Here is a 56,461-nt window from a genome sequence, read left to right as displayed (position 1 = left end):
CGCATGCCGTTGCCACCCTGTTGGCGGTTCCCGCCGCGCAAGGTCTGTTCACTCGTGCGATCGCCGAAAGCCCGGCCGCGGGGCTGGTGCGCAACACCGACATCGCCGCCGCATTCGCAGAGCGATTCGCCGCGTTGCTCGGGGTACGCCCGTCCGACGGCGCCCAGGCCCTGCTGCGGGTGACGCCGTCGGAGCTGCTGGCCGCACAGGACCGGTTGATCGCCGATGGCAACCGGGACATGCTGGGGGCGTTCCCGATCGGCCCGGTGAGCGGCGACGACGTGCTGCCGGTGGATCCGGTCGAGGCGATGCGGCAGGGATCGGCCCACGGGGTGCCGCTCATCGTGGGCAGCAACGCCGATGAAGGACGCCTGTTCACTCGGTTCTTGAGGATGCTGCCGGTCGACGAGCCGATGGTCGAGGCGGTATTGGCCGGCGCCGACGCGGGGGTGCGTGACCGCATCATCGCCGCCTATCCCGATTACCCGAAGCGGGCGGCCTGCATCCAGCTCGGCGGTGATTTCGCCTTCAACGCGGCGGTGTGGGAGATCGCCGAAGCCCACGGCGCCCACGCCCCCACCTACGTCTACCGCTACGACTACGCGCCGCGGATGCTGCGCTGGTCGGGGATGGGTGCCACGCACGCCACCGAGTTGTTCGCGGTGTTCGACGTGTATCGCAGCGGCGGGTTTGGGCGGCTGCTCACCGCGGGCGCCGACCGCCGGACGGCGTTGCAGGTCAGCAAGCAGGTGCAGCGACGCTGGGGCGCGTTCGGCCGGACGGGACTACCGGGCGACGGCTGGCCGGCCTACACCGCCGACGAGCGCGCCGTCATGGTGTTCGACCGCAAGACCCGTCTGGAATTCGACCCGGCGCCGGAGCGACGCAAGGCCTGGCAGGGCTTTTCGCTGGCCCGCTGACCTTCCGCGTCAGGCCCGGGTGACCCGGGTGCCGCCGGCCAGCTCGTCGTGCTTGCCCTGCTTGGTCGGGCTGCCGCTGATCGTCACCGCAATCACGATGTAGGCGACGAAGGCGAGCAGCGGACCGATGTAGGGGACCACGGCCAGCAAGGTGAACGAGTTACGGATGGCCGACTGCGAAGCCGTCGGCTTCGACACCCCGTCGGGCCCATGCACCGCCAGGCCCAGCAGCCGCTTGGCGGGGGTGGCCCCCTGGGACACCTCGAACAGCACGAAGTAGCCGAACGTCAGCACCCCGGAGAACAGGCCGGTCACCAGGAACGGGTAATCGTCGGAGAACACGAACACCGACAGGAAGAACGACACGATCCCGACCAGCACACCGTCGAGCACGCGGGCCCAAAAGCGCCGGCCCAGCCCACCCGGTTGCTGTCCCCATCCGGGCTGCGGCCCCCAGCCCTGCGGCGGCGGATAACCGCCGGGCTGGCCATATCCGGGGCCTCCAGGACCATAGCCTGGACCGTTCGGGCCGAAATCGCCGGTTGTCATCAGTTTCGCTCCTGACCACGTTGGATGTCCGCCAATGTACCGTGACGATCAGGGGCGGAAGCGGTTTCTGCGGAGGGCGAAACGGCGGACCGATGTACCAGATCGCGGTGGCGCTCATCGTCGCGTCGCACCTTGCGTTCGTCGGCTACGTCGTGGTCGGCGGCTTTCTCGCCGTGCGGTGGCCGCGCACTCTGTGGCTGCACGGTGTAGCGGCCTTCTGGGCGGCGCTGATCGTGGTAGCGCATCTGGACTGCCCGCTGACCTGGCTGGAACGACGGGTTCGCGCCGCCGGCGGGATGGCCCCGCTGCCGCCGGACGGATTCATCACCCACTATCTGGCCGGTGTGCTCTACCCGCCCGCTTGGACCACCGAAGTCGACGTCGCGGTGCTGGTGACCGTCCTCGGTTCTTGGCTGCTGTATGGGCGAGAAGCGCTGCGGCGCCGACGATACTGTGGACCCATGCGGGCGCTGGTCATCGTCGATGTGCAGAACGACTTCTGCGACGGGGGAGCCCTCCCGGTGGCAGGCGCTGTCAACGTCGCCCGCGACATCAGCCGTTACGTGGACAGCCCGGCGGGCCAGGCCCGCTATGCGCACGTGGTGGCCACCCAGGACTGGCACATCGACCCCGGCCCGCACTTCTCCGAGCACCCCGACCACCAGACATCCTGGCCGCCGCACTGCGTCGCGGAAAGTACCGGTGCGCAGTTTCATCCCGCACTGAGCACCGACCGAATCGAGGCGGTCTTCAAAAAGGGCGCCTATAGCGCGGGATACAGCGGATTCGAGGGCGTCGATGACGAGGGCACCTCGCTGGGCGACTGGTTACGCCGGCACGATGTGGACAGCGTCGACGTAGCCGGTGTCGCCACCGACCACTGCGTGTGCGCCACCGCCAAAGACGCTGTCGCCGCAGGGTTTTCGACCGCCGTGCTGCCGCATCTGACCGCGGGCGTGTCCGCCGAGTCGACGGCCGCCGCGCTGGCCGCGATGCGCAGCGCCGGTGTCACGGTGGTGGAGGCGGCCTGACGGGAGGATCCGGTGGGCTCGCGGTATTTCCCAGGAGCCTGAGCAGGCCCGACCGCGACGATAAACTCACGTACGTGCCGAGCTTTCGAATTGCCGAAGTCGCCGAGCTACTCGGGGTCAGCGACGACACCGTCCGCCGGTGGATCGACTCCGGGCGTCTGTCACTGACGGCGGGCAGTGGGCCCCGCATGGTCGACGGTGCTGAGTTGGCACGGTTCGCCCAGGAGCGCGCGTCCGTCGAACCGGTGTCACGCAATCCGGTGGTGGGCCAGTCGGCACGCAACCGGATGGTGGGTCTGGTCACCAAAGTCACCCGCGACACGGTGATGGCGCAGGTCGAGGTTCAGGCCGGCCCGTTCCGGTTGGTCTCGCTGGTCAGTAGGGAGGCTGCCGACGAACTGCAGCTGCAGCCCGGCAGCCTGGTGGTCGCCTCGGTCAAGGCCACCAACGTCGTCGTCGAACTGCCGCGACGGGCCGGCTCAGCCAGCCACACCGACCCGGCCGCCGAATTCGGGTAGGTCAGACCAGCATCACCAACGACGCCGTCGCCGCCAGCAGGAACAACGCCGGAAACCCGATGTTGTAGAACACCCCGGCACGTACGTGCGTCGCGATGGCCCCGATGAAGAAGGCCACCAGTCCGGCCGCTGCGGCGACGCCGATCAGGGGAACCCCCGCCAACCCGATGATCAGCCCAACGCCCCCAGCCAGTTTCAGCGCACCGAGCAGCGGCAACCACGACCGCGGCACGCCAACCTGCGCGGAATTGGCCAAGACGAACTGCGCCGGAATGAAGTCGGCGACCGCGACGGCGATGGTGATGGCCGCGGTGACCGCGACCGTCACCAGGTAGACAGTCGGTACGCTCATGATGTTGCTCTCCTCGTCGGTGGATGTGGCTATATCCGTGTGACGACTCCCGAACGGGAAAGGTGACCCATGGGCAACACCGACGTTTTGGCCCGCCGGTTCGAAGACAACCGCCGGCGTCTGCATTCGGTGGCGTTTCATCTGCTCGGCTCGGCGGCAGACGCCGATGACGCGGTCCAATCGGCCTGGCTGAAGGCCAGCCGTGCCGACTTCGCCGCGGTGGACAATCTGCCCGGATGGCTCACCACCATCACCGCACACGTCGCCATGGACCAGCTCCGAGCACGTTCGCGTCGCGTTGAGCAATCACTGTCGGACTCACCGGAGTTGGACAACGCCCCGGCCCTGGCCGCACCGGCCGCCGACGAGGAGCTGCTGCGCTCCGAGGCGGTCAGCCGCGCGCTGCTGGTGGTGCTGGACCGGTTGTCGCCGGCGCAGCGGGTCGCCTTCGTGCTGCACGACGTGTTCGACGTGCCGTTCGAGCAGATCGGCGCAGTACTGGACCGCTCACCGGACGCCGCCAAGAAGCTGGCCAGTCGGGCCCGGGCCCGACTGCAGGCCGGGCCGGCCGAGCAACCGCGACACCGCACCGAACATCTCGCGGTCGTGAGCGCGTTCCTGGCTGCCTCTCGTGGCGGCGACATCCCCGCGCTGCTGGAGTTGTTGGCGCCCGACGTGGTGCGGCGGGTCGATTCCGTGCTGGTGCCGGCCGGTGTGCCCACCGAGATGCGCGGCGCCGGCGATGTGGCCACCGAGACCCGGCGCTTCACCCGGCGGGCACGAGCCGGTGCCGTGCTGCTCATCGACGGCGCACCGGGGATCGCGATCGCGCCCGGAGGGCACCTGCTGGCCCTGTTGCGTATCGGAATCGGCGACGACGGACGCATCCATACCATTGACATCGCAGGCGACCCCGACAGATTGCGCACCGCGACGCTGCAACTCCCGGAGGCCGTCGAGGCTCGCTGAACCGTCGGGTTCTGCTTTGATGGGTCACGCGAACCGATGTGTGAAGGGGACGTCCCGTGCCAGATGAAACGACGGCCGCAGGGGAAACCATGGCGGCAGGGGAGAGTACGGCGCCCGCGCCGTCACCGCCGGCGGTGACGGCGCGCGGCATCACGATGACCGGGCCGTGGGGGCGCGTCTTCGGGCCACTGGACCTGGATATCCCTGCCGGCGGTACCACCGTGCTGGTCGGCCCTCCGGGGTCGGGTCGCACCGCCCTGATGATGAACCTGGCGGGCCGAATGAAGCCGTCGTCGGGCACGCTCACCGTGCTCGGACACCGGAAAGCCCGCGACATCTTCGACGTCGCCGCCCTGGCAGGGATCGAACAGATCGACGCGATTTTCGAGTCGGTGACGGTTGCCGACCTGATCACTGAACAGATCCGCTGGGATGCACCCTGGTACCAGTTGGTCCGCCGTGCCGGTGACGCCGAGCGCGACGCGATCTGCGGCCCGGTCTTCGGCGACCTGCCGGTACCCCAACTGCACGACTACGTCGAGCACCTCGACGAGATGACCGGACTGCTGTTGCGCATCGCACTGGCCAACACCGCACGTCCACCGCTGCTTGTGGTCGGCAGCATCGACGAGATCAAGAACAGCCGCGACCGCGCCATCCTGCTTACCCGGCTGGTCGCGCTGGGGGAGAAGCAGACCGTGATCACCTCGTCGGCCAACCCGATTCCCGACGGGTTCGGGCTCGCCGGGCAGATAACCGTCGACCGTCTGGAGCGCGCCGAGCTCGTTCCCGGCCGACACGAGAAGGGGAACCGCTGACCATGCTCGCCGGAATGTCGCTGGGCACCGACCTCAAACGCTATTCGCGCGGCACCATGCCGCGACTGGCCCTGATCACCATCATCGTGCTACCCCTGCTGTACGGCGCGATGTACCTGTGGGCGTTCTGGAATCCGTTCGCCGCCATCGACAAGATCCCCGTCGCCCTGGTCAACGAAGACACCGGCGCCACCGTCTCCGGGAACCAATTGCGGGCCGGTGACGAAGTGACCCGCGCCTTGGTCGACTCCCGCCAGCTCGATCTACACCAGGTGTCGGAAAGCGAAGCCGTCAAAGGTGTTTCCGACGGCACCTACTATTTCTCGATCACCCTGCCGGCCGACTTCAGCGAAGCCGTGGTGTCTCCGGCGGGCCCGAACCCGCAGAAGGCGCAGATCCAATTCCGGTTCAACGACGCGAACAACTACCTGGCCTCGGTGATGGGGCAGAACGCCGCCCGCGAGGTGCTCAACGAGGTCAGCGCCAAAGTCGGCCAACAGGTGATCGGCACCGCGCTGACCCAGGTGACCGACGAGGTCAAGAAGGCGGCCGATGGCGCCGGCCAGCTCGCGGACGGCTCGAAAACATTGGCCGAAAACCTCGGGACGGCGCGTGATGGGTCAGGTGCGCTCGCCGACGGAATCCGTCAGCTGTCGACGGGTGTTCAGCACGCCACCGACCCGATCCTGAAGGTCACCGACGACCTCGCCGCCATGGGATTCGACCCGAACGCCGCCGGCGCGGCCGCCGCCAATCTCAGCGGCAACCTCAAGACGGTGACCGACCGGATCGCGTCACTCAACGTCAACTACCAGCAGGCCGCCGGGATCGTGAATCAGGTGGTCGACGGACTGCGGTCCAACCCCGACCCGGCAGTGCGCGGGCTCGCCGACACCCTGGCCGGCGCCCAGCGGCTCCTCGACGTCGAGGGCATGGACCCGGCCACTGACGAGGGGCTGGCCGAGCTGCGGGAGAACACCCAACAGCTGGAGAATGACCTCGCCGATCCCAACAGTGCGCTGCGCACCTTCATGACTCATCTCCTAGACGGCGGCCTCAGATCCGATGTGGTCTCGCTGCGTGACGGAGCGGCCGCGCTGGCCGCCGGTGCTCACCAACTCAGCGACGGCCTGGTGCAATTGAGCGACGGCAGCAACCAACTCAAAGACGGTGCCGCGCAATTGGCATCGGGTCTGGGGCAGGCGGACCAGCGCGCCTCGACCATCACCGACCAAGAACGTGTCCAGGTGGCCCAGATCCTGGCCAGCCCGGTCGGCGTCGATATGGACTTCACCCATCACGCCGCCACCTTCGGCACCGGGTTCGCCCCGTTCTTCCTGCCGCTGGCATTGTTCATCGGCTCGCTGATCGTCTGGATGTTGTTGACCCCGTTGCAGACTCGCGCCATCGTCAACGGCCTGGGCGCGTTGCGGGTGGTACTCGCGTCTTACTGGCCCGCCCTGCTGCTGGGGGTCTGCCAGGTACTGTTGATGTACACGGTGGTGCACTTCGGGGTGGGGTTGCAGGCCCGCCACGCCGCGGGCATGGTCGCGTTCCTGGCGTTGATCGCCGCGTCGTTCCTGGCGATGATCCAGGCGTTCAACGCGGTGCTCGGTGTGGCCGTGGGTCGGGTGTTCACCCTGGCCTTCCTGATGTTCCAGCTGGTGTCGTCCGGCGGGGTGTATCCGGTGGAGACGACGGCCAAACCGTTCCAGATATTGCATCCCTACGACCCGATGACCTACGCCGTCAACGGGTTACGCCAGCTGACCGTCGGCGGCATCGACGAGCGGCTGTGGACGTCGGTGGCCGTACTGGCCGGGATCCTGGTGGTGTCACTTGCTGCCAGCTCCTGGGCTGCGCGGCGAGATCGTCAGTACACCCTCGAACGCCTCTACCCGCCGATCGAAGTCTGACGGTTTCGCGGGTGCTGTCCTCCGGTACACCATCGCTCACGCGACGCAGCGTGCTGCGCGGCGCCGGGGCGATGGGGGCGGCAGCGCTGTTCCCTGCGACGTCGGCCTGCGGCAGCGACGACGACGCACTGACCTTCTTCTTCGCGGCCAACCCCGAAGAAGCCGACGCCCGGATGCGGATCGTCAACGCGTTCCAGCGCGAACACCCCGATATCCGGGTGCGCACCATTTTGGCCGGCGGCGACCCGACCCAGCAGATGTCGACGTTCTGCGCCGGCGGGAAATGCCCGGATGTGCTGATGGCCTGGGAGTTCAACTATGCCGGGCTCGCGGAGCGCGGCGTGCTGGCGGATCTGAACACCCTGCTGGATCGGGATCGGCAGTTCGCGGCGGCGTTGCGCACCGACAGCATCCCCGCGCTGTATGAGACGTTCGGCTTCAACGGCGGCCAGTACGCGTTCCCGGAGCAGTGGTCGGGGGCGTTCCTGTTCTACAACACCCGAATCTTCGCCGAGGCCGGTGTGGCGCCACCGCCGGGCCGCTGGGACACGCCCTGGACGTTCGACGAATTCCTGGCCACCGCGAGCGAACTGACCCAACGGTCCGGCAACGGCCGAGTCACCCGGTGGGGCTTCGTCGACACCTGGTCGCCGCCGTATTCCGCAGCGCTGTTCGGTATGAACAACGGGGTGCCGTGGGCGGTGCCGCGCGTCAACCCGACTCACCTGAACTTCGACGATGACGACTTCCTGGCCGGCATCCAGTTTTACGCGGATCTGGCCAACGTGCATCGCGTGGCGCCCGCCGCCGCGGATACCCAGTCGATCTCCACGATGGGGCTGTTCACCGGAGGAAACGCGGCGATGGCGCTCGGTGGGCACTGGCGCTACCAGACCTTTGTCCAAGCCGAGGAGCTGGAATTCGACGTGGCGGTGCTGCCGACCGGTCCGGGTGCCGCAGCCAAGGGCATGGCCGCTCGATCCGCCATCGGCAGCACCGGTCTGGCCATCGCCGCCGACAGTCGGCACCGGGAACAGGCCTGGGAATTCCTCAAATTCGCCGCGGGGCCGGTGGGACAGTCGCTGATCGGGGAGTCCGGGCTCTTCGTACCGGTGCTGCGCTCGGCGATCGACTCACCCGGCTTCGCTGCCGCCCACACCGGGATTCGCAACCTCGCGGTGCTGACCGGTGGCCCGGCGCATTCCGAGGGGCTGCCGATCTCCCCGGAGTGGCAGAAAGTCCACGCCCTGATGGACCGTGCCATCGGGCCGGTACTGCGCGGCAAGCGGCCCGCCACGAGCCTGAAGCACGGGCTCACACCGCAGATCGACGAAGTGCTGGCCACCGCATGAATCCCACCCGCAGACGAGCACGCGCCGGACGCTGGTTCGTCGCCCCGAACCTGGCGGCGGTCGCGGTGTTCATGGCTTTCCCGCTGGCCTTCTCGCTCTACATGAGCTTCCAACACTGGGACCTGTTCACACCGCCGACGTTCGTCGGCGCCACGAACTATCGCGACCTGTTCACCGGTGACCCGTTGTTCGGCATCGCGGTCCGCAACACGACGGTGTTCACCATCGGCACCGTCGTCCCTACGGTGCTCATCAGTCTGGCGGTGGCGGGACTGCTGAACCGGAAGATCAAGGGAATCGGCCTGTTTCGGGCAATCGCCTTTCTGCCGTTAGCGGTGTCATCGGTGGTGATCGCCGTGGTCTGGCAGTTCGTGTTCAACACCGACAGCGGACTGCTCAACATCATGCTCAGCTGGTTCGGCATCGCCGCGGTGCCGTGGCTCACCGAACCGCACTGGGCGATGGCGTCGTTGTGTCTGGTCAGCGTCTGGAAGAGCGTGCCGTTCGCGACGGTGATCCTGCTGGCGGCCATGCAGGGCGTGCCCGACTCCCTGCACGAGGCGGCACGCATCGACGGCGCCGGTGAGGTGCGGCGCTTCCTTTCCATCACGGTGCCGATGATCCGCGGTGCCGTGTGGTTCGTGGTGGTGATCTCGGTGATCAACGCGTTCCAGGCGTTCGATCTGGTCTACGTGCTCACCGGCAGCAGCGGCGGACCCGAGACCGGCACCTACGTGTTGGCCATCATGTTGTTCCAGCAAGCCTTTGCCTTCTTGGACTTCGGATATGCGTCCGCGCTGGCCTGGGTGATGTTTGCCGTGCTGCTGGCCCTGACCGTCATCCAATTGCGTTTGTCGCGCAGGAATGCGGTGGACCAGTGACCGGTCCACCGGCACGGCACCGCATCGCCGGGCTGCTGGGCGTCTACGCAGGGTTGGGCGCCGTCACCGCCTGCGCGTTGTTCCCGATTCTGTGGGCGCTGTCGGGCTCGCTCAAGCGCCAAGCCGAGATCAGCCAGCCCATGTTGTTGCCGGCCCATCCGCAGTGGTCGAACTATGCCGAGGTATTCGCCCGAATGCCGTTCTGGCGGATGCTGTTCAACACTGTTCTCTACGCCGGCTGCGTGACGGCCGGGCAGGTCTTCTTCTGTTCGCTCGCCGGGTACGCGTTCGCCCGGCTGCCGTTCACCGGCCGTGATGCCCTCTTTGTGGTGTATCTGGCCACCCTGATGGTGCCGTTGACGGTCACGGTGATTCCGCAGTTCATCTTGATGCGAGTGTTCGGGTGGACCGACACCATGTGGGCGATGATCATTCCCGGGTTGTTCGGCAGCGCCTTCGGCACCTATCTGATGCGGCAGTTCTTCGCCACCCTGCCCGTCGATCTGGAGGAAGCCGCGATCTTGGACGGCTGCTCACCGTGGGCGATTTATTGGCGGATTCTGTTGCCGCACGCCAAACCTGCGGTGATGGTGCTGGCGGTGCTGACCTGGATCAATGTCTGGAATGACTTTCTGTGGCCGCTGCTGATGATTCAGCGCAAGGGCATCGCCACCCTGACCCTCGGGTTGGTGTGGATGCAGGGGGAGTATGTCGCCGAATGGCCGGTGCTGATGGCCGCTTCCATGCTGATGTTGGCCCCGCTGGTGGTGATCTACGCGGTCGCCCAACGGGCCTTCGTCAGCGGGATCGCGGCGACGGGCTTCGGTGGACGGTAGTCAGGAGAACGCAGTGGCTTCAGTGACCTTCGACTCGGTGACCCGGCGCTATCCGGGCGCCGACCGCCCCGCCCTGGACGCATTGAATCTGGCGGTCTCCGACGGAGAGTTCATGGTGCTGGTCGGGCCGTCGGGCTGCGGCAAGACGACGACGCTGCGGATGCTGGCCGGCCTGGAACCCGTTGACGCCGGTCATATCTACATCGGCGACCACGACGTCACCGCGGCCGACCCCGGCCATCGCGACGTCGCCATGGTGTTCCAGAACTACGCCCTGTATCCGCACATGACCGTGGCGCAGAACATGGGTTTCGCCCTCAGGGTGGCCAAGACCCCCAAGGCCGAGATCCGCGCCAGGGTGTCGGAAGCCGCCCAGCTGCTGGGCCTGACCGAACTCTTGGGGCGCAAGCCCAAGGATCTTTCCGGCGGTGAACGCCAACGAGTCGCGATGGGCCGCGCGATCATACGACGCCCGCAGGTCTTCTTGATGGACGAGCCACTGTCGAACCTGGATGCCATGCTGAGGGTGCAGACCCGTAACCAGATCGCCGAACTGCAGCGGCGGCTGGGGATCACCACCGTCTATGTCACCCACGATCAGGTGGAGGCCATGACGATGGGCGATCGGGTCGCGGTATTGCGCGACGGGGTGCTGCAGCAGTGCGCCCCGCCACGCGAGCTCTACCGCACGCCGGCCAATGTGTTCGTCGCCGGGTTCATCGGATCTCCGGCGATGAACCTGTTCACCGTTCCCGTCGTCGACCGCGCGGTGACGCTGGGTGGCTATCGCGTCGGTGTACCTGTGGAAATATCTTCTGCGGCAACGCAGCTGGTCGTCGGTATTCGCCCCGAGCACCTGCAGATCGCCGATCGCGGGATCGGTGTCGAGGTGGACTTCGTCGAGGAACTGGGCGCCGACACCTACCTGTACGGCACGGCGGCTGATTCCCAGACCTCGCAATCAGTGGTCGCCCGGGTTCCCGGCAACACCGAGGTGCGCTCGCACGCCCGGCTGTCACTGGGCTTCGACGTGACCGCTCTGCATTTCTTCGGCACCGACGGCGCCCGGCTGGGCTGAGCGGCCGCCCGGGAGCCTGGCACTCCGCCCGGGCCCGAGGGTGACCGCCAAGTGGTGCAGCATCAGGACGAACGTAATGCTCCAGGCGGCCAGGGCGATCCAGCTCTCGACCGATCCGATGTAGTAGACGATCGGCAGATGGTCGGCCTGCCCCAGGTAGTGACTGCCCACCCCGTACATGCCCAGCGGGAAGATCACGCTCCACCAGGGCGCTTCGTAGCGAAGTGAAATGCGATGCACAACATGGCGCCACACTCCGGCGGCGATCATCGGCGGGATCAGCCACGTGCCGAACGCCCAGAACACCACCGACGTTCCGGCGATCAGACCGCGGGTGGCGTGGACCATCGGCGCTTCGGCCATCTCGACGATATGAGCACCGGCCAGCACGGTGATCGCGGTGGCGCCCATCGCCACCCAGTACTGCGGAACGAGGTCCTCGGGAAGCAGCGGATAGAGCAGCAGCCGCAGCGCGACAAAGATTCCGGCGGCGCCGTAGAGGAACACTCCCACCGACCAGGACGTCACCGCGAGCAGCGCCAGGCTTTGGCGCCACGGCTCGGACACCTCCACCTCGAGTACCGCGGCCAACACCGCGATGGACTGGCTGGCCACCACCCAGATGAACCAGGTGCCGTTGGCCCGGCGCACCACCGGCCGCTCCGCGGTGCCCAGCACGGCGGTCCACGGAATCAGATAACCCAGCACCAGCCAGGTCAGTGTGCTGACCACCAGCAGGCCGACGGCGACACTGCTGTGCCCATCGATGACCAGCCGAGCGCCGAGCACATTGGTGGCGGAGACGAACGTGAAGAAGCCGAATGCACGTCCGGAATCGTAGAGATCGGCCAGGAATTCGCGCCGAAAGGCCATGACGCGCACGGTCGATACCGCGATCAGCACCAGGTATGAGGCCACCGTCACCCACAACAGCAGCACCGAAACCCAGTGGGAGTTCTGGTGGTACATGGCTGTCGACACCATGCCGCTGGCCATCACCAACGCGAAATAGCCCGGGTTGAGTGTGCGGATGGCCTCGCGGGTCCCCGTCGCCGGCACCATCCCTGCTGGTGCGCCCATCAGTCGAGCAATTGCCGCAATACGTATTGCATGATGCCGCCGTGCCGGTAATAGTCGGCCTCGCCGGGGGTGTCGATGCGCACCGTCGCGTCGAATTCGATGTCACCGGCCTGTACGTGCACGGTGTCGGGGATGGTGTCGCCCAGTGCGGTCACCCCGGTGATGTCGAAGGTCTCCTCACCGGTCAGGCCCAGCGAATCCGCGTCGGCGCCGTCGGGGAACTGCAGGGGGAGCACCCCCATACCGATCAGGTTGGAGCGGTGGATGCGCTCGTAGGACACCGCCAGCACCGCCCGCACACCGAGTAGCACGGTGCCCTTGGCGGCCCAGTCGCGCGAGGAACCGGATCCGTATTCCTTACCGGCCAGAATCACCAGTGGCGTGCCGGCGGCGAGGTAGTTCACCGACGCGTCGTAAATGGTGCTGACCGGACCGTCCGGCTGGGTGAAGTCGCGGGTGAAGCCGCCCTCGGTATCGGGCGCCAATTGGTTGCGCAGCCGCACGTTGGCGAAGGTGCCGCGAATCATCACCTCATGGTTGCCACGCCGCGAGCCGTAGGAGTTGAAGTCTTTGCGCTCAATTCCATGCTCCGCCAGGTACTTTCCAGCGGGCGAGTCGTAGCGGATGGACCCGGCCGGGCTGATGTGGTCGGTGGTGACCGAGTCGCCGAGCTTGGCCAGCACTCGGGCACCGGTGATGTCGGTGAGCGGCGCCGGGTCGCGGGTCATGCCGTCGAAGTACGGTGGCTGGCGCACGTAGGTGGAGTCCGGCGCCCAGGAGAAGGTGTCGGTGTCGGGGACATCCAGGGAACGCCAGCGGTCGTCGCCGGTGAAGACGTCGCCGTAGCTGGTGGTGAACATCTCGGCCTGCAGGTTGCCGTCGACTACGGCGGCAATCTCGTCGGTGGTGGGCCAGATGTCGCGCAGGTACACCGGTTCGCCGTCGCTGCCGGTGCCCAGCGGATCGGTGAGCAGGTTGACGCGCAGTGTGCCGGCGAGTGCATAGGCGACCACCAGCGGCGGGGAGGCGAGGAAATTCATTCGGACTTCTGGGTGGATGCGGCCCTCGAAGTTGCGGTTGCCCGACAGCACCGAGCACACAGTCAAGTCGTTGTCGACGACGGCCTTGCTCACCTCGGGGATCAGCGGCCCCGAGTTGCCGATGCAGGTGGTGCAGCCGTAGCCCACCAGGTTGAAGCCGAGCTCATCCAGGTAGGGCGTCAGGCCCGCCCGCTCGTAGTAGTCGGTGACCACCCGCGACCCGGGCGCCAGCGTGGTCTTCACCCACGGCTTACGCGACAAGCCCTTGTCGACGGCATTGCGCGCCAGCAGTGCCGCGCCGACCATCACCGAGGGGTTGGAGGTGTTGGTGCACGAGGTGATCGCGGCGATCACGACGTCGCCGTTGTCGATCTCGGTGCGGGTGCCGTCGGCGAGCTCGATCGGCTGGGCATCGGTCCGCCAGGGGAGCTTTTCACCACCGGCCCACGGCTCCCGCGGTTTGCCTGCCGCTTGGGAGTGACCGAACGCGATCGGGTCGCTGGCCGGGAACGAATCGGCCGACGCCTTGTCCAGGTCCGAGAGTGCCTGAGCGGTGGTTTCGGCGCCGTCGAGCAGGGCGGCGACGGTGTGCGGGGCCAGCCGCAGCGGAATGCGGTCCTGTGGGCGTTTGGGGCCGGCGATCGACGGCTCGACACTGCTCAGGTCCAGTTCCAGCGTTTGCGAATAGACGGGTTCGCGATCCGGGTCGTGCCACATGCCCTGCTCTTTGGCGTAGGCCTCCACTAGCTTGATCTGATGCTCAGAGCGGCCGGTCAGGCGTAGATAGTCGCAGGTGACGCGGTCGATCGGGAAGATCGCGCAGGTAGCCCCGTACTCCGGGCTCATGTTGCCGATCGTGGCCCGGTTCGCCAGCGGAACGTTGGCCACGCCGGGTCCGAAGAACTCGACGAACTTGCCGACCACCCCGGTGGCGCGCAGCAGCTCGGCGACGGTGAGGACCAGGTCGGTGGCGGTGGTACCGGGCTGTAGTTCACCGGTCAGTTTCAGGCCGACCACCGGTGGGATCAGCATGCTCATCGGTTGACCGAGCATCGCCGCTTCGGCTTCGATCCCACCGACGCCCCAGCCCAGGACGCCGAGGCCGTTGACCATCGGGGTGTGCGAGTCGGTGCCGACGAGGGTGTCGGGGTAGGCCAACGGCCCCTCCGCGCTGTCGCGGGTGAACACCACGCGAGCCAGGTATTCCAGGTTGACCTGGTGGCAGATGCCGGTGTCGGGCGGAACCACGGAGAAGTCGTCGAACGCCTGCTGGCCCCAGCGCAGCAGTTGATAGCGCTCGGCGTTGCGCTCGAACTCCAGCTCGGCGTTGATCGCGAACGCGTCGGTGCGGCCGAAGACGTCGGCGATCACCGAATGGTCGATCACCAGCTCGGTGGGGCAAAGCGGGTTGATGCGGGTCGTCTTGCCGCCCAGGTCGGCGATTGCGTCGCGCATCGCGACCAGGTCGACCACGCACGGCACCCCGGTGAAGTCCTGCATCAACACCCGCGCCGGCGTGTACGCGATCTCCCGGCCGTGCGCGGCGCTCGGATCCCAGCTGGCCATCGCGTTGACCTGCTCAGCGGTGACCAGCCGGCCGTCTTCGTTGCGCAGCAGGTTCTCCAGCAGAACCTTGAGGCTGTAGGGAAGTCGCGCCGAGCCGTCGACGCGATCGAGCCGTCGGATCTGATACGTGGTGTCGTCGACGCTGAGCTCGCCCCGGGTTCCGAAGCTGTCGAGGTTGCTGTCTGTGGCCATCGCGGGCCCTCCCACCGGTCGGATCGGTTACCACCGACCCTAGGTCCGCATTCCTGGTGGGGCCAGGGGGAGAAGGCCCTCAATCAGCCTTGCTGTGCCGCGCGCTCCAGCACCGGGCGCTTGTCCGGGCAGTAGGTGTTTACCGAGGCGCCGAGGAACTGCCAGGCCTGCGCCTGGTTGGTGCCCTTCTGCAGGTTGGGGGTGATGAAGCGGACCGACTTGGCCGCGTCGCCGTCGACACCCTTGTCCAACCGCTCGCACACGATCTTGCCCAGCCAGGCGTTGTAGTCCCGCGGGCCGTAGATCCCGTAGGTGTGCAGTTCCCGGGCGAAATCGGTGTCGGGGTCGGCGTGGGCGGGTGCTGCCAGTGCCACGGCCAAGCCCATGACCGCTGCGGCGAGGGTCGTCGATTTCATGAGATGCAGTGTAGACCCATCTGCTTAGGTGGTCTTCCTTTGCAGGCGGCGGGGCCGGCCGCAGTGCCCCGCTCACCTGCGCGAATCGCGCGCAATGTGGCGCTCGTCGCCCATTCAGATGTGACGAGCAAGACATAAGGAATTTATGAGGTTTATAAATTTGTGACTATTAGCCAAATTTCTCGTATTGTGTCTCTCCGTGGGCCGACACGAGTTAGCCAGCCAGCGCAAACGATCCTCGGTATTGATGGCTGCAGTCCTCGCACCAACGGCATTGTTCTTTGCTGTGGGCGGCAGCGCCAATCCTGCGGTGTCAAAAGAATCCATTGCGGTGGTTGCTGAAGACAATTCACCAGGCGGTTTGCAGCTAGTGGCAGCACCGGCAGCGACGCCGGAAACGGGTCCACCGGCGCGGTTCGCCGTGGCGTCACGAACGCGCACCGTGCCCCGGTTCCTGCCCGCAGGAGTCGCCCCGGAGCGAGGCCTGCAAGTCCGAACCATCCAGGCCGCTCGCAGCATCAGCGACGCCTTTCCCCAGATCATGCAGATCGGTGGCGTACGGGCCGACGCGCTGCGCTGGCACCCCAACGGGCTGGCGCTCGATGTGATGATTCCCAATCCAGGCAGCGCGGAGGGCATCGCGCTCGGTGATTCGATCGTGGCCTACGTGATGGAGAACGCCGGCCGGTTCGGCCTCCAAGACGCCATCTGGCGCGGCGTCTACTACACGCCCGACGGCGGGGCGCAACGCGGCGGCTACGGCCATTACGACCACGTCCACGTCACCACCACCGGCGGCGGATATCCCAGCGGCAGCGAGGTCTACCTGCGCTGAGGACCGACCTGACGGTCAGCCCGCGTTGACCCCGACCCCCAGCGGCCGGTCGACGAAGAAATCCATCAGCGGCTCTGGGCCACCCCCGTAGCCGGAGAAGTCCGTCACGCCGGCCTCGGCGAGCACGTCGGCGTCGATGTAGCACTGGCCATTGGCCTCAGCGGCAGGGCGCCGCAGGATCTCCACGGCGGCATCCGCCATGATCTGCGGGCTGCGTGCCTTCGCGAGTAACTCACCGCCGTCGGGGGAGTTGGCCACCGCGGAGGTCGCGATGTAGGTCTCCGGCCACAGGCAGTTGCAGGCGACCCCGGCTTCGGCGTATTCGGCCGCCCAGCCCAGCGTCAACAACGTCATCCCGTACTTGGACAGCGTGTAGGAGGGATGCACGCCCAGCCAGTACGGATTCATGTTGAGCGGGGGCGCGATCGTCAGCACGTGCGGCGCGGGGGACTTCCGCAGATGAGGCAGGCATGCCCTGGCCAACAGGAACGTCCCGCGGACGTTGATGTCTTGCATGAGGTCGAACTTCTTGGCGGACAGCTGTTCCGTCGGCTCGGTCGCAATCGAGCTGGCGTTGTTCACGCAGATGTCGATGCCGCCGAATCGGTCCACCGCGGCGTCGACCGCCCGCTGCACGTCTTCTTCGCTACGCACATCACCCACGACGGCAAGAGCTTTGCCGCCGGCTTCCTCGATCTCGGCGGCGGCGGTGTGCACCGTTCCGGGCAGGCGGGGATGCGGCTCGGCCGTCTTGGCCAGTAGGACCACATTGGCGCCCAAGCGTGCGGCACCCAGTCCGATGGCCAGTCCGATACCGCGGCTTGCGCCGGACACCACCATGGTGCGGCCGGAGAATTCGGTGCCTGCCAACTGCCGGCTCCTCGTCGTCGTCGATACGTTTGCGGCAGCGGACCAACCGATTGAATCCGCCCGCCCCGCGTCCGGCCGCAAGCGTGACAGTTTGCCGCAGAATTGTAAAGCTTAGGCGGCGCCGGGGGTCTTGAGCGCAGCGGCCAGCATGGTCGCCGTCAGCCGCACCATCGCGTCGCGGTCTGCAGTAGCGGGCCGCTGCAATGCGATGCGCAGGCAGGCGCTCGACGTCACGCCCATGGTCACGAACACCAGGTCGTCCAACTCTGCCGGTGACAGGTCCGGCCGGGACCTGCTCGGGATCACAGTGCCCAGCGGCAGCAGGCTGCGCTCGATCTCGTCCATCGCAGTGTGGTTGAGGTACGGCGGCAGGTCAAAAGATGAGGATGTCAGCGCCGCCAGCAGGATCGGGGCGTGCTGCTCATAGACCGTCGTCAGGGTGTCGACGACCAGCAACGCCGCCTGGTCCACCTCGAGGTCGATGGCCTGTCCGACACTGCGCACCAGCTCGAACGAGATCTCTCTGGTCGCGTTGTCCACCAGCTCGGCGATGATGGCGGCGCGGTCCGGAAAATACCGATATACAGTGCCGATGCTGACGTGCGCGGCATCGGCGATGGCCTGCGTGGTCAGTGTTTCCACACCGCGGCGCGCGATCAGCTGGCGGGCGGTGTCGAGCAGCCGGGTGCGCATCTCGCGGGCTCGCTGCTGCTGCGGCCGCGAACGTGCCTGGACGGGCATTTCACCTCCGCATCAAAGTGAGTAGTAAGTGAGACATTCTCATGTTTCCATATTTGTATGGCAGATGTGCCCAACACTCCCAATGCCGACCTCGCCGTCGCGCGATACGGCCAGGCCGGCCGCGACTGGATCGACGGAACGCGGATCGCCGATCCGCTGGCCGACGCCGTGGTCGCTGATTTCGCCACGTTGCCTCGCGGCGCGGGGATGACCATGCTGCGGACCGCGATCCAGCACGGCATCGACGCTGTCGAGTCGCCGCCGGAGTCGCTGCGGGCGTTGTTCGCCGCGATCGACCACGAGCCCGACTGGCTCGACCACGACCGTCTGAATCGCGCCGCAGGTCACATCGTCCGCCACACCGCGTCCTACGGCATCGTCTTGGGTGCGGCCTCGTTGACGGCCGGAGCCATGAATTCCGTCGCCGGGATGCCGCTGGTGCTCACGGGTCGCTACACCAGCCAGGCGGCCGTGCGGTCGATCGAGGTCGGCGCGTGGTTGGAGGAGATCCTCACGCCCGGTGGGCTGCGCCGCGGCGGCGCCGGCTTGGCCACGACGTTGCGGGTCCGGATGATTCACGCGTTCGTCCGGCGCCATCTGCTGGCCGAGGGTGACTGGGACAGTGAGGCGTGGGGCGCACCGATTCCGCAGAGCTACATGGCGTTCACCATCGTCGAGTTCGGTCGGATCGCCCTGGCGGCAATGCACCAACTGGGGGTCCGCTATACGCGAGAAGAACTCGACGACATCTACCACTTCTGGCGCTACGTCGGTCGACTCAACGGCGTTGGCGACGAACTGAATCCGGCCACCGAGGCGGATCAGATCCGTATCGCGGAGTTGTATGCACTGACCGCGGTGGAGCCCGACGACGGAGACCGCGACTTCGTCCGCGCGTTGACGCACGACTATCTGGCGCGCGAGATCGCCGAGCTGCTTCCGTTCGGCGGCTCCTGGAAGCACCGCGTGGGAGTCAACATCATCAACGGCATGACCCGGGCATTTCTCGGTGATGCCAACGCCAGCCGGCTGGGCGTGGCTGACACACCGTTCAAATACCTGCCGCGGGTGATCGGCCCGGCCTTCGGCTGGGTCAACGAAGTGCTGGCGCGTATTCCGGGCATGAACGAACTGCGGACCAGACGCGCCTTGGCCAACTACCCGCGGCTGATGGCCGAACAGCGGCAGCGCTACGGGGTGCACCACGACCTGGTGGATGCCGCGCCGGACAGCGCCGGCCATCCTGCCGCGGTGCGCTCCGCCTAGCGATGTGCGCCCAGCGCGGCGGGACCCATGCGTCCGGCGCGCACACCGTTGGCAATGACGACCACTTCAGCGAGCTCGTGAACCAACACCACCGCGGTCAACCCGAGAGTCCCGAAGACTGCTAGCGGCATCAGCACCGTGATGATGCCCAGAGACAGACCGACGTTTTGCAGCATGATCTGGCGGGAACGACGGGCATGGCGCAGTGCATAGGGGAGATGGCGGAGGTCTTGGCCCATCAGGGCAACATCGGCGGTCTCAATGGCGACGTCGGTTCCCATGGCGCCCATCGCGATTCCCAGGTCCGCGGCGGCCAGGGCCGGAGCGTCGTTGACGCCGTCACCGACCATCGCGGTGGGGCGGTCGGCGCGCATTTGTGCGATCAAGCGGGCCTTGTCTTCGGGCCGCAGTTCGGCGAAAACGTACGCAATTCCGGCTTGATCGGCCAGCGCCGTGGCAGTGGCGTGATTGTCGCCGGTGAGCATCGATACCCGGTAGCCGCCGTCGTGTAACGCGGAGATGGCCTCGGCGGCCTCAGGGCGCAGTTCGTCGCGCACGGCGATGGCACCCAGTAGCTGGCTGTCACGTTCGACCAGAACCGCAGTGGCACCGCCCTTTTGCATCCGTGTCACCTGATCGGCGAGCGCGCCCGGATCGAGCCAACCGGGCCGACCCAGTCGGACAGCGTGGCCATCCAGAGTGCCACTCAGCCCGGCCCCAGGGAACGCCTGCACGTCGCTGGCGACGGGCCCGCCCGGCTGGGACGCGGCGAGAATCGCTGCCGCCAGCGGATGCTCACTGCGCGCTTCGAGTGCAGCGGCCACCACGAGCACGTCGCCTCTGGAAGCGCCGTTGGCGGTGGCAACTTCGATGACGGTAGGCCGGTTCGCTGTCAATGTTCCCGTCTTGTCCAGGGCAATCGCACCGACGGTGCCGAGGGTTTCGAGCGCAGCTCCGCCCTTGATCAGGACGCCGATCTTGGCTGCCGCGCCGATAGCTGCCACCACCGTCACCGGCACCGCGATGGCGAGCGCGCACGGCGAGGCCGCCACTAGCACAACAAGTGCGCGCTCAATCCATACCGCCGGGCTGCCCAGGATGCTGCCTACGCCGGCGATCAACGCTGCACCAATCATGATGCTGGGCACCAATGGTCGCGCAATGCGGTCGGCCAGCCGCTGACTTGCGCCCTTGCGGGCTTGCTCGGCCTCCACGATATGCACAATGCGTGCCAGTGAGTTGTTATCGGCAGTCGCGGTGACCTGAACCTGTAACACGCCGGTGCCGTTGATCGACCCGGCATATACCTCGTCACCGCGACCGGCCTCGACCGGAACGGATTCGCCGGTGATCGCGGACATGTCGAGCGCGGTGCGGCCGGCAACGATGATGCCGTCTGTGGCCAGTCGCTCGCCGGGTTTGACGATCATCAGGTCACCGACACGCAGTTCGCCTGCAGCCACGATCGTTTCGGTGCCAGAGCGCACGACGGTGGCCTGTTCTGGGACCAGTGAGAGCAGAGCGCGCAGGCCACGACGGGTGCGAGCCACCGCGTATTCTTCCAAGCCCTCGCTGATCGAGAACAAGAACGCCAGCGCCGCGGCCTCGCCGACCTGCCCCAGTCCGACCGCCCCGGCCGCGGCGATGGTCATCAATGAGCCCACGCCGATGCGGCCCTGCGCCAGACGCCGAAGGCTGGAGGGCGCAAATGTCGAGGCCCCCACTGCCAGCGCGGTGACTTTGAGCCCGAACGCAATCGGGACCAGGGGAGGGACCCAGGCACTGATCGCCGAAGCCGTCAGCAGTGCTCCCGACAGCGCTGCTCGGCGGACCTTCACGACATCCCAGATGCGCTGTGGTTCGGGACCACTGCCGTCGTGATCACAACAGCCGTCGTTCCCCAGCCGCCGATCTGACGCCTCGTTGCCGGAGCCTGAGCGGACCCGGGCGCTCCAATCAATGACCCGCTGCCCAAGACTGCCCTCGCGGCCCTCGGTCGAATGCGGGGCGCGAGCGGCCACAGATGCTGCCGGGGTTCGCTGGGCGGCGGCGATCGCCGACAGTATTGCTGCACGGTCGCATCGCTCGGCCGAATACCAGATCACTACCGATGCGGTGCGTGGATAGGCATGCACCGCACGCACCCCGGGCACTTGAGACACCCCGTCCTCGATCGCCACAGCCATCAGGGGGCTATTGCGAAAGTTGCTGGCCTGAATTCGCATTCGGCCGGCAGCAGCAGAGATGACGGTCGGTGCATGTTCTCGATCGGCGCAGACGGCTGCGGTCACCCTTAGCCCTTTCAGTTCAGCAGCAGTCGTCGCCTTCAGCGGTGGCGACCGGAAGTGGAGCCTCTTCGCCGAGGCGGTCGCGCGCTTCTGCGACCACATCAGCGACTCTCAGTCGAGCCGCCTCGGCCGCCACCTCGGCTCGTCGGGTGCCACGCAGCCCCCACTCCGTGGCGGTTACCGCGGCGCGGTGAACCGGAGCCGCTCCCGCCGCTCTGCGTAGCAATTCAAAGGCGCTCACCCCGACTATTCCGGTGACCACCGTTTCGGCCGCTTTGACCAAAAGTGCTTGCGGAACCACTGCGATATCTCCTCATTGTTGTTTTCTGCCACGACAGCTCGGATCGCCTGGCTATCTTTCAGCCGCTACCTCGACCGCCCTGGATGGCACGCAGTCGTCGATGCAGGGTTCGTCGGTGTCGACCGCCAGAACCACCTGGACCAGTTCGCCCAACGCGCGTGCCAGATGCGGGTCCGCCAACCCGTAGCGAACTTGGCGACCTTCATACGTTGCGACCACCAGACCACAACCGCGCAGACACGACAGATGGTTGGAGACGTTCGACCGGGTCAGCCCCAGATGCGATGCCAGCTGTCCGGGATAGGCGACACCGTCCAGCAGAGCCACCAGGATTCGGCATCGCGTGGGATCAGCCAGCGCTCGGCCCAGCCGCGCAAGGGCCGATTCCCGCATCTCACACGTCAGCATGTGTTGAATAGTACAGTACCTGCTGTACTATTACCTACGATTGGACGGCTTGGCTAAAGGACCTCAACAGCGGGAGGCTTCCACGTGCCCTCGGTGATGCCAGGCTCGCCCCAGTAGGCGCGGATGTAGAGGGAGAACGGCCCGTTCGGAGCCGGAAGCCAGTTCGACTCGTCTTCCGGCCCAGGAGATCTGGCACCCGCGTACAGCGTCAGTGACCCGTCGGAGTTGCGCATGAGATTCTGGTTCTTGGTGCCCAGCGAATACCGTTTCAGCTCGTTGGGGTGGAACAAGTGCTTGTCGTTGTACAGCGTCAACGACCAGAATCCCTTGACCGGCGGCTCTTGTCCGGCGGGAAAGGACACTTTGTAGGCCTTCCCGCCCAGCAGGGGGGCCCCAGTGGCGTCGTTGTCTGTGTAGTAGTACTGCGTTTCGGTGGGCCGGTTGTCGAACATGTTCGATCTCGCGGTGCCGGTCCGGTCGAAGTAGTCGACGCCGAACTGGGCATTGTTGGTGGAGCGGTTCCAGCCGTTGCCGGCGGGGCGCCCGTTGCCGCGCCGGTGGCCGCCCAGAAGAACGCGCCAGCCCAACTTTTGTCTATGGGTGTCGTGACCGTGCGTGACCTGCCGACAAGAATCGGACTATCCGCACCTTGGTAACCCCCAATGACCGACATGGCGCCTCAGCCGCCATGTCACATAACTGCGCCCGAAATGCCGTCGCCCTTCTGTCTAGTCGGCTCAACGGCCAAGCGCTGTGCACCGAACCGCTACGCTGCGCTCTGGGCCCCTTCTCGTTAGGACGAAACAACATGGCGCTGCTGGCCGGTACAGAATTCGCTGGTTACACCATCGTCAGAAGTATTGGCGCAGGCGGGATGGGCGAGATATATCTCGCAGAACATCCACGCTTACCCCGGCGTGACGCCCTGAAGATCTTGCCCGAAGCGTTTACCGGCAATCACGAGTTTCGGGATCGGTTCGTTCGCGAAGCCGATATTGCCGCAGGCCTTTGGCACCCGCACATCGTCGGTGTTCACGATCGCGGCGAGTTCGATGGCCGACTGTGGATCGCCATGGACTACGTCGACGGCTGCGACGCCAGCCAATTGATACGTACCAGGCACCCAGCTGGCATGCCAGTAACCGAGGTGACAACCATCGTCTCGGCGATCGCCGACGCCTTGGACTACGCGCACCAACGCGGCCTGCTGCACCGCGACGTCAAGCCGGGAAACATCTTGATCGAAACCGCGTCCTCCGGCCCGCCTCGTATCGCCCTGTCTGACTTCGGAATAGCCCGGGAGATTGTTGACTCTGCTGGACTCACGGCAACGAATCTGACGGTCGGGACTGTTGCCTACGCTGCACCAGAACAGCTGATGGGGCAGAGCCTCGACGGGCGGGCTGACCAGTACGCCTTGGCGGCGACCACATATCACCTGCTGACCGGCTCAGCGCCGTACAGCAACTCAAACCCGGCGGCCGTGATCGGACAGCACCTCACCGCGACACCGCCGCAGGTGAGTGCGCGACGCCCGGAATTGGCTGCTCTTGACGAGGTGCTCGGGAAAGCGCTGTCCAAGGCACCCTCGGATCGGTTCGCCACGTGTGCGGAGTTCGCATCCGCACTGAGCCAGGCCGAGAACGATGCTGGCCGTTCGACCGTGCGACGCCAGGTCACAGCTACCCCCGCGGAAATTCAAACCCAGGAGAACCGTCGGCCACGTGTCCGGAGACGCAGCGTCGCAATCTTGTCCGTGGCAACCGTCCTGATCGCCACTGTGGTGGCCATGGGGGTCTATATCCGAAACCACGCCACTACCCACGCCGCTGGACCTCAGCCGATCACCCCGACGGCGCCGCTCAACGGAGTATTTCGCCTTCAATACCAGCCTGCGCAGTCAACCCTCATGGGTGCGCCCAAACCCACGCCGGACGACGACTCCGAGCAGTGGTGGGCCATGCGGACTGGCTGCAACCAATCCACCTGCTTCGCCATCGGGCTGCAATTGGATCCCGGGGACCACGGTCGGCTCAACGAGAAGGGCAATGCCGTGCACCTTCAGTTTGCCGATGACAACTGGACCGAGCTCCCGAAGCGGCATCGCCAAGATATTTCCGAGTGTTCGATCGGGCAGGACGGCACGATTCAAAACGGGCAAGATACGAGCGTGACGGCTTGGCGGTTGCAACCCCGATCTGACGGATCGTTCCAGGGCGTCTCAACCATGACCGCTGTTACCGGTGAGTGTGAGCGGCAAGGCATGGTTTACCAAACTCCGTTCACCGCGGAGCGAGTCGGTGACAACCCGCCTGAGATCACCATTGCAGATCCGGTAATCGATGAGCTGCCAGCCAAACCTGCGACTGTTCCGGGCCCCGTTTTGGCGGGTTCGTATCAATTGGTTTTCGATGTCGAGCATGCCCGTTCAGATGGGACTTTCAGTTTCAGTAGCGGCGTGGACCGAAGATGGTGGGCGTATCGATCACAATGCACAGCGTCCGGATGTGTGGCTACCGGAGCCAAACTCGACCCTGCGAACCCCACCGAAGCCGCGGGGCGCGCCAGTGTTCTGCGATTCGTTGATGGCCACTGGGACCAGGCGGCAACACCAACCCGTGTCCCATGCGCCTTCGACAGCTCCCGCGAGCAGACAGTAGAAGATTCCTTGACGCTGGAACCGCTACCAGATGGCACCCTTAGCGGGACATACAAGTACAGGATTACTTCGAACGAATGCGGCGGTCGCGGATCATGGTTCGAGATCCCTATTACTGCAGTGCATAGCGGAGAGATCCCGGCGAGAGTCATTGTCGCCGATCCGGCGCTATTCGGCTGACTCTCGAATTGCTGTCTACTGTACGTACTTTCGCACTGTTTCGCCACCATGACGTCCTTACACATGGCCCACAGAAGCGCTCGTGATTGCGAGGCGGCCGCAGGGGGTAGTGCTACTAGATCGACGCCCAAAGTGGGGGTCTAGGCACTTCCGAAGGAGGTCTCACTATGTTCGTTCTTCGCGTGGCATTCGCCGCGGCTGTGGCGTTAGCGCCTGTGGCGTATGTGACAACGGTAGAGCCCGCGGTGGCCTCGGCTCAGCCGCCTGACTGCGGTCCGGGCAACTGGTGGAATCCGGGAGCCAACGCGTGCCAGCCCACCGCACCGCCGAATTGCGGTCCGGGCAGCTGGTGGAATCCGGCCGTCAATGCGTGCCAGCCTGTAACGCCGCCACCGCCCGGCTAGGGTCGACACTGGACCTGGCGGTCATCTGCCACCGGCAATGGCCGCCATGGCTCGATAGCCTTCTCGCACACTTCGATAGCGAGGCGCCCATCCTGTGGCCTTGCGAAAGTGTGCGTGCTGACACGCAGTGATCTGGTCATCGATGTGGTGCGATCACCGAGCAGCAGGGCCAACCGACCCGGCCCGGTGATCCATGGCGTGACACCGGCAGCCGCCGCCAGCGCCTTGGCGTTCTGGGACTTGGTGACAGGGTCGTCGTTGACGACGTTATAGGTTCCGGCGGGGCAGGTCAGTGCTGGCAGCGTCGGTGAGATGGATCGACGACATGCAGGAGTCACGGCGGCCGGCCTGGAACACCACGTGGTGCCGGGCCCTATCCATGATCTGTTCGCTATGCGCCGCGCCCGGGCCGTAGAACAGGCCGAACCGCAAAGTGACTGCATCACCGCCGGTTTCGGCAAACCGCTGCGCACTGGCTTCGCCGGCATGGTTGCCCGAGGCGATGGGGTAGTGATCGACAGGGCAGTCCTCGTCGAGCCAGCGGTCCGGACTCCATGTTGCCGCAGCCGGCGCGCCTCAGCCAGAAGCTGTCAATTATCTTCTGCTGTAACTGTTTTGGCGTGATCCAGTCGGTCAGTGTCCCCGCATGGCGATTCGTCACTGTGACGTATCTATTCAGGCGCAGCGGGAGAGCGGGGAGGGTAGTGATACCTGCCGTGGTGGGGCCCCGCCGGAACGCAGCAACCGCCAACTAGCATCAATCAGCGAGACCCACGCCCGCGGCGGCGACGCCTATCCCGGAATGCGCAGCTATCCATGCCCCAATCGCTTACCACCATCCGTGTTCTCGTCCTCGTGGGCAGTTTGCGATCCGGGTCACTCAATCGTCAGCTGGCTGCAACGGCCATCGCTCACGCACCCGCTCAGATCGAGCCGATTCTGTTCGACCGTCTCGGCGAGTTGCCGCACTACAACGAAGACATCGATGTTGCTCCAGCGGACGCCGCGGCCGAAGCGCTTCGCTTCGAGACGGCCAGCTGCGACGCCCTGTTAGTGGTCACTCCCGAATACAACGGAGGCCTGCCCGGCGTATTGAAGAACGCAATCGACTGGCTCTCGCGTCCGTACGGCAACAGCGCGTTGAAAGGCAAGCCGGCAGCGGTTATCGGTTGCGCTCTGGGTAGGTACGGCGGGGCGTGGGCCCACGCCGATGCCCGCAAGTCACTCGCGATCGCCGGCGCTCAGGTGCCCGACGATATCGAACTCTCGATCCCGGCCAAGGGCCTCAACGGATCGCAGCCCGATGAGTCGCCTGAGATTGTCGAATCGCTTCGTGGAGTGTGGTCGCAGTTGATTCGTCACTCCTAGAACCGATTTCGCACGGATGGCCCGTCACAGGGCGTCATCACCATTTCGTCACTGTGACGTATTGACGCCAGTCGGGCGGGTGAGCGAGGGGTCGACTCAAGGTTTTCAGTTGCGCCCGGTAGAGCGACGCGAATAGCGACGGGCATACCCAAGGCGGCGGCGTATAGCTACTGGGTCCTTGGTCGCGCGGCCGGCGCCACGGCGCTTATGCGGCTTGCACATCGGACATCCGCGCCAGGATCGAGACGGGTGATGGTTGGGCATTGCGTCGCTCCAGAGGGTGACTCCGCAGATCAGGCGAAGAAAGCGACGTTACCGGATCGATCTGACCACTTCCAGCAGGTATCGCCAGCTGGTAACGGTGCGTGCTAGCGAGGTGCGAGTTCCGCGCGGTAGCCATCCGCTTCATTGATTTTTACATCGATACCGCCGCGGTGGCCGTCAGGGTCTCGAAGCCGGTCGGAGGTGCACACCCCGCCGGTTGGTGATCTTGCTCACAGGCGGCGGGCGCTTTGACGGCACTCGTCCGGGGGCGAGAATCGGCGAAGGTCGGGTGGGTCGTCCGGAGGAAGCGGCGTGTTGGGTGCCCCTTTGAATCATCGGGCTCCTAACTCTGTTGGGATCGGTTGCAGTAGTTGAGCATTGCTGTTCGGTAACTGATCCCCACGGAGGCACTGCTGACTATGGCTGAACAACGCCAACTACATTTGGCCGGGTTTTTCTCGGCTGGCAACGTGACTCATGCGCATGGAGCGTGGCGCCATGTTGGTGCGACGAACGGTTTTCTGACTGGCGAGTTCTACAAGCAGATTGCGCGGACCCTGGAGCGGGGCAAGTTTGATCTGTTGTTTCTTCCCGATGGCCTGGCTATCGAAGATAGCTATGGCGATAATTTGGAGACCGGGGTCGGTCTGGGCGGGCAAGGCGCGGTGGCGTTGGAGCCGACCAGTGTGGTGGCGACGATGGCTGCGGTGACGCAGCGATTGGGTCTGGGCGCGACGGTTTCCACGACCTACTACCCGCCGTATCACGTGGCTCGGGCATTTGCCACGCTCGACAATCTGTCTGATGGCCGGATCTCGTGGAATGTGGTCACGTCGCTCAACGACTCCGAGGCACGCAACTTCGGCGTGGATGAGCACCTTGAGCATGACATCCGTTATGACCGGGCTGACGAGTTCTTGGAGGCCGTCAAGAAGCTGTGGAGTTCTTGGTCCGAGGATGCCTTGTTGTTGGACAAGGTCGGCGGTCGGTTCGGATAGCGTCCCGTGGAGTGGTGGACTTCGGATCGGACGTGGTTCATGCGTCGTGATCGACGAGTCATGGTGAACGCTAAGCGATTTGGTGTTGTTTGGCAAGCGCTTCGGCGGTGTGTTTCTTGGCGATGACGGTGCGTAGTTCGTCCATGGAGACATCGGAGAGATAGCGGCGGGTGACCTGCCATTCGTCGTGGGCTTCGATGACTACCGCCGTCGCCAGGCGCAGGAACGCCGCGGGGTTGGGGAAGATCTCCACGACATCGGCCCGGCGCTTGATCTCCTTGTTCAACCGTTCTATGGGGTTGTTCGACCAGATCTTCTGCCAGTGGGCCTTCGGGAACGCGGTGAACGCCAGCACATCGGTCTTGGCCTCGCCCATCATGGCCGCGACCTTCGGAAACGATTCGGCGAGGGTGTCGGCGACGCGGTCCCACTGGTCGCCGACTCCCTCGGGGTCGGTGTGGGCGAAGATCGTCTTGACCGCCGCGGTCACCGCGGGGGCATGCTTCGCGGCCACGGCGGTGTGCAGGTTACGCATGAAATGCACCCGGCACCGCTGCCACGACGACCCACTGAACTGTTGGGCCACCGCAGCTTTCAAGCCCGCATGGGCATCGGAAATCACCAGGTGCACCCCGGACAGACCACGCGATTTGAGCGAGGCGAGGAACTCCCGCCAGAACTCGAAGGACTCGCTATCGCCGACAGCGGTGCCCAGCACCTCGCGGGTGCCGTCGATCGAGACCCCGGTGGCCACCACCAGGGCCTGGGAGACCACATGCGCCCCGACCCGCACCTTGCAGAACGTGGCGTCGCAGAACACGTACGGAAACTGCGTGTGAGCCAGGCTGCGGGTGCGAAACGCCTCGATCTCGGTATCGAGGCTTGGCGCAGATCCGGGAGACCTCCGACTTGGACACCCCGGATTCGACGCCCATCGCGGCTACCAGGTCATCGACGCTGCGCGTGGACACCCCGTGCACGTAGGCCTCCATGATCACCGCGTGCAGGGCCTTGTCGATGCGGCGGCGGCGTTCCAGCAGCGACGGGAAAAACGAGCCACCCGCAGCTTGGGGATGCCCACCTCGATATCGCCGGCGGTTGTGGCCACCGTCTTGGGGCGGTGCCCGTTGCGCTGCGTGCTACGCCCGCCGGTGCGCTCGTAGCGGCCGGCCCCGATCGCCTCGGTGGCCTCGGCCTCGATCAGCGCCTGCAGCCCGGCGCGGATCAGCTCAGCGAACACCGCACCGGAGTCGGCGGACTTGAGTGCATCGAGCTGGGCCAGCAGGGCAGAATGGTTCTGGGTCATCGCGTCGTGTGTCTTCCTGTTGAGTCACTTGGTAGGTAACTCACCGATCACTACGCGATGGCCCACCCCAACACCGGCACCGACACACCCGGGACCTTCAACCCTGGCCGGACCGCCTCCCGAAACCCCACCACCCCAGGGGACTTACCCTCGGTTCGCCGATCCCAAGAAGGTTCAATACGTCAATCATCGCGGCCACTGGTTGTCGGTCCGTGGCCCGTTGCAGGTTCCACGGTCACGCCAGGGCGAACCGGTCATCTTGCAGGCCGGCCTGTCGCCGCGGGGGCGTCGCTTCGCGGGGCGCTGGGCTGAAGCGGTATTCAGCGTCTCGCCCAACCTCGACATCATGCGCGCGGTCTATCAGGACATCAAAGCTCACGTTGCGGCCGCGGGGCGTGACCCCGAGCAAACAAAGGTATTCACCGCGGTGATGCCGGTGCTCGGTGAGACTGAGCAGGTGGCCCGTGAGCGTCTGGAATATCTCAATTCGCTGGTGCATCCCGAGGTGGGTTTGTCGACGTTGTCGAGCCATAGCGGTTTGAATCTCTCCAAGTATCCGCTGGATACGAAGTTTTCTGACATCGTCGCCGATCTTGGTGATCGTCACGTGCCGACCATGTTGCAGATGTTTTCCGCGGTGGCCGGTGGCGGTGCGGACCTGACGTTGGCCGAGCTGGGTCGCCGATACGGCACCAACGTCGGGTTTGTGCCGCAGTGGGCTGGAACTGCCGAACAGATCGCTGATCAGTTGGTTAGTCACTTTGAGGCTGGGGCCGCTGACGGATTCATCATTTCGGCGGCGTATCTGCCTGGTGTTTACGAGGAATTCGTCGACCAGGTGGTTCCGCTGTTGCAGCAACGTGGTGTGTTCCGTACCGAGTACGAGGGGGCAACGCTGCGTGAGCACCTTGGGTTGGCTCGCCCCGAAGTTGGGAGCATCTGATGACCACCACAGACATCGATCGAGATATTCTTGCCTACAGCAATTGCCCGGTTCCCAACGCGCTGCTGACAGCGCTGGAGTCAAACCTGTTGGCTGGCAACGGTATTTCGCTGAATGTGCTGAGCGGCGCGCAAGCTGGGTTGCATTTCACCTACGATCATCCCGCCTACACCCGTTTTGGTGGCGAAATTCCACCTCTTATCAGTGAGGGCCTGCGAGCACCAGGACGCACCCGCTTGTTGGGCATCACCCCTCTGGCCGGTCGGCAAGGGATCTATGTCCGTGCTGACAGCCCGGTGAAATCACCCGAGCAGCTGCGGGGTCGGCGGGTGGGTGTGTCCGGCGCAGCGATCCGCATTCTCACCGGCGAGTTGGGTGACTACCGGCAATTGGATCCGTGGCGGCAAACACTGATCGCGCTGGGCACCTGGGAGGCGCGGGGACTTTTGCAGACCCTGCATATCGGAGGCATCAGGATCAGTGACGTCGACTTGGTGCGTATCGAAAGCCCTGGCGTCGACGTGCCCGAAGAGCGGCTGGAAGCAGCGGCCAGTGTCAGAGGCGCTGACCTGTTTCCCGACGTGGCCGCCCACCAGAGCGGCATCCTGAGTAGTGGCAACGTTGATGCGCTGTTCACGTGGTTGCCCTGGGCGGCGGAGCTAGAAGACCTCAGCGGCGCGCGGGTGCTCGCCGATCTCGGCGACGACAAAAGAAACCGGTATGCCAGTGTTTGGACGGTCAGCGCCCAGTTGGTTGACGAGCGACCCGACCTGGTGCAACGACTCGTCGATGCGGCTGTCCAAGCCGGCCGTTGGGCACAGGCCCACGCCGAGGACACCGTTGGCATCCATGCCGCCAACCTCGGGGTCACGCCCTCGGCGATCGGACGCGGTTTCGGCGCTGATTTCGCCCAACATCTGATCCCAATGCTTGACGACTCGGCGCTGGCCGTTGTCGACCAAACTCAACAGTTCCTCCTCGACCACAATCTGCTCGACCGTCCGGTGGACCTCACACAGTGGGCAGCACCGCAATTCCTCACCCAATCCACGACTGGAGACCAGCAATGACGTTGACCGATGACACCACCACGACACAGAACAGTAGGCATGGCGACCCCATCGAGGTCGCGCGCGAGCTGACGCGAAAGTGGCAAACTACCGTCGTCGAGCGCGACAAGGCAGGTGGTTCGGCGACAGAAGAGCGTGAGGATCTACGCGCCAGTGGGCTGCTCTCGTTGACCGTTCCCCGGCACCTCGGCGGTTGGGGAGCCGACTGGCCTACCGCCCTGGAAGTGGTGCGCGAGATCGCAAAGGTCGACGGATCTCTGGGCCACTTGTTCGGATACCACCTCAGCACCCCAGCCGTTATCGATCTGTGGGGTTCACCCGAGCAAAAGGAACGCCTGCTTCGTCAACTGGCCGAAAACAACTGGTGGACCGGGAACGCCTCTAGCGAGAACAACAGCCACATCCTGGATTGGAAGGTGACGGCCACCCCGGCCGATGACGGCGGGTACGTTCTTAACGGCATCAAGCACTTCAGCAGTGGCGCCAAGGGCTCTGACCTGCTCTTGGTGTTTGGTGTGATACCGGAGGGTTCCGCGCAGCAAGGCGCCATCGTAGCGGCGGCCATTCCCACCACCAGAGAAGGCGTTCAGCCAAACGATGACTGGCAGGCACTCGGGATGCGGCGCACCGACAGCGGCACCACCGAATTCCACAATGTTGTAGTCCGTCCCGACGAGGTGCTCGGCAAACCCAATGCCATCCTCGAGGCGTTCCTGGCGTCCGGGCGCGGAAGCCTGTTCGGCCCGATCGTGCAGTTGGTGTTCTCCTCGGTTTACCTAGGGATCGCGCGCGGTGCGCTCGAAACAGCCCGCGAGTACACCCGAACGCAGGCACGTCCTTGGACGCCGGCCGGGGTCACTCAAGCCGTCGAGGATCCGTACATCATTCGCAGCTATGGCGAATTCGGCATCCAACTACAAGCCGCCGACGCCGCAGCACGCGAGGCCGCGCAGCTACTGCAGGCCGCGTGGGACAAAGGTGACGCATTAACTCCGCAAGAACGCGGCGAACTCATGGTGCAGATATCTGGAGTCAAAGCCATAGCCACCCAAGCGGCCCTGGACGTGACCAGCCGTATCTTTGAGGTCATCGGTGCCCGGGGAACCCACCCCAAATACGGATTCGACCGGTTCTGGCGCAACATCCGCACCCACACGCTGCACGATCCCGTCTCTTACAAATTCGTTGAGGTCGGAAACTACGTCCTCAACCAACGCTACCCGATACCCGGCTTCACTTCCTGACCCCGGCATCGCGCTGCCGGGCACGCGTTAATGCCTCAGAACGGTGGGGCCGTCTGACACAATGATGGCCGACGGCCCCGCCGTTGTTGGGTTTGGCATGCCATGGTGGGTGAGTACAGCACAACGCGAGTAGTACTGCACACCTCCAGATAATCGTCGAAGTGCGGTGGCGTCTGGCCCAGCGACCGTGTACGAGGAATGGGTGCGCGAATTGGTAGGGGAAACGGGGATGCGATCTCACCGAGAAGCGCGCGCACCCGACAAACCGATGGCCGCGACAACCGACCCGGACGCAGAACCCGCGTGGTCGCCTCGCGAGACCGAGCTACTAGGGGTGGCATTGGGTATCCTGCAGGAGCAGGGGTACCACGGCTTAACAGTGGAAGCCGTCGCCGCCGCCGCTCATGCCAGTAAGGCTACCGTCTACCGGCGCTGGCCCTCGAAATCTGAGCTGATCCTAGCCGCCGTCATCGAAGGCACCCGTCAGAACGCTGTTGCACCCAACACCGGCACCCTGCGCAGCGACTTGTTGTGTCTCGGCCAGATTATCTGCGAACAGGGCCGAGAACACGCCAGAACCATCCGAGCGGTGCTCGTCGAGATGTCCTGCAATCCCGCGCTCAACAACGTTATGCAAGACCGGTTCCTTCATGAACACAGAGCTCTGGTCTGGCACGTCCTGCAGCAGGCGATCCGTCGCGGCGAGATCGGCGCGGCGGCGGTCAACGACGAGCTTTACGATCTGTTGCCGGGCTACCTGATCTTCCGGTGCATCTTTTCCGACCGACCCCCGACCCCTCCCACCATCGAAGCTCTGGTCGACAAAGCGCTGCTCCCGAGACTCATCTCAGCAACTGAATAACTCCCCTCGACATCGGGGTCACGGTCAGGGACTGGGACCGTCAAGTTTTCTGGGGTCTGTCCGGTGTCAGTCGAGTCGTGTCGCAATGTATCGGGCGTACGTTGATGCCGATGCTCTCGCGTGGGCTTCGAGTGTCTGCGGGCTGTAGCCGAGTGTTTCGGCCAGGATCGCGATTGGCGTGGTCTGGGTGAGTTCATTGAGTGTGCCAAGGCGTGCTTCGAGGGCAGCGAGAACAGGTCGCAGATGGTTACGAAGGTGAGACGGAGTGACGTGAGTTCCGGGTCCATACCCGCGAAATACCCAGGGCGAGTTGGGATGTGCAGCAGTTTGACCGTTGTAGTTGACTGCCGCGAGTAGTCGGATGGGCTCATCGAGCGGCGGGGGCATATCGATGGGCAGGCCAGCCAGGTTGACGCTGACGGAGTCCGCTGTGATCGTCACCTGCTCCCAGGTGAGAGCGGCGATATCTTCGACGCGCTGAGCAAAGACGATCATCAAGATCGCGGCGAATCGGTCGCGTGGATGCAGAATTTGTTGATGTACGACGTGCTCGATGACGGCGTTCTGCTCGGCGATTGATAGCCGTGGTGCGGTACCGCGCCGGTGCGGAGTCACCTGGAGATCCGAGGGGATCAGCTTGGTCTTGATGGCCCAGCGGACGAATCGCAGAATGTGCTCCCGGGTGGTGGGTCCGGTCGACTGCCACAGGTCGATGTGCGCTTGGGTGACGTTCTCGATCGAGATGTCGTGTTCGGTGGTGAGCCAGTTGCAGAACTCGATCGTCACGGTCGTGGTCTGCTTGGCGCGCAGAAACGCTGAGTCGGTGACGGTGTCCATCGAGCGGAGCCGTCTTTCCAGGCCCCAGCGGATATATCGGGCAATCACCTTGCGGTGCTCGTCGGTCAGGATGCGCTGTTGCGCGATCGCCGCCCAATCCAGGAACCGCGCTAACCGTTCGTCGCGCGCCGGAAGCGACTGATGAGCCACGAGGAGGCCGCGAACGTAGTTGGTTGTACGTCCCGCCGGAAGCTGGTCAACAAGCTCATGGGTGAGCGTCGGGTGGCATGCGAGTTCACGCAGGACGTGTTCGACGTGGCGTTGGCGAATCCAGGTCAGTCCGCTATTGGGGCGCTGCATGGCGGTGAGCGCGTCAATGATGACCTGCAGCTGCGGGGCAACTACGCCGGTGTCGGGGTTGGTCAGCAGCCGAATGGCTGTATCGCCGAGCACGCAGCGTTGGCATTTGCCGCCGCTGTAGAGTTCGGCCTCGTCTCCGCAGGCGATGCAGTCGACGTTGAGCGTGATGCCGCTGCATCGGCGGCACGCGGGGTGAGCATCAATGATCCCGGGGAGAACGCCCTGGTGGCCGCAGGCGCAGATCCCGGTGACGCGTTTGGCTGCCTGGTAGCAGTAGCCGCAGACCGATTCGCTAGGCCAGTTCGCGACCACCATGTAGTGCCCGCCGCATCGGTCGCAGGGCACTGGCCACCGCTGCGGGTCGTCAGGTTTGCGTGGACGGGCCATCGTCGTCCTGGACGATCCGAATCCGTTTGGCGACCGGGTTTCCCGGTTTAAGGCCGAGGTCACTTGGCCGTGGCGCGTTGGCTGTTTTCGCGGCTTGCATCTCGACGTACGGCTCGAACAGGTCGTTGGGCGTGCAGTCGAAGATGTCGCAGAGGGCGGCGAATGTTCGTGACGGAATGCGTTGGGGTTCACCGGTAACCAGACGGTAGACCTGGGCGTCGGAGAGGTTGATTCCGCGCGATTTGAGCAGCGGTCGCAGCTCGGTGGACTTCCACAGGTTGTGGGCGGCCATCATCCGGCGCAGATGCCAGTGGAAGCCGATTCGGCGTTGCTCAGCCATCGGGCTGATCTTCCTCCATTCGGATGCGTCGAGCGATCATTTGTTGAATCGTCTTCTGCTTGAAGTCTGACGACACCGAGGTGTACAGCGAGGTGGTCGATGCAAACGAGTGCCCGAGCTGTTCCTGGACGAACAGCGGGTCGTAGCCAGCCTCCAGGAGGTGGGTGGTAAAGGAGTGCCGCAGTGCGTGCAGACTCAATTCTGGTGGCAGCCCGGCTCGTTTGCGAAATGCCGTGAACGAGCGCCCCAGCGCGTTGAGTGTCAATCTGGCCCCACGTTCGCTGGGCCATAGCGCGGGGGAGCGGTCCGCGGTGGCGAACAGCTGGCGGCCCTCAGTGCACCAATATTCCAAAAGCTCAACAACCCAGGAGAATTCAGGCGATGTGAGCACCGTCCGCCGACGTGGCCCGGACCCCTTCGTGCCTTTGGCCCAGCGCACGGTCAGCGCGCCGTAGTTTCCAAAGCGGGGTACGTGTGGGTTGGGTCCGAAGTCTGTCAGGTCCAGCATGACCAGTTCGCGGCGGCGCAGACCGTAGGCGTAGCCGACCTTGAATGCGATCGAATCCCGCAGGGCCGTCACCCACTGCTTCGACGCTGTGCGGTGCGCTTCGTCGACAAAATCATCCACGGCGTCAAATAAGTGCTGTAGCTCGGCCTTGGTGAACGCTCGGCGGCCCGGTGGAACGGCATCGTCGGTTGTGTGTTGCGGAGTGTTCCACTCGAAGCATATCTGTGACGGAACATCGCCAAACTGCTTCTCGCAGAATGCAACCCAGCCGTATCGACTATCGCAGACGTACGAGCAGAACATCGAAATTGTATTGCTGTAGGTCCGCAACGTAGACAATGCAATCGGTCTTTCCTGCGATCGGAATTCGGCCAGGAACTGGTCCACGTCGAGTGCGCGCCACCGCCACGGATACTCGTTGGTGAATTCAACGAACCGAGAAATCAGTCGGCCGCGCGCCTTGATCGTGTCGACAGCCAAGCCTCGGGCCAGCATCTGCGCCCGCCATCCATCGACCATCGCATTGAACACGGTCTCGTCGGCACGCAGCAGCGACACATCGTCGGCACGCAGGATATGGGGAATGAACCCGGGCAGTTCCTCAGCCATGACGATGGCCGTGCAGCAATAATCTCAGCAGCACCCCGCCTGGTGCCGGCCCAGGTTGAGGTGCGAATAACCTTGCCGCCGCACATGATTCGTCACAGTGACGCAATAACCCCTGTCCTCGCAGTGGCGGGGGCGGTGCCGTAAAACAATCCACACCGACCGGATACCACTGGGCGCTCATTGAAGCTCGCAACGTTTTCACCTAACGCCCAAATCAATCATTAAGTGATTGAAACGTACGCCGACCTGGCGAGTTTCGCAAGATTCACAGGCTGTCTAGGAAGCCGCGCCAGCGGCTAATACGGGTCACAACCAGGCGAATCGACTCAATCGCTCAGTGGTGTAAGTTCTTTCACTTAACGAAACTCGCATCCTTTTAACGCCGATAACGTACATTATGTCAGGTTAAGTACGTCGTATTGCACTGTCGAGCAACGGCTCTCGCTTATCGCGCAAGGCCGAGGAATGCCATCATCGCTCGCTCGACCTCGACGAGTTGCTCAGCTGTCAGCCGACCGAGCCGGGTGTGGACGTTCGACCTTTTAACGGTTGTGAGCTTGTCGATCATCACGTCACTATCGTGATCAAGTCCGGACAACAGGCCGTCTCCGCCGGCTATCCGGATGCGCATCAACGGCGCATCCAACAGTGTGCTGGACATCGGAGCAACGGTCACCGAACTCGTGGCATCAAAGAGATCGTCCTCAACAATGACGGCTGGACGCGGTTTGTTCGCATACACGCCCCCGGCTACGGTCCAGATCTCCCCTCTGTTCACTCCTCGTCCCATGGCGTCGAGATGGCCTCGATGAAGTCCTGGTCATCGTTGCTTACGTCCGCTCGTGCGACCATCGACGCCTGACGATGCGCCTCGGCGACAAAACTCTCAGTGCGCACGTCAGGCACCCAGACCTGCAGCGGTCGCAGGCCCCGCTCGCGCATCCGCCGCCGGTACTCACTGACTCTTTCCCGCACTGCCATGCCAACATGTTACATGTAACGCTGAGCCTACGCGGCCGGGCCGGACAGAATCACCGTCCGACGCGTCGAGCATGCCCCTTGACTGGGATTGTCGAGGACATGTTGCGATGGCACCCCCGATAGTAACCAGTGCGTCTGTTCGTAATACGTAGTATTGTTTGTAAGCGTATCCATTTTCGGCAGTACCGTACCGGTGACATCCGATGGGAGAACCCGCGATGCCGACTCGTCCGTTGTTGCACTCGCGCCGCGTAATCGTGCTTCTCGGAGTCACTTTCGGCACCGGTCTTGGTGTGGCCCTCGCTGCGAGTCCAGTCGCCGGCGCTGACGCCATCGACGACGCCTGGCCCTATCTCTCGATGTCGTCAACGCCGTATCCGGTGGCGACACTCCCCGGCGAACTAACCATATTGCCCACAGCCTCTAACGGAAACGTCGCGACATACACACACCATCTCGATCCCGTTGGCGTGCCGGTGACTGATGGGTGGTACACGGCCCACGCGACTATTTCTTATATGCCGTCGTACGACATACCGATTCTGGGAAGCGTGAGTCATTCAGAAGTTACCGCACTGCTGGACGACTCCACGTTCCCCCACGTCGGGACCACTGAAGATGTGTTGGCACTATTCCCCTTCACCCCTGTGCAACTCGGGCTGAGCGGTGTGGAGCCGATGTTCGTCAATTCCTATCTGAACGACCCGATAGTCGGGTTCGCTGACGCATTCACCGTGCAGGGGTTCTTCGGAAACGGGGTCGGACTGACCAACACCTTCATCAGCGACGCGGCGGGCTTCAAAGACGTGCTCAGTTTTGAGGGGCAGCCGCCATTTTTGACGGTGTTTGAGTTTCCCACGGTTGAACCTGCCTCTGCGGCATCAGATTTTAGTCAGCTTATGACCGATTTCACCGCGCTGTTCTGATCGACGACAGCCACAGCACCGAGAGGGCGCACTGAATCAGTGATCCGGGTGCGCGACCACACGCAGATCTAGCGTGGCCCGACTGTCCCGGGAGGCACCACCTGGGTGGACACTATGGACGTGGCCCTTTCTGCAACAGTCTTCAAAGTCGAACTTGGCGTCTCCGATATCGATCACGGTTACTACGCCGATCACACGCTGACCGTGGCCCGTCATCCCAGTGAGACCGATGAGCGGATGGTCGTGCGGTTGTTGGCGTTTGGGCTGCGCGCACACCGACTCAGCGACGTCGACGGTGAGTTGGCGTACGGGCCGGGCCTGTCCGCCCCCGGCGTACCGGACTTGGCGCTCGCCGACTACACCGGCCGGATCCTGGAGTGGGTCAACGTCGGCCAGCCCGACGAACGCGCCTTGGGCAAGGCGGCCAGCCAGGCCGACCAGGTGCTGCTCTTCCCGTTCGCCGCTGGCGTGGCCACCTGGTGGCGCACCGTCGGCCCCAAAGTGGCGGGGCTGCCGAACCTGTCGGTGGTGCAGATACCGCACGCACCGGTGCAGCAACTGGCCCAGACCGTCGATCGACGGGTCTCGGCGCAGGTGATGGTGATCGAAGGCCAGGTGACGATGTCCGTAGGCGGAGTCGACGTCACCTTCATGCCCGAGCCGTTGAAGTGACCAGCCGCCGGCCCCCGACTACGCCGGGTTGGGGTTGGCGACGGGCGCCTCGGGCATCTTGACCGGAAGGTCGGGAGGCGGAATGCCCGGGTTGGGTTCGACCACAGGCGGTGCGGGAAGGTCGAGCGGAGGGGGCGGAGGCGGAGGCGGAAGCTCGATGGGTGGATGGGGATTGACCATCGGCGGGTCGGGTATGACGTTCGGTGGCGCTGGTACGACCCCGGGTGATATCCCCCGGGGCTCCGACCGCCGCATTGAGTCGCCAGAAGACTCCCTCAGCACAAAGCCGGAAAGCCCGTTGGACCGGAAAGTCCACGAGATGTGCGACTCTTGAACCTCCGTTCCCGGCGGCAGTCCCCACATCCGCTGATTGATATACCAGGTCGATAGCGGGGTCGGCTGAGTGAAGAACGGATCATTGAAAACACTGTCGAACGCCCGCGACCGACCGAAAAACGGCTCGTTGTAATACCTGTGGAACTCCGGCGGCCGATTGAAAAACGGGTCATTGAGAAGCCTCTGGAACTCCGGCGCGACAGCCCCTCTAGCGGGCGACGGCGCGGCAACCGGTGGGACCGGTGGCACTGGCGATGAGTTCACCGGGGCCGGCAGAGTCTGCGGTCTGTTCAACGGAGGCGGCGGTGGGTTCACCGGCGCCTGACCCATGACCGGTGGCTGTCCAGAGAGGGGTCTGGAGCCGGGAATCTGAAGGTTGGGGATCCGGAACGGAATAGTCGGCATGGTCAGTGTGCGAACGATATCCGGCCGCAGCGCAACCAATTTAGGAGTGACGTCCAGGGTCATGGAGACCATGAGTGCCGATGCTGCCGCGAACGCCGTGGACGCCAGTGCCGCTCCGCCGACCAGCAGCGGACGGCGCACCGGTTGGGGCGCGGTGTAGAAGGCCTCGGTGTCGGCATCCGCCTGCTCGTCGGGAACGGCGCTGTATGCAAGATCGTTGGCCGCGAAACCGGTGAGGCAGGCAGGGATGTCGTAGTAGCCGGGGGTGATCGGGCCGAACTCGGCTTCCTGCGTGTAGGCCAGGGCACCGGTGGACGCCTCGGCGGCTGCGGCCAAGCCGGCCGTGGCCAATGCCGCGCCCTGCGCCAGCGCCGCCTCGGGATCACGGGGCGCGCTCACCGCCTGTCCGGCCGACGCCTCCAGTCGCGGCAGGGTCGTGGGTACGGATGACCCGGCGGCTACACCGAGAACGACGTCCATTACTCCTCCGATTCAGTTCTTGACGTGATCGCCGCCGGACTGAGACAACGAGGCTGAGTCATGTACCGGTAACCACTAAAGTCATCTGCTGTTCACCGATATGAACATCTACCGGCACCACATGGAAATATGCGAGGGCGCGCATAAGTGTCGCCTGGCGGCTTCCAAAGAATGTCTAACTGGGATGTGAATCGATCCCGGATCGGGTGGGACTCTCCCCTGCCGCATCTGGCGTGATGCGCTGTTGCGCATCGGCCGCAATACGGCATGATCGAGTATGGCCGGTTGCCGGCAAATTGCGTTGTACTGCATTGCCAGGCAACGACTCTCGCATATCGAACAAGGCTGCGGGAATACGACGGAATCGAATAGGCGGTTTACCGGCGATATAGCCGTTTTCGTCGGCTGAATCGCCGCGCGTTCCAGGACGCTATCGCTGACTAATCGTCCTCGGCGTCATCGCGGTGCGCAGCCTCGATCACCTCAGGCGGCACCGGCCTCTGCAACCAGACCCGCATCCGCATCAGTCCGCCGGCGATCGTCCCGACGGCGAGCAAGGCAACGATGATCCAGAGCGCGGGCGACATGAAGCAATTCTCCCCTTGCCCCGGGCGATGTCCAGTGCACACTGATCTCCATGGGCAAGCTCATCTACGGCTTCACCGTGTCGGTGGACGGCTACATCGCTGACGCACAAGGCAGCATCGACTGGAGCGAGCCGAGCGACGAACTGCACCAGTACTGGAACGACTTCGAGCGCGAGACCGCCCTGTCGTTCTACGGGCGCCGGCTCTACGAACTGATGTCGGCATACTGGCCGACCGCCGATGAGGACCCGGATGCTCCCCCGTTGATCGTCGACTTCGCCCACATCTGGCGCGCCATGCCCAAGGTCGTGTTCTCGCGCACGCTGGAGTCGGTCGACTGGAATTCCCGGCTGGAGCGCGGCGACCCGGTCGCGGTGGTGACCAATTTGAAAGCCGAAACCGAGGGCAACCTGGAGGTGGCCGGCGCGACGCTGGCCGCACCGATCGTGCAGGCCGGACTGGTAGATGAGTATCGGATCGTGATCGCCCCCACCGCCGTCGGCGGCGGCACCCCGTTCTTCCCGAGCCAGCCGTCATGGATCTCGCTGCGGCTGGTGGAGAACCGCACGTTCCCGGGCGGAACGGTCCTGCTGCGCTACGAAGCGAAGCAGGACTGAACGGACCTCTAGCTGCAGAGAAGCTGCCTGTTAAGCATGCAGTTGACCGGTGGCGAGTACGTCCCGGACAACACCCCTCGGAAGCCTCCCGTGGCGGAACCGCCCGGCGCGATGATCCGATTCCAATTCGCCGGGGCCAGAACATAGTGCGTGCCTGATCGGCCAACGCTGCTGTTCCACGCGTGCGAGATGGATTCATTGGCCGGTAGGTCGAATTCAAGGCGCCAATCGGTCATCGGCACCGTGCTCCAGTTGGTGATGGTGAAGCGGGCGATGAAACCGGTCTGCCACGTCGAGGTCACCGACAACGTCGCCCTGGCCGCTGCCGCATGAGCCACCGCGGTGGTCGCAAATCCGAGAATGACGACCATCACTGCCGCAACAGCGACGTGAAGCGCTGCACGGCAGCGTTTCACGCAACTGTGGATCCCCGCCATAGCGGCCAACACTAAGACCGAACGCGCGAGATCGGCCCTGTCACCGCCGCTCCCCTGCAGTACCTTTGCCCAACTGAAACCGTTATGAAATCTTTGCCCCGATCTGGACACGCCGCTATCGCCGGGACCATTCTTCGGCAAGCAACTGATAGGACCGCACCCGAGCACGGTGATCGTGCGTGATAGTCGTGATGATGAGCTCGTCGGCGCCAGTCGCGTCGCGCAGCTGTTCAAGCTGATCGGCAACCTGGATAGCGGTCCCGACAAACTGCGTTTCGAGCCGATCGGCCACGAGCGCACGGTCGGCATCGGTCCAGACGTGCCGCCGGGCTTCCTCTGCCGTAGGAAAAGGTATAGCGCCTTCTGCGGTGCGGATGCTGCGCACCCATAGCCCGTAACCGGTCGCAAGGTCACGAGCAGTCGACTCGTCGTCGGCGACGACAATGTCGGCGGAGACGCTGAGATACGGCTCGTCCAGGTCAGCGGAAGGCGCGAACGCGGCACGGTACCCCTCGGCGGCGTCAAGCACGCCGGCAGGTGCCACGTGATAGTTGGCTGCAAACCGCAAGCCGTTCTTGCCTGCGACGAGTGCGCTCTCGCCGCCGCTGCTACCGAGGATCCACACTTGGAGGTCCGCGCCGGCGCCAGGAACGACGTGGGCGCGCTCACCATTGGCGCTGCGGTAGGTGTCTGCGATCAAAGCCAGAACATCGCCGACCTGCTCGGTGTAGTTCTGTGCTTGCGCTTCAGGCAACGTAAGCAAGTGCTTCTGCAGGGCGATTCGCGGTGATTTCAGCAATGTCGAAGAGTCGAATCGCTCCGGGATGCGTAATCCGTTGGGCGCGTAGCCATTCACGATGGATTCGGATCCAGCAGCCACAGCCGCCGGTAGGCCGCCAGAGCGTCCGAGGCCGAGATCGAAGCGGCCGGGGTGCAACGCGTCGAGAAGACCGAATTCTTCGACCGACGACAACGCCGTCCGGTGCCCCATCTGCAGAGCACCTGATCCCAGGCGGATCGTCGAGGTTTTGGCGGCGACTGCCGCCAGGAGCACCGGAGGCGACGTGCCTGCCACTCCCGGATTGAGGTGGTGCTCGGCGAACCAGTAGCGCGCGTAGCCGAGACGTTCGGCGCTGCGGGCCAGATCGATGCTGTTGCGCACCGCCTGCGCCGCGCTCGAGCCCGAGGAGATCGGGACCAAGTCCAGCACTGTCAGTGGCGTCATAGTTCACGATAACGGGGCGACGCCGGTCGGCTCAGAGGTCCGCAAGCTGCCCTCGCTGCGCACGTACGGTAACTGCCTATACCGCACAACCTCTTTCGGATCAGGCTGAGAAAAACGTCTTGCCAGGCCCAGCGATTGGCTGCGTTCGCCCGACAGCGCGGCACAGTGTCGGGGCTACAGTGGTGATTGACCAGACAGTCGCAAGTGTCTCAATCGTGAGGAACTGATTGTGCGTTCCGCCGTTGGCCGCATCGTCTCACGTTGTTGTCGTGGGCGGCGACGTTCTTAGCCTCAATGGTGACGTCGCCGCTTGGGCCGTGTTCTTCAAGCCTCGCCGACCGACGAAAGCCCGACCTCATGTCCGAACCGTCCGCATTGCTTCACCTGGCCGTCGCCCTCGACGGTGCCGGCTGGCATCCCGCTGCATGGCGAGAGGCCGACGCCAGGCCCACAGAACTTTTCACAGCCGGCTATTGGGCCGACCTGGTCGGCAAAGCCCAGCAAGGCCTGCTGCACTTTGTCACCATCGAAGATGGCTTCACTCTGCAGTCCGATGACAAGTTCGCCGCCGACCACCGCGTCGACCGGGTACGCGGCCGCCTCGACGCGGTGCTGATCGCCGCCAGAGTCGCCCCGCGGACCGCCGGCATTGGACTCGTCCCGACGGTCACGACCACCCACAGCGAGCCCTTTCACACCTCCAAGGCGATCGCCACCCTCGACTACGTCAGCGTCGGTCGCGCCGGGGTGCGGGTGCAGATCGCGGGTCGAGCAGATGCGACCGCGCACTTCGGTCGACGCGAGGTCGTCCCCTTGTCGACGCGGTCACTGCGGGATCCGCAGGTTCGGACACGCATCATCGCGCACTTCGATGAGACGGCCGACTACGTCGAAGTACTGCGCCGATTGTGGGACAGCTGGGAGGACGGGGCTGAGATCCGTGACGTCACCACCGGCCGGTTCATCGACCGGAACAAGCTGCACTACATCGACTTCAAAGGCCGATGGTTCTCGGTCAAGGGACCATCGATCACTCCCCGGCCACCGCAGGGCCAGCCGATCGTCACCGCACTCGACCACGGCGCCGACGACTACCGGCTGATCGCCCGTGTCGCCGATGTCGGGTTCGTGACCCCACACGAGGTCACCGATGTCGCCACGATTGCGAAGCGGGTCACCGCGGCGCGCGAAGCCGTGAACCGTACCGACGACGTTCTGCTCTTCGCCGACCTAGTGGTATCCCTCGACGACACCCCGAGCGCCGCGCAGGCGCGACAGCGACGACTTGACGAACGTGCGGGCGCCGAATACGGCAGTGACGCAAAGATATTTACCGGAACACCACGCGAATTGGCCGATCTGCTGCAGCAGTGGCACGCCGCGGGACTGGCAGGATTCCGGTTACGTCCGGCGGTCCTGCCGCACGATCTGACCCAGATCACCGACGTGTTGGTACCCGAACTCCAGCGACGCGGCCTGTTTCGGACTGAGTACGCAAAGAGCACATTACGTGAGTCCCTCGGCTTCGAACGCCCCGCCAACCGCTACGCGACAGTCTGACGAGGGCCATCCCATGACCAAGCCCACCAAGCAGATTCACCTCGCCGCCCATTTCCCCGGGGTCAACAACACCACGGTGTGGAGCGACCCGGCAGCCGGTAGCCACATCGAGTTCGATTCGTTCGTGAGGTTCGCCAAGACGGCAGAGCGCGGCAAGTTCGACTTCCTGTTCCTCGCGGAGGGGCTGCGGCTGCGCGAGCAGAACGACCAGATCTACGACCTCGACGTGGTGGGTAGACCTGACACCTTTACCGTGCTGGCCGCGCTCGCCGCCGTCACCGAACACCTCGGCCTGGCAGGCACGATCAACTCGACCTTCAACGAACCCTACGAGGTGGCAAGACAATTCGCCAGCTTGGACCATTTGTCTGGCGGGCGGGCCGCGTGGAACGTCGTCACGTCCTGGGACGCGTTCACCGGAGAGAACTTCCGCCGTGGCGGCTACCTCCCTGAACATCAGCGCTACGACAGGGCCCGCAGCTTCCTCCGAGCAGCGCAGGAGCTCTTCGGATCCTGGCACGGCGACGAGATCCTCGCCGACAAGGACTCTGGCGTGTTCCTCGCCAACCCCACACCTGGCGAATTCGACTATCATGATGAGTTTTTCGATATCACCGGCCAGTTCAATGTGCCCCGGAGTCCGCAGGGCACGCCGGTGATCTTCCAGGCCGGGGACTCCGACGAGGGCCGCGAGTTCGCAGCCGCCGACGCCGACGCGATCTTCTCCCGGCACAACACACTCGATACGGGTCAGGCGTTCTACGCCGACGTCAAGGGACGGCTCGCCAAGTACGGGCGCCGCCATGACGAGTTGCTCATCTTGCCCGCAGCCACGTTCGTCCTCGGCGACACCGACTCCGAAGCGGCAGATCTCGCCCACGAGGTGCGGTTGGCTCAGGTATCGCCGCAGACGGCCATCAAGTTCCTCGAGCAGCTGTGGAACCGGGACCTGTCCGATCACGATCCGGATGGACCGCTGCCCACTGTCGACCCGGTCGTGGGGGAAAACGTCGTCGCCCGGGGCCGTGCCAGCGTCCGGATGCATCGCGACCCGATCGCGACCGCCAACGAATGGCGCGCGAGGGCGGAGGCGGAAAACCTGACGACCCGGGAGCTGATCATCGAGGTCACCGGCAGGCAGAACTTCATCGGCTCCCCCTCGACCGTCGCAGGCACCATCAATGAGTTCGTCCAGGCCGGTGCCAGCGACGGATTCATCCTGGTCCCCCACATCACTCCGGACGGGCTTGGTCCATTCGTCGACAAAGTCGTGCCCCTGCTGCAGGAACGTGGTGTGTTCCGCAGCGACTACGAGGGCACCACACTGCGCGATCACCTGGGACTTGGTCCCCTGCGATCCGGTGATACCTCGAGCAGTGTCGCCTCCTGACCTGGGCTCGGCGACCACCCGAGTGTCAGTCGGCGTCGTCGTGGAGTTGGTCGATCCTGGTGACACCCTCGATATCTGCAAGGATTCGTGGTGCCTCGATAACGCGGGAACCCGACAAGGTCATCGTGACACCGACGTGATCGGCAGTCGCGGTGCGCTGTCCGAGTGGCAAAGCCGCCGTGACAGGTGAGGAGTCGGTGATCAGGGAGGTCAGATGCCAACCGTGGACATCGCACGTCTCCAGCAGCTGCCGCAAGATCCCCCGGCCGTCCTGGTAGATGACATGCACGCGTACCGAGCCGGGCAACCTGGTCGCCATTCTTCGCACCGATGGGGCGATGCCGATCACGATCACAAAGTGCAGCATTGTCACGACGACGGCCAAGAGCAGCAGCCCCGCGGCGGCGGCCATCCCGACTGCAGCTGATTCCCAGATTGCGGCCGCGGTAGTCAGCCCGATGACCGCGCCGCGGCGGGTGATGATGAGGCCCGCGCCGAGAAAACCGATACCCGAAACGATCTGGGCCGCTACCCGCGAGGGGTCCAGAATCACCGTGCCTGCGGCGACAATGTCGCCGAACCCGTACTTGCTGACCAGCAGAATCAACGCCGCTGACGTACCGACGATCGTCTGCGTGCATAACCCGGCGCTTTTACCCCGGATCTCGCGTTCCAGACCGATGAGCGCGGTCAGCCCGAACGCAGCCACCAACTCGACGATCTGGCGGGCTCCCTGGCCTGCTCCGGTAAAGAATCCTTCCGCCACCAACGTGATCATCATCGCGACACGCCCTGTCCTAGCTGAACACCACCTACCGGCAGCGCCAGCTCGGGAATCTCGACCACCTCATGACGCAGACCTGTGCTCGGCATCCAGGAGGGTTACCACTTTTCGAGAAGTACTACACCTGCACCGCAGGTACACCGGCCATGCGGCGACCGGCCGGTTCGTGGCCACTACGATGACGCGCCAACCGCACGACCCAGGTAGGCCATCAGCCGGGATGTAGGCGTTGCCGGCTCCGGTGCTTGCTGCGCTGGCCCGAACCCGCCCGGACGGCGCAACGCCTGCTCGGGCACCGCATCAACCAGTGCGCGACAGAACGCCACAACGTCATCCGGCAACTCCGCGGAACGGCCCAGCGACCGGTAGATATCCCAGCTGTGCAGGGCGAGGTCGGCCACCGGGAAGGCAAGTGCACGACGCAGCGGGACCTCGCCTTGCGGTGAAGGTCGGGGCGCCTCAAGGTCTGCACCGGGCAGCAACTCGTGCAATTCTGCGGCAAGCTCACGGAGTCGGCCGGCAGGATCGGCGTCCATCCAGTCGGCGGGCGCCGACGGGGCAGTCCAGATGTCATCGCCCCGGACCAGTGCGCGAATCTTGGCGGTACTTCCGGTTGTGTGCGCCACCAACTCGCGCACGCTCCAGCCCTCGAGGTTCGAGGGCTTGTCCCAGTCGCCAGGGCGAATCTCGTCGACGGCGGCGATCAGCAGATCCAGCGTCGCGGCGGCCATGGCCGCAGAGTCCGGAGACATCGCAGTCACGGTGTGAATACTACGGCGATCGCGCCGGGTCTGACCGCTTACGACAGGACCCGAAGCGGCTCAGCGAAAGAGGCGGCTGTCGGGCGGCGGGCCCGGCAATGACCGCACCAACCCTTTTCCGGTCACAGTCGGCAGGTCCAGCGCCGACAGCAACCCGGGCTTGGCGGCCACTACGGCCGGAATGGCGTTCACCATGCGTATCGCACCGGCAGTTCGGGCGCCGAAGTCGTGGTCGCCGTCTTCGGCCATCTCGAACTCGCAGCGAATATTCGGCGAACCGTCGATCTCGATGCGGTAGCAGCCCTGTCCGGATGCGGTGCCGTATCCAAGGTCATTGGGCGGCATGGTGATTCGCGACTGTGGCCAGTCGGGCGCGATGTCGTCACGCATGCGGGTGACGTGGTCGACGACTATGGTGGGCTTCCCGTTGACATAGCCGGTCAATGTCGAGCGCATGGCGGCGACGGTGCCGGCTTCGATCCGGCCGGTGGGTGTGTCGAACGTGGTGTCGGTGGTCAGGCGCTGGTTGCTCTCCTGGATGTCGTCGACTTCCACCCCGAGTCCGTGAGCCAACTGGTGAACGACGGGCCCCCAACCGAATGTGAAGACGCCGGGCATTGCCGCGAACGCCTCGGTCTCGGGCGTCTTGCCGAAGCCGAGGATTTCATAGACCGCCTGACGGTCGGGATAGGTGGCGTAGTTGAACATCTCGGTCACCCGGATCGATTCGATGCTTCGGGTGACTCCTGAAAGCACCAGCGGTAACACGTCGTTGGCGAAGCCGGTGTCGATGCCGGTCGTGAAGAACGAGGAGCCGCCGGCTAGCGCGGCCTCGCGCAGCGGCCCGGCGATGGCGTCATCGACTGCGTCGGGAAACACCAGGGGTACGACCGAGCACGAGACGACGTTCTTCTTTGCGCGAAGCAGCGATGCCATGTCGGCCACTGCCTCGAACGGCCGGAGATTGGCCGCCGCCGCGTAGACGACAACCTCGGCGTCGCCGGCCAGCAGTTCAGCGGGGTCTTGGCTTGCGATGACACCGACGGCATCGACGCCGCAGAGTTCCCCGGCATCGCGTCCCGCCTTGGCGTCACTGTGTACGACCAGTCCGACGAGCTCCAACTCTGGATGGTCGAGCACCCCGCGTAGGGCGATCACGCCCATGGAACCGGTACCCCAAACGCCTACCTTGACCACTTTTTCTCCAAATATTAGGATGCTGTTGTCGATAATCCGGACAGATGGTAGGTCCGTGGCGGGAGGCCGGTCAATGGTGGACGCGATGGGCGACCCTGGGTGAAGTCGCCACCGACCCGCCGCGTTGTCGACGTCCTTACGGCGTTATCTGCTGCGCCGCAGGGGTTGTCGTCGGCTGAGCTTTCTCGCCGATGCGAGTTGACGACGTCGACAGCGTCGTTGCTGCTGGCCGAGTTGGAACGGAACCATTGGGTGGTCCGCGGCGAGGACCGCCGCTACACGCTCGGCAGTGGATTGTTCAGCGTCGTGCGCGGGTTGCGCGACCAGTTCCCACTCCTCGACCGTGGCCGCGAAGCCCTCGTGCGCATGAACACTGTCCTGGGCGCAGCGTGTTCCATGTCGAAAATCGGCCGGCGCCATCTGGTCATCGTCGACACTGTCGGCCACACTTCCGACGGCGAACATCCGGTGGGGCATCAGTTTCCGATCGATCCCCCTTTTGGGCTGGTGGCCATGGCTTGGCGTGACGACGACACGATCGAGCGGTGGTTGCAGAACATGACGCCTCGGCTGTCCCAAGCGGATATCGCCGACCACCGGCGTGTCTTGGCCGACATCCGCGCCCGCGGATACGGAGCCTGGAAATTCGATGATGCACAAGGCGCGTTGCATGAGCGGCTTGGCGCAGTGCTGGCATCGCTGGGTTCCACCTCGCGGGTGACACACCAATTGACGACGTTGATGACGATGGTGACCCTGCGCTCGGTCACCGACAGCCTCGAGCACGATTTGGGTAAAGCGGAGTTCGTGGTCGTACCGATTTTCGGGCCCGATCGGCAACCCGAGTACCAGATCGAAATCCATCTCGGACGCAGCCAGAACGTGAGCCTGACCGAACTCAATTCGGCAATCGCTGACGCACAACAGATCCTCACGTCGGAGGCGTTCAACGCCCGCCCCTGACCCGTCCTGGTCGTCGGACCACCCGCAGCGCTACGGTTGCCAAGGGCCAGATCGCCGTCCGCGACAAGGAGCACCGACATGCTGAAGTACGAGATTCATGGAACCGGTGAGCCCTTGGTGCTCGTCCACGGGATCACTCACCGCAGGCAGGCCTGGTACCCGCTGCTGGAGCACCTGACCGATCACCGCACCGTGGTGCTCTTCGATCTGCCCGGCCACGGCGAATCGCATGATTTTGTGGTCCGCGACGGTGACGTCCAGGGAACCCTGCGCGACGAACTGGTCGGGCTGTTGGACCAACTGGGGCTTGAGCGCCCGCACATCGGCGGCAACTCGCTGGGCGGCCGGATCGCGATGGAGGCCGCCGCCGACAATCTGGTCGCCAGCGCGACCGTGCTGTCCCCCGCTGCCTACTGGCACAACTCCCTCGATTTCGCCTACGTTCGGATGATCTTCCGTTTGCTGACCACCAGCGCCCGGATGCTGGCACCAGTGGTGCCGCGCCTTGCTCGTTCGCCACGGGCGCGGCACATGATGGGCTCGGTGGTCTCGGCGCACCCGGAGCGGATCCCGGCCGACGAGTTCGTGGGCGACCTCAACGGCATGCGGCGGGCCATTCCCGCCATGAAGAAGATCTTTCCGGCTGCAAAAGTCTTCGACCGCGAGATCGCGGCCGACATTCCGGTAACCGTCGCGTGGGCCGCGCATGACCGGATCCTGCTGCCCTACCAAGCGCGGATCGCCGAGCGTCGGCTCCCCCAGGCCCGCCACATCCGACTGCCCGGCTGCGGGCACGTACCGATGGCCGACGATCCCGAACTCGTCGCACGCGTCCTGCTCGAGGGCAGCGCTCCCACCGCGCAGGCCGAGGCCTCCTGACAAGACCGCCCATCGTGCTCTGCGATGCGGCCCGCGTGAGTGCTTGAATAAGCCGTGGCCAACCGCATCCAGTCCCTGCTCGGGGTGGAATTCCCCGTCATCCAGGCCCCGATGACCTACATCGCGCGCGCGGAACTCGCAGCTGCGGTGTCGGAGGCCGGCGGGCTCGGTGTGATCGAGACCCTCACTCCCGAGGGACGAGCTGACCTGCGGCGGGTGCGCGAGCTCACCGACCAGCCGGTCGCGGCGAACCTCATGATCCAGGGCTGGAAGAAGGACCCCTCGATCGTCGACACGTTGGCCGAGGCCGGCGTGCGCCACGTCTTCACCTCCGCGGGTGATCCAGCGCTATTCACCACACCGCTGCACGATGCCGGCATGACGGTGGTGCATGTCGTCGGCTCGCTCAAAGGCGCACACAAGGCGGCCGAGGCCGGTGTCGACGCGCTGGTGGTCGAAGGCGTCGAGGGCGGCGGATTCAAGTCACTGCTCGGCGCCTCGACGATGGTCCTGCTCCCCCTGATCGCCGAAAACGTGAACCTGCCGATCATCGCAGCCGGTGGCATCTGCGATGCGCGGTCGGCGGCGGCAGCTCTGGTGTTGGGCGCCGAGGGCGTGCAAATGGGCACGCGGATGCTCGCCAGCCAGGAATCCGTGGTGCACGCAAACTTCAAAGATGCGATCGTGGCCGCAAACGACTCCGGCACAGTACTTCTCGACATCCCAGGCAATCCGACCATGCGGGTGTTGCGGACCGGGCTGGCCGCCCGCGTTGCCGCCCACGACCCGGATGCCAAGCTACTGGGAAGGATCACCGAGCTGTACTTCGACGGCGACATGGAGGCCAGCGTCGCCAATACCGGCCAGGTATCGTCCCGGATTGTCGATCTTCTCCCGGTGGCCGAGATCATTCGCCGGACTTGGTGTGAGATCGAAGCTGTCTTGGACGCGGCACGGTTGCGGACCGGGACGTTGCGGGCCCCGTGACCTCACCCAATTCGCAGCGCGGAGCGGCGCTCTCCCGCCTTCACCTGTTCAATGTGCTGGGCGTCATCGCCATCCCGGCCCTCGGATGGTTCGCCCAGCATTGGTCCGGCGCGACGACACTGGTGGTGTACTGGTTCGAAAACGTCGCGATGTGCCTGTTCGTGATAGCCCGCATGGCGCTGCACCGTCGCTGGGCCCCCAAATATGGTCATTTCCGATATCGCGCACCGCAATCCGCCGGCCCGACGGGGAATCAATCCTTCCTGAGCGGCTTCGCCCTCATCGGCCTGGCCTTCTGTGCTGCCCACGGAGTATTTCTCGGGGCGATTCTCGGTCTCCTGGCTCACAACCGTGCGCCTGAGCTTGCGCTCCTCGATCTCCATTGGCGCAGCGTCGGAGGGGGGTGCTTGTCCGTATTGCTGTTTTTGACAATGGATTTCCTCCTCGATCTGATTGATCTGCGCCGATGGTCCTTCCGGGACGTCGAGCAGATGGCCAACATCGGACTGGGCCGGATCATGGTTGTGCACCTGACCTTGGTGCTCGGATTCGCTGGGATCGCCGCTACCGATGCTCCCAGTACGCTGTTCGGCGTATTCGTCGTACTCAAGTCGCTCGCCGCGCTGAGCTCCGTGGTTCCGCAGTGGGAGCCGAAACGCCCGCCGCGCTGGCTCAGCAAGCTGATGGACCGGATGCCGAACGTACATCCGGGCGAACGTTTCGAGGATTTCTGGGTCAAGGATCAAGCCAGCGAGCGAGATCGGCAGCGGCGCAACGAGCAACCCTGGAAGACCCCCAGGACCTAATGGACTGCGTCCGACGTCGTCGCCTCCGCGTGGTCGGCCGCACCGAAGATGGCGACGGCCACCGCACCCCCGACCGCGGTGCAGAACCCCAACGCCACCAACCACCCCATCCCGCGTTGGGCAGTGTCACCCAGCAGCGTCACGCCGACAATGCCGGGCACCACCGTCTCGCCGACCACCAGGGCAGCAACGGCGCCATTCACCGAACCCAGCTGCAATGCAACGGTGAACAGGTAGAAGCCGCCGGCTCCGGCAATGGCGATCGCCCAGAACGCCGGATCCATCAGCAGAACAGGCAACTTCAACGGATCGACACCGTCGACCACCCGAACCGCTATCGCCATCACTCCGTAGAGGACACCGGAGACCAATCCGGCCGCGACGGCGGCACGTGCCCCCAGAAGCCGAATGAGAACAACCCCGAGGGCCGCGATCAGCATCGCCACCAACATCAGCGCCCAGTGCAACCCCGGTACCGAAGCGGTACCGGCCTGACCGGCGCCGAACGCCAACACGCATAACGACACCATCACCGTCCCGATCGCCGTCCAGTCGCGGCCGCGCAGACGCAGGCCGAGCACCGCGACACCGAGCACGGCGGTAACGACGAGATTGGCGCTGATGATCGTCTGCGACAGAAACAGCGGTATCAGCCGGGCCGAGACGACGCTTCCGGCGAAACCGATTACGTCGAGGGCCATTCCCGCAATGAACGCCGAAGTCAGCACCGCGTTGGCGGTCGAGCGCAGGGTCGGTCGGCCGTCTGAGGTGACGAGGGCATCCTCCCCCAGACTGGCAGCAGCAGAACTACGCGCACCATGAGCCTGCAAGACAGAGGCCACCCCGTAGCCGAAACAGGCCAGCAGCGCTGCGGCTATACCGATCAGCACGCCACCGGCCTCATCGGTCCTGGACGGTATGTGGCCTGGCCGAAATCCGCAGGGCGATCTCACCGTATCGCTCGAAGCGATCGGGATCCCCCAGCGCGTTGTACAAGACCAGGCGGGTCGCGACTCCCCCATACTTGCCGATCAGGTTGTCTGCCAGGTCATCCCACGTCGACTCGGTCGCAAAGGCGGCCAAGTGTTCGTCGGTGATCTGCGCCGCCATACCGGCGAAGTCGCCGGCCTTCTGCCTCTCGCGGATCCGGGCGGTGGTGCCGTCGAACCCGGCCTCATCCCAGATGAAGGCATAGTTCGGTGTACTTCCGTAGAAGCTCAGGCTGGCCCGCACGAATTCGCGCTCCTTGTGCCGCTCTTCGTCGGTGTCGCCGACGATGGTCATCGCGGGCACGATGACGGCGATCTCCGACGGGGAACGGCCCGCCCTCTCGGCTCCTTCGGCCACCTTGGGCACCACGTGACGGGCCAGGTAGCCGGGCTCGCCAAGCGGGTGGACGTGCACGCCGTCAGCCACCTCACCGGCCATCCGCAACATCCACGGGTTCACGGCCGCGATATCGACCTTGGGGTCGGGCGCATCGATCGGGCCCGCACTCCACTGCGGGGTGATGAAGTCCAGGTCGTAGAAGTCGCCGTGATGATCCAGCTTTCCCGTTCGGAAGGCGGCAAAGCAGGCCTTGACCGCCAGCACGTAGTCGCGCAGCCGCGGACCGGGATGTTCGAACGCCGCCCCGTAGCGGCGCACCACATGAGTGCGCACCTGGGTGCCGAGGCCGAGCCGGAACCTGCCGTCGGTGGCCTCCTGCAGTTCCCACGCCGTGGCCGCCGTGACGAACGGACTGCGCGGAAAGGCAACCGCGACACCGGTCGACAGCTCGAGACCAGGTGCGGCCTGAGATGCGATGGCGGCGTTGAGATACGCGGTTCGACCGGCTTCGGTGAACAGCAGTCCGGAGAAGCCCGCCGACTGGGTGTTTCGGGCAAGCTCAGCGGCCTTCCCCAACGGTTGCGGTAAGGCCATGACGTCAATGTGCACGTGGGTGAGACTACGTGCCGAGTCCCTGCTGACGGGGCTACTTTGCGTCTGTAACGTGGCGGAGGTGAAACCCACTCGGACGCATTCATTCGTTGCTGTTGCGGCGGCTCTCGCGGCAATCGCCCTGCCCGTCGCGGCGGCGGGCACGGCCGCAGCCGCCGACACCTGCCCCACGACCGCACCCACCGGTGGCACGCCGGACTGGACGCTTACCGGGGCCACCGGCAGCGTCGCGGTCACCGGATCCACCGACACGGCTGCGCCGCGGGTGGATGTGTCAGCACCGTTCAGCGTGACGTCCACCCAGGTGCACACATTGCAGGCCGGTAATGGTCCGGTGGTTCCGGGCACGGCCAAGGTGTCCGTCTGCTACATGGGCGTCAACGGACGCGACGGGTCGGTGTTCGACAGCAGTTACAAGCGCGGCGCCCCGGTGGACTTCCCGCTCGACGGCGTCATCCCCGGATTCCAGAAGGCGATCGCAGGCCAAACGGTCGGGTCCACCGTCGCGGTCGCGATGACCTCCGCCGACGGCTATCCCGACGGTCAGCCCAGCGCCGGGATCCGGCCGGGCGACACCCTCGTCTTCGCGATCAAGATCCTGGGCGCCTCAGGCTGATCCACGGTGGCGCTCGCCGAGGACGTCGCGGCTGAACGTGCGGCACTCACCGACGCACTGAGTGCCACCGGCGCCTCGGCACCCGCCGGATGTGGGACGTGGACCGCGCGTGACCTCGCGGCCCACCTGGTGGCCCAGGAACGCCTCGGTGGCCTGTCGACGTTCGTCGCGCGGTCGCTGGTTGCGCGACGCATTGCGGTACCGGCTCCGCCGTGGTTGGTGGAGTTCGCGATTCGACGTGAGCACGCATCCGGCTTCACCGACTTGATCGACCGGTTGCGACTCCCGGTACCGCGACTGCTGCTCCGGTCGCGGGTTGCACCGCTCACGTTGTTCGAATACTGGACTCATCACGATGACCTCGCCGCCGTCAACGCGGCTGTCCATGCCGCGCCGCCAACACTGGTGCAGGCCATTCCCCCACTGCTGCGCTATCAATTCGCTAAGTTGCCCGCCGGCGTTGCGGTCACCGTGGGCACGGATGACGGTCGTGTTCTGGCATCCGTGGGCCCCCGTGCAGAACAGGCGGTGCTGGTGCGGGGGACGCCGGCAAACCTGGTGCGCTGGCTGGCGGGGCGCCACACACGAGCCGACGTCGAGCTGGCGGGTCCCGCGGTCCGCGTGCAGGAACTGCGCACTTTCGAAGGTCACGTATGAAACTCTGTTGCATTGTCCCCCAACTGATTTAACGGCCATTGCCATGGTCTGCCGCATCCGGTAGCGTGCGCTCATGACCGATCGCAATCGCCGCTTCCTCCTCCGCGAACGCCCAGCAGGACGCATTGGCCCGGATACCTTCGAACTCAGCGAGCAGGCGGTGCCGGAGATCGGCGACGGCGAGGCGTTGGTGCGTGTCGACTGGATCTCACTGGACCCGACCAACCGGATGTGGATCAACGAGACGCCGTCGTACCTGCCGCCGGTCGGCATCGGCGAAGTCATGCGCGCGGCCGGCCTCGGCGTGGTCGTCGCGTCGAACAACCCGAACTATTCGGTCGGCCAGACCGTGCAGGGCCTGACCGGCTGGCAGGAGTACGTGGTCGTCTCCGACACCATGCCGTTGTTCCCGGTCGAGGTCGCAGACGGCGTCTCGCCCAGCGCCTACCTGGGCGCGCTCGGAATGACCGGGCTCACCGCGTGGATCGGGATCCGCGACATCGGCAAGCCGCAGCCCGGCGAGACCGTGGTCGTGTCGGCCGCCGCCGGAGCCGTCGGCTCGGTCGCCGGTCAGCTGGCCAAGGCCAGCGGCGCGCGGGTCGTCGGGATCGCCGGCGGACCGGAGAAGTGCGCGCTGCTGACCGACCAACTCGGTTTCGATGCGGCGGTGGACTACCGGGCCGATGACTGGGCCCGCCAACTCGCCGCCGCGACCCCCAACGGCATCGACGTCGACTTCGAGAACGTCGGCG

General features: G+C 64.9%; 54 protein-coding genes and 4 pseudogenes (2 of these 58 cut by a window edge). 32 read left to right on the top strand and 26 right to left on the bottom strand.

The window, feature by feature from the left end:
- On the top strand, positions 1–920 hold the 3' portion of the coding sequence (locus K3U94_RS11855; protein ID WP_220696594.1) for a carboxylesterase/lipase family protein. The gene continues 589 nt to the left of window position 1, outside the view; only the last 920 of its 1,509 coding nucleotides appear in the window; the start codon falls outside the window, past its left edge; it ends in the stop codon at positions 918–920.
- A 9-nt stretch (positions 921–929) separates the two neighbouring features.
- Here the strand turns inward: K3U94_RS11855 and K3U94_RS11850 are convergent, their stop codons facing one another.
- Positions 930–1,469, bottom strand: coding sequence for an RDD family protein (locus tag K3U94_RS11850; RefSeq protein WP_047317868.1), 540 nt, complete (start codon positions 1,467–1,469; stop codon positions 930–932).
- 92 nt (positions 1,470–1,561) lie between these two features.
- Here K3U94_RS11850 and K3U94_RS23705 point away from each other — a divergent pair.
- From K3U94_RS23705 to K3U94_RS11840, 3 genes and pseudogenes are all read left to right on the top strand, one after another.
- Positions 1,562–1,876, top strand: a pseudogene (locus K3U94_RS23705) (DUF2784 family protein); the annotation flags it as partial.
- Positions 1,877–1,930: 54 nt separating this feature from the next.
- Complete coding sequence (locus K3U94_RS23700) at positions 1,931–2,500, top strand: isochorismatase family protein (protein WP_230987604.1); 570 nt, start codon at positions 1,931–1,933, stop codon at positions 2,498–2,500.
- 74 nt (positions 2,501–2,574) lie between these two features.
- Positions 2,575–3,018, top strand: coding sequence for a TOBE domain-containing protein (locus tag K3U94_RS11840; protein WP_047317867.1), 444 nt, complete (start codon positions 2,575–2,577; stop codon positions 3,016–3,018).
- A 1-nt stretch (position 3,019) separates the two neighbouring features.
- On the opposite strand, the gene K3U94_RS11835 is transcribed toward K3U94_RS11840, so the two are convergent.
- Positions 3,020–3,370 carry a DoxX family protein gene (locus tag K3U94_RS11835; protein ID WP_220696592.1) on the bottom strand — a complete coding sequence of 117 codons (351 nt, stop codon included), beginning with the start codon at positions 3,368–3,370 and terminating at the stop codon, positions 3,020–3,022.
- 69 nt (positions 3,371–3,439) lie between these two features.
- On the opposite strand from K3U94_RS11835, the gene K3U94_RS11830 reads away from it, so the two are divergent.
- The 7 genes from K3U94_RS11830 to K3U94_RS11800 all read left to right on the top strand — a co-directional run bounded on the left by K3U94_RS11830 (position 3,440) and on the right by K3U94_RS11800 (position 11,220).
- A complete protein-coding gene (locus K3U94_RS11830) occupies positions 3,440–4,339 on the top strand; it encodes a sigma-70 family RNA polymerase sigma factor (protein WP_220696591.1) in 900 nt (299 codons plus the stop codon).
- An 89-nt stretch (positions 4,340–4,428) separates the two neighbouring features.
- On the top strand, positions 4,429–5,157 hold the full coding sequence (locus tag K3U94_RS11825; protein ID WP_047317864.1) for an ATP-binding cassette domain-containing protein: 729 nt from the start codon (positions 4,429–4,431) through the stop codon (positions 5,155–5,157).
- A 2-nt stretch (positions 5,158–5,159) separates the two neighbouring features.
- Complete coding sequence (locus K3U94_RS11820) at positions 5,160–7,073, top strand: YhgE/Pip domain-containing protein (RefSeq protein WP_220696590.1); 1,914 nt, start codon at positions 5,160–5,162, stop codon at positions 7,071–7,073.
- Between the two features lie 71 nt (positions 7,074–7,144).
- Positions 7,145–8,425 (top strand): ABC transporter substrate-binding protein, encoded by a 1,281-nt coding sequence (locus K3U94_RS11815; RefSeq protein WP_047318100.1) that lies wholly within the window; start codon positions 7,145–7,147, stop codon positions 8,423–8,425.
- The gene (locus K3U94_RS11810; RefSeq protein WP_220696589.1) at positions 8,422–9,306 is read left to right on the top strand and encodes a carbohydrate ABC transporter permease; all 885 of its coding nucleotides are present in this window, start codon (positions 8,422–8,424) and stop codon (positions 9,304–9,306) included. Before K3U94_RS11815 ends, K3U94_RS11810 begins: the two co-directional genes overlap by 4 nt.
- Positions 9,303–10,142, top strand: coding sequence for a carbohydrate ABC transporter permease (locus K3U94_RS11805; protein ID WP_220696588.1), 840 nt, complete (start codon positions 9,303–9,305; stop codon positions 10,140–10,142). The genes K3U94_RS11810 and K3U94_RS11805 overlap by 4 nt, the downstream gene beginning before the upstream one ends.
- 13 nt (positions 10,143–10,155) lie before the next feature.
- A complete protein-coding gene (locus tag K3U94_RS11800; RefSeq protein ID WP_220696587.1) occupies positions 10,156–11,220 on the top strand; it encodes an ABC transporter ATP-binding protein in 1,065 nt (354 codons plus the stop codon).
- Here the strand turns inward: K3U94_RS11800 and K3U94_RS11795 are convergent.
- The 3 genes from K3U94_RS11795 to K3U94_RS11785 form a co-directional block, all read right to left on the bottom strand.
- On the bottom strand, positions 11,158–12,282 hold the full coding sequence (locus K3U94_RS11795) for a tellurite resistance/C4-dicarboxylate transporter family protein (protein ID WP_220696774.1): 1,125 nt from the start codon (positions 12,280–12,282) through the stop codon (positions 11,158–11,160). The two genes, K3U94_RS11800 and K3U94_RS11795, sit on opposite strands and share 63 nt — an antisense overlap.
- Before the next feature lie 17 nt (positions 12,283–12,299).
- Positions 12,300–15,098: an aconitate hydratase gene (locus K3U94_RS11790; RefSeq protein ID WP_220696586.1), complete on the bottom strand. Its 2,799-nt coding sequence runs from the start codon at positions 15,096–15,098 to the stop codon at positions 12,300–12,302.
- 83 nt (positions 15,099–15,181) lie between these two features.
- Positions 15,182–15,514: a DUF732 domain-containing protein gene (locus K3U94_RS11785; protein WP_047317858.1), complete on the bottom strand. Its 333-nt coding sequence runs from the start codon at positions 15,512–15,514 to the stop codon at positions 15,182–15,184.
- Positions 15,515–15,713: 199 nt separating this feature from the next.
- Here K3U94_RS11785 and K3U94_RS11780 point away from each other — a divergent pair, with 199 nt between their 5' ends.
- Positions 15,714–16,349: a VldE C-terminal domain-containing protein gene (locus tag K3U94_RS11780; RefSeq protein WP_200900610.1), complete on the top strand. Its 636-nt coding sequence runs from the start codon at positions 15,714–15,716 to the stop codon at positions 16,347–16,349.
- A gap of 15 nt (positions 16,350–16,364) precedes the next feature.
- On the opposite strand, the gene K3U94_RS11775 is transcribed toward K3U94_RS11780, so the two are convergent.
- Together K3U94_RS11775 and K3U94_RS11770 are read right to left on the bottom strand one after the other, a co-directional pair.
- Positions 16,365–17,219, bottom strand: coding sequence for an SDR family oxidoreductase (locus tag K3U94_RS11775; RefSeq protein WP_220696585.1), 855 nt, complete (start codon positions 17,217–17,219; stop codon positions 16,365–16,367).
- A gap of 111 nt (positions 17,220–17,330) precedes the next feature.
- Positions 17,331–17,960 (bottom strand): TetR/AcrR family transcriptional regulator, encoded by a 630-nt coding sequence (locus K3U94_RS11770; RefSeq protein ID WP_230987553.1) that lies wholly within the window; start codon positions 17,958–17,960, stop codon positions 17,331–17,333.
- 57 nt (positions 17,961–18,017) lie between these two features.
- On the opposite strand from K3U94_RS11770, the gene K3U94_RS11765 reads away from it, so the two are divergent.
- Entirely contained in the window at positions 18,018–19,226 is a 1,209-nt protein-coding gene (locus K3U94_RS11765; protein WP_220696584.1) for an oxygenase MpaB family protein, read from the top strand.
- Here the strand turns inward: K3U94_RS11765 and K3U94_RS11760 are convergent.
- The 4 genes from K3U94_RS11760 to K3U94_RS11745 form a co-directional block, all read right to left on the bottom strand.
- Positions 19,223–21,451: a heavy metal translocating P-type ATPase gene (locus tag K3U94_RS11760; protein ID WP_230987602.1), complete on the bottom strand. Its 2,229-nt coding sequence runs from the start codon at positions 21,449–21,451 to the stop codon at positions 19,223–19,225. The genes K3U94_RS11765 and K3U94_RS11760 overlap by 4 nt on opposite strands.
- A gap of 82 nt (positions 21,452–21,533) precedes the next feature.
- The gene (locus K3U94_RS11755; protein ID WP_220696582.1) at positions 21,534–21,815 is read right to left on the bottom strand and encodes a DUF1490 family protein; all 282 of its coding nucleotides are present in this window, start codon (positions 21,813–21,815) and stop codon (positions 21,534–21,536) included.
- A 51-nt stretch (positions 21,816–21,866) separates the two neighbouring features.
- The gene (gene cmtR / locus K3U94_RS11750) at positions 21,867–22,223 is read right to left on the bottom strand and encodes a Cd(II)/Pb(II)-sensing metalloregulatory transcriptional regulator CmtR (RefSeq protein ID WP_220696581.1); all 357 of its coding nucleotides are present in this window, start codon (positions 22,221–22,223) and stop codon (positions 21,867–21,869) included.
- 53 nt (positions 22,224–22,276) lie between these two features.
- Entirely contained in the window at positions 22,277–22,810 is a 534-nt protein-coding gene (locus tag K3U94_RS11745) for a DUF1214 domain-containing protein (RefSeq protein WP_220696580.1), read from the bottom strand.
- Between the two features lie 221 nt (positions 22,811–23,031).
- Between K3U94_RS11745 and K3U94_RS24305 the strand changes: the two genes are divergently transcribed.
- The 3 genes and pseudogenes from K3U94_RS24305 to dszA (K3U94_RS11730) form a co-directional block, all read left to right on the top strand.
- Complete coding sequence (locus tag K3U94_RS24305) at positions 23,032–25,062, top strand: serine/threonine-protein kinase (protein ID WP_220696579.1); 2,031 nt, start codon at positions 23,032–23,034, stop codon at positions 25,060–25,062.
- 1,220 nt (positions 25,063–26,282) lie between these two features.
- The gene (locus K3U94_RS11735) at positions 26,283–26,834 is read left to right on the top strand and encodes an NAD(P)H-dependent oxidoreductase (RefSeq protein ID WP_047317853.1); all 552 of its coding nucleotides are present in this window, start codon (positions 26,283–26,285) and stop codon (positions 26,832–26,834) included.
- A 683-nt stretch (positions 26,835–27,517) separates the two neighbouring features.
- Positions 27,518–28,090 (top strand): annotated as a pseudogene (gene dszA, locus K3U94_RS11730) (dibenzothiophene-sulfone monooxygenase DszA); the annotation flags it as partial.
- A 76-nt stretch (positions 28,091–28,166) separates the two neighbouring features.
- On the opposite strand, the pseudogene K3U94_RS11725 reads toward dszA (K3U94_RS11730), so the two are convergent.
- Positions 28,167–29,402, bottom strand: a pseudogene (locus K3U94_RS11725) (IS256 family transposase).
- A 151-nt stretch (positions 29,403–29,553) separates the two neighbouring features.
- Here K3U94_RS11725 and dszA (K3U94_RS11720) point away from each other — a divergent pair.
- The 4 genes and pseudogenes from dszA (K3U94_RS11720) to K3U94_RS11705 form a co-directional block, all read left to right on the top strand.
- Positions 29,554–30,345, top strand: a pseudogene (gene dszA, locus K3U94_RS11720) (dibenzothiophene-sulfone monooxygenase DszA); the annotation flags it as partial.
- Positions 30,345–31,415: a type 2 periplasmic-binding domain-containing protein gene (locus tag K3U94_RS11715; RefSeq protein ID WP_074322235.1), complete on the top strand. Its 1,071-nt coding sequence runs from the start codon at positions 30,345–30,347 to the stop codon at positions 31,413–31,415. The pseudogene dszA (K3U94_RS11720) and the gene K3U94_RS11715, both read left to right, overlap by 1 nt.
- A complete protein-coding gene (gene dszC, locus K3U94_RS11710) occupies positions 31,412–32,659 on the top strand; it encodes a dibenzothiophene monooxygenase (protein WP_074322234.1) in 1,248 nt (415 codons plus the stop codon). Before K3U94_RS11715 ends, dszC begins: the two co-directional genes overlap by 4 nt.
- Before the next feature lie 268 nt (positions 32,660–32,927).
- Entirely contained in the window at positions 32,928–33,521 is a 594-nt protein-coding gene (locus tag K3U94_RS11705; protein ID WP_074322240.1) for a TetR/AcrR family transcriptional regulator, read from the top strand.
- A 66-nt stretch (positions 33,522–33,587) separates the two neighbouring features.
- Here K3U94_RS11705 and K3U94_RS11700 read toward each other — a convergent pair whose 3' ends face one another.
- The 5 genes from K3U94_RS11700 to K3U94_RS11680 all read right to left on the bottom strand — a co-directional run bounded on the left by K3U94_RS11700 (position 33,588) and on the right by K3U94_RS11680 (position 37,483).
- Positions 33,588–35,045: a site-specific integrase gene (locus tag K3U94_RS11700; protein ID WP_074322233.1), complete on the bottom strand. Its 1,458-nt coding sequence runs from the start codon at positions 35,043–35,045 to the stop codon at positions 33,588–33,590.
- Entirely contained in the window at positions 35,023–35,385 is a 363-nt protein-coding gene (locus K3U94_RS11695; RefSeq protein WP_074322232.1) for a helix-turn-helix domain-containing protein, read from the bottom strand. The genes K3U94_RS11700 and K3U94_RS11695 overlap by 23 nt, the downstream gene beginning before the upstream one ends.
- Positions 35,378–36,502 carry a tyrosine-type recombinase/integrase gene (locus tag K3U94_RS11690; RefSeq protein WP_074322231.1) on the bottom strand — a complete coding sequence of 375 codons (1,125 nt, stop codon included), beginning with the start codon at positions 36,500–36,502 and terminating at the stop codon, positions 35,378–35,380. Before K3U94_RS11690 ends, K3U94_RS11695 begins: the two co-directional genes overlap by 8 nt.
- Positions 36,503–36,947: 445 nt before the next feature.
- Complete coding sequence (locus K3U94_RS11685; RefSeq protein WP_220696578.1) at positions 36,948–37,280, bottom strand: type II toxin-antitoxin system PemK/MazF family toxin; 333 nt, start codon at positions 37,278–37,280, stop codon at positions 36,948–36,950.
- Entirely contained in the window at positions 37,277–37,483 is a 207-nt protein-coding gene (locus tag K3U94_RS11680) for an antitoxin MazE-like protein (protein WP_047317851.1), read from the bottom strand. Before K3U94_RS11680 ends, K3U94_RS11685 begins: the two co-directional genes overlap by 4 nt.
- Before the next feature lie 218 nt (positions 37,484–37,701).
- Here K3U94_RS11680 and K3U94_RS11675 point away from each other — a divergent pair, with 218 nt between their 5' ends.
- Together K3U94_RS11675 and K3U94_RS11670 are read left to right on the top strand one after the other, a co-directional pair.
- On the top strand, positions 37,702–38,409 hold the full coding sequence (locus tag K3U94_RS11675) for a hypothetical protein (RefSeq protein WP_131721466.1): 708 nt from the start codon (positions 37,702–37,704) through the stop codon (positions 38,407–38,409).
- Positions 38,410–38,529: 120 nt separating this feature from the next.
- A complete protein-coding gene (locus K3U94_RS11670) occupies positions 38,530–39,081 on the top strand; it encodes a YaeQ family protein (RefSeq protein WP_220696577.1) in 552 nt (183 codons plus the stop codon).
- Positions 39,082–39,099: 18 nt separating this feature from the next.
- Here K3U94_RS11670 and K3U94_RS11665 read toward each other — a convergent pair whose 3' ends face one another.
- A complete protein-coding gene (locus K3U94_RS11665) occupies positions 39,100–40,302 on the bottom strand; it encodes a hypothetical protein (RefSeq protein WP_220696576.1) in 1,203 nt (400 codons plus the stop codon).
- 440 nt (positions 40,303–40,742) lie between these two features.
- Positions 40,743–40,889 carry a hypothetical protein gene (locus tag K3U94_RS11660; protein WP_220696575.1) on the bottom strand — a complete coding sequence of 49 codons (147 nt, stop codon included), beginning with the start codon at positions 40,887–40,889 and terminating at the stop codon, positions 40,743–40,745.
- 50 nt (positions 40,890–40,939) lie between these two features.
- On the opposite strand from K3U94_RS11660, the gene K3U94_RS11655 reads away from it, so the two are divergent.
- Positions 40,940–41,506: a dihydrofolate reductase family protein gene (locus K3U94_RS11655; protein ID WP_220696574.1), complete on the top strand. Its 567-nt coding sequence runs from the start codon at positions 40,940–40,942 to the stop codon at positions 41,504–41,506.
- 8 nt (positions 41,507–41,514) lie between these two features.
- Here the strand turns inward: K3U94_RS11655 and K3U94_RS11650 are convergent, their stop codons facing one another.
- Entirely contained in the window at positions 41,515–41,943 is a 429-nt protein-coding gene (locus K3U94_RS11650) for a cellulose-binding domain-containing protein (RefSeq protein WP_082133944.1), read from the bottom strand.
- A gap of 115 nt (positions 41,944–42,058) precedes the next feature.
- Positions 42,059–43,168 (bottom strand): LLM class flavin-dependent oxidoreductase, encoded by a 1,110-nt coding sequence (locus K3U94_RS11645; RefSeq protein ID WP_220696573.1) that lies wholly within the window; start codon positions 43,166–43,168, stop codon positions 42,059–42,061.
- A gap of 357 nt (positions 43,169–43,525) precedes the next feature.
- On the opposite strand from K3U94_RS11645, the gene K3U94_RS11640 reads away from it, so the two are divergent.
- On the top strand, positions 43,526–44,728 hold the full coding sequence (locus K3U94_RS11640) for an LLM class flavin-dependent oxidoreductase (RefSeq protein WP_220696572.1): 1,203 nt from the start codon (positions 43,526–43,528) through the stop codon (positions 44,726–44,728).
- Between the two features lie 13 nt (positions 44,729–44,741).
- Positions 44,742–46,118: an NtaA/DmoA family FMN-dependent monooxygenase gene (locus tag K3U94_RS11635; protein ID WP_220696571.1), complete on the top strand. Its 1,377-nt coding sequence runs from the start codon at positions 44,742–44,744 to the stop codon at positions 46,116–46,118.
- 25 nt (positions 46,119–46,143) lie between these two features.
- Here K3U94_RS11635 and K3U94_RS11630 read toward each other — a convergent pair whose 3' ends face one another.
- The 3 genes from K3U94_RS11630 to K3U94_RS11620 form a co-directional block, all read right to left on the bottom strand.
- The gene (locus K3U94_RS11630; protein WP_220696773.1) at positions 46,144–46,896 is read right to left on the bottom strand and encodes an MgtC/SapB family protein; all 753 of its coding nucleotides are present in this window, start codon (positions 46,894–46,896) and stop codon (positions 46,144–46,146) included.
- Between the two features lie 179 nt (positions 46,897–47,075).
- On the bottom strand, positions 47,076–47,654 hold the full coding sequence (locus tag K3U94_RS11625; protein WP_220696772.1) for a TIGR03086 family metal-binding protein: 579 nt from the start codon (positions 47,652–47,654) through the stop codon (positions 47,076–47,078).
- Between the two features lie 69 nt (positions 47,655–47,723).
- Complete coding sequence (locus K3U94_RS11620) at positions 47,724–48,860, bottom strand: NAD(P)H-dependent amine dehydrogenase family protein (RefSeq protein ID WP_220696570.1); 1,137 nt, start codon at positions 48,858–48,860, stop codon at positions 47,724–47,726.
- 99 nt (positions 48,861–48,959) lie between these two features.
- On the opposite strand from K3U94_RS11620, the gene K3U94_RS11615 reads away from it, so the two are divergent.
- The 4 genes from K3U94_RS11615 (at position 48,960) to K3U94_RS11600 (ending at position 52,495) form a co-directional block, all read left to right on the top strand.
- Positions 48,960–49,823 (top strand): helix-turn-helix domain-containing protein, encoded by an 864-nt coding sequence (locus tag K3U94_RS11615; protein ID WP_047317843.1) that lies wholly within the window; start codon positions 48,960–48,962, stop codon positions 49,821–49,823.
- A gap of 78 nt (positions 49,824–49,901) precedes the next feature.
- On the top strand, positions 49,902–50,702 hold the full coding sequence (locus K3U94_RS11610; protein ID WP_047317842.1) for an alpha/beta fold hydrolase: 801 nt from the start codon (positions 49,902–49,904) through the stop codon (positions 50,700–50,702).
- Positions 50,703–50,756: 54 nt separating this feature from the next.
- Complete coding sequence (locus K3U94_RS11605; RefSeq protein WP_220696569.1) at positions 50,757–51,689, top strand: NAD(P)H-dependent flavin oxidoreductase; 933 nt, start codon at positions 50,757–50,759, stop codon at positions 51,687–51,689.
- Positions 51,686–52,495, top strand: a complete 810-nt coding sequence (locus K3U94_RS11600) for a DUF6498-containing protein (RefSeq protein WP_220696568.1) — start codon at positions 51,686–51,688, stop codon at positions 52,493–52,495. Before K3U94_RS11605 ends, K3U94_RS11600 begins: the two co-directional genes overlap by 4 nt.
- Here the strand turns inward: K3U94_RS11600 and K3U94_RS11595 are convergent.
- Positions 52,492–53,385 carry a DMT family protein gene (locus tag K3U94_RS11595; RefSeq protein WP_220696567.1) on the bottom strand — a complete coding sequence of 298 codons (894 nt, stop codon included), beginning with the start codon at positions 53,383–53,385 and terminating at the stop codon, positions 52,492–52,494. The genes K3U94_RS11600 and K3U94_RS11595 overlap by 4 nt on opposite strands.
- 10 nt (positions 53,386–53,395) lie before the next feature.
- Positions 53,396–54,433 (bottom strand): TIGR03617 family F420-dependent LLM class oxidoreductase, encoded by a 1,038-nt coding sequence (locus K3U94_RS11590; RefSeq protein WP_220696566.1) that lies wholly within the window; start codon positions 54,431–54,433, stop codon positions 53,396–53,398.
- Positions 54,434–54,497: 64 nt separating this feature from the next.
- Between K3U94_RS11590 and K3U94_RS11585 the strand changes: the two genes are divergently transcribed.
- From K3U94_RS11585 to K3U94_RS11575, 3 genes are all read left to right on the top strand, one after another.
- On the top strand, positions 54,498–55,052 hold the full coding sequence (locus tag K3U94_RS11585; RefSeq protein WP_434084916.1) for an FKBP-type peptidyl-prolyl cis-trans isomerase: 555 nt from the start codon (positions 54,498–54,500) through the stop codon (positions 55,050–55,052).
- A 6-nt stretch (positions 55,053–55,058) separates the two neighbouring features.
- Positions 55,059–55,709: a maleylpyruvate isomerase family mycothiol-dependent enzyme gene (locus K3U94_RS11580; RefSeq protein ID WP_220696565.1), complete on the top strand. Its 651-nt coding sequence runs from the start codon at positions 55,059–55,061 to the stop codon at positions 55,707–55,709.
- Positions 55,710–55,782: 73 nt separating this feature from the next.
- Positions 55,783–56,461, top strand: the 5' portion of a protein-coding gene (locus K3U94_RS11575) for an NADP-dependent oxidoreductase (protein WP_220696564.1). It continues 335 nt past the right edge of the window; 679 of the gene's 1,014 nt are visible here — the first part of the coding sequence; its start codon is at positions 55,783–55,785; its stop codon lies beyond the right edge, outside the window.

This window comes from Mycolicibacter heraklionensis (genome assembly GCF_019645815.1).
In the GTDB taxonomy this organism is placed as follows: domain Bacteria; phylum Actinomycetota; class Actinomycetes; order Mycobacteriales; family Mycobacteriaceae; genus Mycobacterium; species Mycobacterium heraklionense.
Note: the sequence above shows the minus strand (reverse complement) of the source record. Positions and strands in the feature narration are given on the sequence as shown.

What these genes read in the sequence shown, in the direction of transcription:
- K3U94_RS11850 (WP_047317868.1), bottom strand. Translation starts at nt 1,469, where the DNA reads ATGACAACCGGCGATTTCGGCCCGAACGGTCCAGGCTATGGTCCTGGA.
- K3U94_RS23700 (WP_230987604.1), top strand. Translation starts at nt 1,931, where the DNA reads ATGCGGGCGCTGGTCATCGTCGATGTGCAGAACGACTTCTGCGACGGG.
- K3U94_RS11835 (WP_220696592.1), bottom strand. Translation starts at nt 3,370, where the DNA reads ATGAGCGTACCGACTGTCTACCTGGTGACGGTCGCGGTCACCGCGGCC.
- K3U94_RS11830 (WP_220696591.1), top strand. Translation starts at nt 3,440, where the DNA reads ATGGGCAACACCGACGTTTTGGCCCGCCGGTTCGAAGACAACCGCCGG.
- K3U94_RS11825 (WP_047317864.1), top strand. Translation starts at nt 4,429, where the DNA reads ATGGCGGCAGGGGAGAGTACGGCGCCCGCGCCGTCACCGCCGGCGGTG.
- K3U94_RS11820 (WP_220696590.1), top strand. Translation starts at nt 5,160, where the DNA reads ATGCTCGCCGGAATGTCGCTGGGCACCGACCTCAAACGCTATTCGCGC.
- K3U94_RS11815 (WP_047318100.1), top strand. Translation starts at nt 7,145, where the DNA reads ATGGGGGCGGCAGCGCTGTTCCCTGCGACGTCGGCCTGCGGCAGCGAC.
- K3U94_RS11810 (WP_220696589.1), top strand. Translation starts at nt 8,422, where the DNA reads ATGAATCCCACCCGCAGACGAGCACGCGCCGGACGCTGGTTCGTCGCC.
- K3U94_RS11795 (WP_220696774.1), bottom strand. Translation starts at nt 12,282, where the DNA reads ATGGTGCCGGCGACGGGGACCCGCGAGGCCATCCGCACACTCAACCCG.
- K3U94_RS11790 (WP_220696586.1), bottom strand. Translation starts at nt 15,098, where the DNA reads ATGGCCACAGACAGCAACCTCGACAGCTTCGGAACCCGGGGCGAGCTC.
- K3U94_RS11785 (WP_047317858.1), bottom strand. Translation starts at nt 15,514, where the DNA reads ATGAAATCGACGACCCTCGCCGCAGCGGTCATGGGCTTGGCCGTGGCA.
- K3U94_RS11770 (WP_230987553.1), bottom strand. Translation starts at nt 17,960, where the DNA reads ATGCCCGTCCAGGCACGTTCGCGGCCGCAGCAGCAGCGAGCCCGCGAG.
- K3U94_RS11765 (WP_220696584.1), top strand. Translation starts at nt 18,018, where the DNA reads ATGGCAGATGTGCCCAACACTCCCAATGCCGACCTCGCCGTCGCGCGA.
- K3U94_RS11760 (WP_230987602.1), bottom strand. Translation starts at nt 21,451, where the DNA reads ATGCGAATTCAGGCCAGCAACTTTCGCAATAGCCCCCTGATGGCTGTG.
- cmtR (WP_220696581.1), bottom strand. Translation starts at nt 22,223, where the DNA reads ATGCTGACGTGTGAGATGCGGGAATCGGCCCTTGCGCGGCTGGGCCGA.
- K3U94_RS24305 (WP_220696579.1), top strand. Translation starts at nt 23,032, where the DNA reads ATGGCGCTGCTGGCCGGTACAGAATTCGCTGGTTACACCATCGTCAGA.
- K3U94_RS11735 (WP_047317853.1), top strand. Translation starts at nt 26,283, where the DNA reads ATGCCCCAATCGCTTACCACCATCCGTGTTCTCGTCCTCGTGGGCAGT.
- K3U94_RS11715 (WP_074322235.1), top strand. Translation starts at nt 30,345, where the DNA reads ATGACCACCACAGACATCGATCGAGATATTCTTGCCTACAGCAATTGC.
- dszC (WP_074322234.1), top strand. Translation starts at nt 31,412, where the DNA reads ATGACGTTGACCGATGACACCACCACGACACAGAACAGTAGGCATGGC.
- K3U94_RS11705 (WP_074322240.1), top strand. Translation starts at nt 32,928, where the DNA reads ATGGCCGCGACAACCGACCCGGACGCAGAACCCGCGTGGTCGCCTCGC.
- K3U94_RS11700 (WP_074322233.1), bottom strand. Translation starts at nt 35,045, where the DNA reads ATGGCCCGTCCACGCAAACCTGACGACCCGCAGCGGTGGCCAGTGCCC.
- K3U94_RS11695 (WP_074322232.1), bottom strand. Translation starts at nt 35,385, where the DNA reads ATGGCTGAGCAACGCCGAATCGGCTTCCACTGGCATCTGCGCCGGATG.
- K3U94_RS11690 (WP_074322231.1), bottom strand. Translation starts at nt 36,502, where the DNA reads ATGGCTGAGGAACTGCCCGGGTTCATTCCCCATATCCTGCGTGCCGAC.
- K3U94_RS11680 (WP_047317851.1), bottom strand. Translation starts at nt 37,483, where the DNA reads ATGGCAGTGCGGGAAAGAGTCAGTGAGTACCGGCGGCGGATGCGCGAG.
- K3U94_RS11675 (WP_131721466.1), top strand. Translation starts at nt 37,702, where the DNA reads ATGCCGACTCGTCCGTTGTTGCACTCGCGCCGCGTAATCGTGCTTCTC.
- K3U94_RS11665 (WP_220696576.1), bottom strand. Translation starts at nt 40,302, where the DNA reads ATGGACGTCGTTCTCGGTGTAGCCGCCGGGTCATCCGTACCCACGACC.
- K3U94_RS11660 (WP_220696575.1), bottom strand. Translation starts at nt 40,889, where the DNA reads ATGTCGCCCGCGCTCTGGATCATCGTTGCCTTGCTCGCCGTCGGGACG.
- K3U94_RS11655 (WP_220696574.1), top strand. Translation starts at nt 40,940, where the DNA reads ATGGGCAAGCTCATCTACGGCTTCACCGTGTCGGTGGACGGCTACATC.
- K3U94_RS11650 (WP_082133944.1), bottom strand. Translation starts at nt 41,943, where the DNA reads ATGGCGGGGATCCACAGTTGCGTGAAACGCTGCCGTGCAGCGCTTCAC.
- K3U94_RS11645 (WP_220696573.1), bottom strand. Translation starts at nt 43,168, where the DNA reads ATGACGCCACTGACAGTGCTGGACTTGGTCCCGATCTCCTCGGGCTCG.
- K3U94_RS11640 (WP_220696572.1), top strand. Translation starts at nt 43,526, where the DNA reads ATGTCCGAACCGTCCGCATTGCTTCACCTGGCCGTCGCCCTCGACGGT.
- K3U94_RS11635 (WP_220696571.1), top strand. Translation starts at nt 44,742, where the DNA reads ATGACCAAGCCCACCAAGCAGATTCACCTCGCCGCCCATTTCCCCGGG.
- K3U94_RS11630 (WP_220696773.1), bottom strand. Translation starts at nt 46,896, where the DNA reads ATGATCACGTTGGTGGCGGAAGGATTCTTTACCGGAGCAGGCCAGGGA.
- K3U94_RS11625 (WP_220696772.1), bottom strand. Translation starts at nt 47,654, where the DNA reads ATGTCTCCGGACTCTGCGGCCATGGCCGCCGCGACGCTGGATCTGCTG.
- K3U94_RS11610 (WP_047317842.1), top strand. Translation starts at nt 49,902, where the DNA reads ATGCTGAAGTACGAGATTCATGGAACCGGTGAGCCCTTGGTGCTCGTC.